The organism is Yersinia sp. 22-579, from assembly GCF_030433455.1.
GTDB lineage: Bacteria > Pseudomonadota > Gammaproteobacteria > Enterobacterales > Enterobacteriaceae > Yersinia > Yersinia enterocolitica.
This window is the reverse complement of sequence record NZ_JAUJTZ010000009.1, coordinates 173,015-213,517: the sequence shown is the minus strand read 5'-3', so window position 1 is coordinate 213,517 and position 40,503 is coordinate 173,015. Positions and strand designations below refer to the sequence as shown.

Sequence of the window (40,503 nt, the reverse complement as noted above, 5' to 3'; positions counted from 1 at the left end):
CGGAATTGGTAGACGCGCTAGCTTCAGGTGTTAGTGTTCTTACGGACGTGAGGGTTCAAGTCCCTCCCTTCGCACCACGATGATTTCTAATATCAACATCTCCCCTCTGTTATAACTCAATTGTATTAATGCATACCGGTACCGTCACGTAAAATCAATGGTGCATCAATACTGCGACCATACCCGCCAAAAGTGCCAGACAAGATGGCAGTAACAGAAAGTGCCGCAACCGTGCATGATATAACATACTTACCGTCGCCAGCATCGCGACCACAATCAGTACTCGCAACTGGCCCACAGTAATATCAGCCCACCCCAGTACCGGTAGCAAAGTAAAAGGCAGCAACATCCCCCAGCCACTGGACATCCCACGGCTCAATAAACCAGTTATCCCCCATGAACGGTAAGCTGAAAATCTGGCTGTAATCATAGTGACGGCTCACTCAAGTGATAATGATAACCAATATCATATACCACTATAAAAAAATCTGCATCATGAAGTTGCTGTGAGAAAGCTGGCAATTTGGCTGGCCCAGTGCCATTGATACCATCGATATATCAGATTTAGATGAGTAAATTGATTAGTTGATCGACATCATGATGACAGGCTGAAACAAAAATGGTAATTTTGATTAAGAAAATTCCTAAAGCCATGTTAAAACGCTTCAAACAAAAATAATTACTTTAAAGAACTATTTATCGTGATGCCTAAATAAAAAGGCTTCATGAGGATATTGTTTATTTTTCTACTGACAGCGCGCCATTATGCAGAGTGAATTGAATATGAATAGCCACTCCTACGATCAGCTTCTGAAAAGTAAGCATCGGCTCTCTTTACTGCTTTTTCTATTTCTTAATGCAGCGTCCGCTATTTTCAGTATGATATTACCCTCTCCCGAAGTGCCAGCAGTGACATTACCGCTCGTCATGATCATGGTTATCAGTCTTAGTGTTGCGGCGTATTTTATTTTTATTTCGAAGAATTATGTTGATAAATTGAATTTATTTTCAATTATCATGGGGATTCTCTGGGCCTGGCAAATCATTCTTAAATATGAATACCTGGGCACAAATGAAAATAATTACTTATTACTCAGCTTGTTCACCATTTTCTTTATCAGCACAATTGCTCTGTCTGATAACTTTCTTGCCTTTTGTTTACATACTGCCCCCGCAGCACTCACTGTTATTTTTTTGGACGACTTTCAAAATATTTTCCGCATCATATTTACGATTATGTTGCCCCTGATTGGTTTCTCCTTACATCATTTGATGCTGCGTCGCAGTGACGACTTCACCCGCAAACTTGTTGCACGTCTTTATAATGAAAGGGAAAAGTTCAGTGATTTAAGCATGATAGACCCACTAACCAGTTTATATAATCGCCGTGGGTTGGAGAATAAACTTGAGACATTATTAGCGCAGTCTCCCGGCAACCATTATGTGCTGCTGCTCGATATCGACCATTTTAAAGCCTATAACGATAACTATGGTCATACAATGGGAGACCAGGCCTTAGTGCGCGTTGCTGCCGCCATTCGTGATGCTGTTCGCTCACGGGATATCGTGGTGCGTTATGGTGGCGAAGAGTTTTTAGTGTTGCTGACACATGTCAGTGAGGAGTATGCAAGCCAGTTAGCAGAACGTGTCCGGCAACGCGTTTTAGACCTTGATATTCCACATGTTTTCAATCATAAGGTATCAACAACTGTCACGTTAAGTGCGGGGATTTCCCCCTTACAATCCTATGATTTGGCCTCTTCACTCAAAGCCGCTGATGAAGCACTTTATCGCGCTAAAAAAGACGGGCGGAATAAAGTTGCGTTTGCCGAAGATAAATTATCAAAGATTGAATCTTCACCCTGATAAAATGACTAACCATTATGCTCAATTATTTATTCTCTCATAAATGGTTGAGCTTAATACTGCGGTATTACATTTCACCTTTATACTGTTATTAAACCGTGTTATTGCATATACAAAAATAAATCACTGGCTCATCTGTTGGTATAAAACATCTATTTTAGATAATCGCTCTAATTCTCTGGTTAAGAAAAAATTAGTTTTTTGAATAATATTTTACTCTATTATTCCTATTTCAACACCACTGGTAACCCACCAGAAGTTGCCTTGTTGCTCAACTCAACCAGAGGTTATTATTTACATAAGAAATATGAATAATGAATAATGAATAATGATTATCATTTATATTAGATATGAGTCTCGCACAGAAAAATTCGTTAGGCCGCGCGGGGGGAGAATACCTAAGCCCGGCAAATGACTCACTTACCGGGCTTATCTTAAATGGCTAATTTAGAAGGCAACTGACCCCTGCACAAAGAAGGTTCGTGGCTCACCGACATACTTACCGGAGTTGTTATCATTGGAACGCGTGAAATAGCGTTGATCAAATAGGTTTTTTACCCCTGCGCCCAATGTTAGATTTGACCAGGCTGGTCCGAAATTATATTCAGCGCGGGTATTCCACACCATGTATCCCGGAATAGTACCAAACTGGCCATCGGCACTCTCCGTCGTAATATACTGCGGACCAGAACCCGGTGACTGTTGCTGAGATTGTGCATAACTATCCAGGTTCCATACCCAATTACCGGTTTCATAACGGGTGCCCACGGTATAAACCTGACGTGAATAGAACGGTAAGTCCTTACCGGCGAAATCACCACTTTTAGTGGTTGCTTTGGTATAGGTGTAGCTGGAGTAAACACTTACCCCATTCAGTGCTGAATTGAATTCACTTAAATCATAACTAAATGCCAACTCCACACCTTCATGAGTTGTCGCTCCCAGATTTGTCCAGCCAATATCATTGCTGATGTATTGCAGCTGATTATCGAAATCAATGTAGAACAGGGTCAATTCACCGGTCATTACCGTGTCATCAAAACGAGTACCGATTTCATAGCTATGTGCTTTTTCAGCCGTCAAGCCCGGTGCCGGTGCATTACCATTACCGCCTTTGCTGAGCTGGAAATATTGCATGCTGCCAAAGGAAGTGTTGGCATTGGCAAACAGCTTCCATTCATCGGACATATGGTACATCACATTAAGTGAAGGTAGCGGCTCACTGTAGTGCTGCTCACGCCGAGTATTGGCAAAAGAATCATCTACATTGGTGCGGATATTCTCATAACGTAGCCCGGGGGTGATGGTCCAGTCAGACACATTGATAGCATCATCGATATAGACAGCATGCGCTTCGGTTCCACCTGAGGTGTGCTGATAATACTGTGGTGTGGCAGGCATTGAAGTCACAGTCGCAGGGTTATACCAAGGGGAGCGATAGGCTTTCTCATCCATGGTTTCATTCAGATAGCGGTAACCAACAGTCACCTCATGGGAGCTACTACCCATTCTAAACAACTGCGAATAGCTGGGTTCAATGGCATAGGTGGTGTAATTCCGTGGGTAAGCCACCATGCGTTTCTGACCGAGGTTGGCACCAGCCCCTTCGGATTCAATATTGCTGCCACGGAAACTTTTGGTGAAATATGTCAGCAACTCAAACTGGCGATCATCTTCCTGGTGGATATATTTGAATGACATATCACGGCGACGCCCATCAAACTGGTCATAAGGGCGGGTCGACTGGAAAGGATTCTGGGCATATTGTGCACTGGTTAACCCACCCGGCATGCCAGCATGTGCTTCATAATAATGAAAATTGGCCTGCAATTCGTCATGTTCGGTGAACTGATAACGGGTTTTCAGCATGAAATCATCGATATCAGTATTGTCGTTATTGTCACGATACCCTTGACCATGCAGACCTGAATAGAGCAATGCCGCGCCAAAACCATTATCAGCCGTACCGCCTAATGATGCGCTGCTCAAGGTTTTTAAACCGCCATGACTAGCGCCCTGCGTTTGTGCGCTAACGGCACCACTGAAGTCTTCCGGAATAGCCTTGGTATTAAAATTGATGATTCCGCCTACGTTTTGCGGCCCATAGCGTACTGCTCCGCCACCACGAATCACATCGATGGATTGCAGGTTACCAATAGAAAGTGGAGCCATTGATAGCTGTGGCTGTCCATAAGGTGCTACTGCTAGCGGTATCCCGTCCATCAGGATAGTTGAACGCGGAGATAAGCGAGAGGTTAAGCCGCGAACCCCGACATTGAGCGAAATATCACTGCCACCCGTACCATTACTTTCACGCACTTGAACACCAGGAATCCCACGCAGTGAATCCCCCACTGTCTGAGCACCCTTTTCGTGAATACGTTGCTGGGTAACGATAGTACGCGCGCCGGGGTGATTCAACACAACCGTGCTGTTATCCGTATTATCAAGCCAGTTACCGACCACTGAGAGTGTGTCACTTTTATTCGTTTTAGTTTCGGCTGAGTTATCAGTCACTGGCGGAGAGGATTTCTCTGCGGCAAAAGCGGGTAATGCCAGCGCGACGGAGGCGGCCAACAGAGACAAACGGGAAAACGTTAACATTTTGGGCCTATTGCGAAAGGAGTTGTGTCTGATTGTAATTTTTTGGAAACGCTAATCTTAATGATTACATTTCCCAAGTAAATCAATTTTGTCGCAAACAGACGAATTATTTCTTGCTTCTAAAACAGAAAGGGGGGAATAAAAACCATTTGGAATAAGTGGGTTAAGTGTAGTAGTGCATGCTGCAATAACTTACCGTGAGTTATTGCAGCACGCTGCTGCGTCAAGGGCGCCAGCTGTTTGACTGCCCAAAGCTATTGGCGTTGCAGCCAGGCAGCAAACGAATAACAAATCGGTCGGGAACCGATTTGAACAGCATTTATGCTGCCCGAAGGGGGAGCCTCAGGGACGAGGCTCATTAATCCCGATGAGCTTACATAAGTAAGTGATTCGGGTGACAAATCTGCTGGGAGCAGATTTGAACGCTGCTTGCAGCGGCCTCAACGAGGTGAGGCCAGGGATGGCCGAGTAACGAGTGCCACTAACAACGCTGCGGCGTCAAGGGCGCAGGGCAGTGACCCAAAACACGCCGCTATAATCTATAGCAGTATACTTTTGATGAATCATTTCCAAATCCGCCTGTGGATCCAAATCGGCAAATAATTCTGGATGAAGGAATTTAGCAATAGCTTCTACAGCGACCACATTAAGCGGACTATCATAAAACTGGTGATAAACCGCCATCACTTTCTTATCCTGTACGGATTTCAATATACTGATGCCGGTTCGCCCCATCAGATGGGTCAATTTTTCCTGTGTCGTTGCGGTATCAGTGTTATAGCCTAGAGGAACGGCTACTGAGCCCTTATGGCCTCGACTCCAATCAGCACCGGTCATTAAATAAAAGTCAGGGTTGCTGCTAATGAGTTGCTCGACGTTAATCTCACCGCCCATTTCCGGGAACAGTTGGCTGCCGATGTTATTCCCACCAGCCTCGGCAATGAATTGCCCAAAGCTGCCTTTGCCAAAAGTCGAACAACACTCATCACCCGTCATACCCGCGTGGCGTTCAATGAAAACACTTGGGCGCTGTTCAGGTTTAAGAATGGCGACTCGTTGACGAACCAGAGCAAGTCGTTGCTGATAGAACTGTATGAAATCTTCAGCATTTTTTTCTTCGTTAAACACTTTTCCGAGCAGTTGCATACTGGGAACCGTATTGGTCAACGGCTGCTGGCGGAAATCAATAAACAGCACCGGAATCCCCGATTTATCCAACTGCGCCAATACACCACTGGCTTTGAGTTTTGCCAGCAATCCAGTATCAAAGATAATTAAGTCTGGCTGCATTGATACCGCCCGTTCGACACTAAAATCAGTGACATAGGGGTTATCAAACATCGGGATTTTATTCACTTCTGGGAATTTTTTAGCATAAGCCTCCACCAGATCGGCCGCTTTCACTTTCAGTGAGTTATCCCAGGCGATAATACCTTTTAGCGGTGTTTGTGGATGAAGAATGTTCAATGCCATCAATGCCCTGGCATCCGCTAATATCACTCGTGACGCAGGCTGAGCTAATGTCACCTGCCGGCCAGCAACATCTGTCACCACAATCGGCTGTGCTAAAACAGAAAATGATGCCGTTATTGCTAAACACAAAGCGACCAATGATAAAAACCTGCTGACAATGCGACCGGGCATGAAATGTCCTTTAGGAAAAAGTGAACGCTAATGATAATCCATATCTTTTGAGAAATTGAATCATTGTCTGCGGCGTATCGATAAATTCTTTTTTCATCATACCATTCGCTGTTTTTATCAGATTGTGGATTATTTTATTGCTTTGCTAAACCGATTCTTCTACTTTTAGCAGCAAATAGAATTGAAGAGTATAGGGGTTTATCATGGAGAATACCGTTTGGGTTTTGGGCGATGCTGTTATCGACCTTGTTCCTGAAAATTCAAATAGTTACCTTAAATGCCCAGGTGGTGCACCCGCTAATGTCGCGGTAGGCATTGCCAGATTGGGGGGTAAAAGTGCATTTATTGGTCGGGTTGGGCAAGACAGCTTTGGCCGTTTTATGCAGCAGGTTTTGCAGCAGGAAAATGTCGATACTCGTACCATGACGCTGGATGCGGAGCATCGAACCTCAACTGTTGTTGTGGATTTGGATCAGCATGGCGAACGCACATTTACATTCATGGTGATGCCAAGTGCTGACTTATTCCTACAACATACTGATTTACCAGAGTTTAAATCCAACCAATGGCTCCATCTGTGCTCCATTGCATTGAGTCAGGAACCCAGCCGCAGCACCGCATTTGAGGCTATGCGCCGCATCAAAGCCGATGGAGGTTGGGTTAGTTTTGATCCCAATATTCGTGCTGATATTTGGCGTCAACCGCAAGAGCTACTCCCCTGTCTGCAACAAGCATTGCAATTAGCCGATGTGGTAAAACTGTCACGGGAAGAACTGGATTTTATCTGCCCACAGCAGGATATCGCGACAGCTATGGAGCAGGTTATGGCTGACTATTCCTGTAAATTATTGCTGGTGACATTGGGTGCAGAGGGGGTTTGGGTGCATAACCGTAGAAAGTTGCAAAAATATGCCAGCCGGAAAATCACCCCGATTGACACCACCGGGGCCGGAGATGCATTTGTTGCCGGGTTGCTGGCAGCATTGTCGCAACAACCCAACTGGCAACAAAGCCAGGATTTAAGTGCAGCTATCGATCAAGCGCAAGCTTGCGGTGCCCTGGCTACCAGCGCCAAAGGGGCAATGACCGCCCTACCGAATGCGCAGGAATTGGCGCATTTTCTGCAACGCAGCCACTAACCGCGACCCCGCCTGTCGGATGCCCTGCGTTGGCATCCGGTTTCCTCTCTTGCTCATCTATCCTTGCTAAACACCCAGCTCACGGTAATGCGCTTAACGGCTTCACGCTGACTGATTCATCCCTTTCATAGCGCGACTTACCTCACCCCACCACTCAATTTGCAGTGCAGATCACAATAGCTGAATCGGGTTAGCAAAATGTTTTGCTAATTCCAGTTGATCGCCCGTATGTTAGCCATGAAAAACCGGTTTAGCTGTTTAGCATAAATACAATCAATCACATACCGAGTGATATAAAATGATGATAAAACCAAGCTATCTTGCTGTATCAATAGGACTTATTCTTTCTTGTGCAGCGACCTCCGCCTCAGCAGCCTCATCAAATGTGGATATCGAAGCCCGCCTTAATGCTTTAGAGCAGCGATTGCAGCAAGCAGAACAACGGGCAAAAAATGCAGAAACCCGCGCCGAAATTGCAGAAAAACAAGCACAAAAACTCGAAGCTCGTACCCTTCAAGCAGAAGAAAAAACCGTTCAAGTTGCCAAACGCACTGAGAAATTAGAAAGCAAAACACCAAGCGACAATGGTTTTGAGTTCCACGGTTATGCACGCTCCGGTTTGTTAATGAACTCTTCCGGTACCGGCACTCAAGGTGGCCCTTATGTTTCTCCAGCAGGCAGTACTGGTGGGGCAATTGGCCGTTTAGGTAATGAACCCGATACCTATGTTGAAGTGAATTTGGAGAAAAAACAGCAGCTGGATAATGGCGCAACCACTCGCTACAAAGTGATGCTGGCTGATGGTCAACGTAGTTATAACGACTGGACAGCTGACAGCAGTGACCTGAATGTGCGTCAGGCTTTCGTCGAATTGGGTACCCTACCCACCTTTAATGGTATTTTCAAAGACAGTACCCTGTGGGCCGGTAAGCGCTTTGATCGCGATAACTTTGATATTCATTGGCTGGATTCCGACGTGGTATTCCTGGCCGGTACCGGTGGCGGTATTTATGACATCAAATGGACTGATAACCTGAAGAGTAACTTCTCCCTCTATGGCCGTAATTACGGCGAAATAGAGAATGTTAACAGCGATATTCAAAGCTATATTTTCACCACCAATAACTATGTATCCACCCATAATAACGGCTCATTCCAGTGGATGCTGAGTGGCCTGCGCGCCAAAGATAACGAGGCACGCCAAAATAGCGGCGAAACCGTGAATACCAATGCAGCAGATAAAGGTATTCACAGCATGGTGGCCTACCACGGCGACAGCTTCTATGGGCTACGTGAGGGGACGTCTAAAACAGCCTTGTTATATGGCCACGGCCTGGGAGCTGAAGTGAAATCTATTGGCTCCGATGGTAACTTGACCAGCGGTGCAGATACCTGGCGTCTGGCTTCTTACGGCACCACCGCGCTGAGCAAAAACTGGAGCCTGGCACCCGCAATATTGGCACAGCAAAGCAAAGACCGATATGTCGAGGGCGATAGTTATAAGTGGGTGACCTTTAATGCCCGCCTGATTCAGGAAATAACCGAAAACTTTGCTTTGGCGTATGAAGGTAGTTATCAATATATGAATCTCGACCCGCAAGGGTATAAGGATTATCACAAAGTCAGCGGCGGTTTCTATAAACTGACCTTTGCTCCGACCTTTAAAGCAGGCGATATCAGCAACTTCTTCAGTCGCCCAGAAATACGCGTCTTCGCGACCTACATGGATTGGAGTCAAGATCTGGATAACTACGCCAAGGATGATGCCTTCGGTAAAAATGATTTTGCCGCCGGCGGTCAATGGAACTTTGGTATCCAGATGGAAACCTGGTTCTGATCATTCCCCGCCGTCGGCAGGGGATTGGCTGCCACGGCGGGTAACCTAATTTGTATGCGAGGGACATAATGAATATTAATGAGACCGCAAAGGCTCTACTCCCATTGCTCGGCGGTAAAGACAATATTGTCAGCGCAGCGCACTGCGCGACACGCCTGCGTTTGGTATTGGCTGATGACTCGCTGGTACAAAAATCAGCGGTAGAGAAAGTCGAAGGCGTTAAAGGCTGTTTTAGTAATGCAGGGCAATTGCAGATTATTTTCGGCACCGGGCTGGTGAATAAAGTTTACGCCGAATTTATTAAAGTGGCGGGAATTAGCGAATCCACTAAATCAGAAGCGGCCGATGCGGCTGCCCGTAAGCTAAATCCATTCCAGCGCATTGCCCGGCTGCTTTCTAATATTTTTGTGCCAATCATTCCGGCGATTGTGGCCTCCGGTTTGTTGATGGGTTTGCTCGGCATGGTGAAAACCTATGGCTGGGCCGATGCCAACAGCGCACTATTTATCATGTTGGATATGTTCAGCTCCGCTGCTTTTATTATTTTGCCGATTTTGATTGGTTTTACCGCAGCCAAAGAGTTTGGCGGTAACCCCTATCTGGGAGCCACGCTGGGCGGCATTCTGACCCATCCGGCACTGACCAATGCCTGGGGAGTGGCGGGTGGTTTCCACACCATGAACTTCTTCGGGATGGAGGTGGCGATGATTGGCTATCAGGGCACGGTATTCCCCGTCCTGCTAGCTGTGTGGTTTATGAGTATATTGGAAAAGCGCCTACGCAAGATTATCCCTGATGCGCTGGATTTGATCCTCACGCCATTTTTAACCGTCATTATTACCGGATTTGTTGCGCTGCTATTTATTGGCCCTGCCGGACGCGTGCTGGGTGATGGCATTTCACTGGTACTCAGTACCCTGATTACCCATGCCGGTTGGCTGGCTGGATTGTTATTTGGTGGGCTATATTCCGTTATCGTGATAACCGGTATTCACCATAGTTTCCATGCAATCGAAGCTGGTTTATTGGGTAATCCCAATATTGGCGTTAACTTCCTGCTGCCCATCTGGTCGATGGCGAATGTTGCACAAGGTGGGGCTTGTCTGGCGGTCTACTTTAAAACCCGCGATGCCAAAATTAAAGCCATTGTAATCCCCTCGGCATTTTCCGCCATGCTGGGGATAACTGAAGCGGCTATTTTCGGGATTAACCTACGCTTTATCAAACCCTTCCTGGCAGCACTGGCGGGAGGAGCACTCGGTGGCGCATGGGTGGTGGCCAATCATGTCAATATGACCGCGGTGGGTTTGACCGGTATCCCCGGCATCGCCATCGTGCAAGGCAATTCGATTGTTAACTATCTGATTGGCTTGGTGATTGCCTTTGGTGCTGCGTTTATTATTTCCTTGCTACTTAAATACAAAACGGACAGCGAATAATGCAAGAAGCCAGTTTGCTTAAACATCTTACGCTGGCAGTAATGCGCGGTCAGGGCCGCGCATTACAAGACCCACACCGGCCGGGCTGGCACTTAGCTCCCTGTGTCGGGTTGCTGAATGATCCTAATGGGTTTATTTATCATGCTGGCTATTATCATCTGTTTTATCAATGGAATCCGCTGGATTGCCGCCACGGCAGTAAATATTGGGGCCACTGGCGCAGCACTGACTTAGTGCATTGGGAGCATCAACCCGTGGCGTTGGTGCCGAGCGAAGCCTATGAAAGTCATGGTTGTTACTCCGGTTCGGCGGTAATTGCTGATGACATTATCACCCTGATTTACACCGGAAATGTGAAATACCCCGATGGCTCCCGTACCGCATTCCAATGTTTGGCACAGGAAAATGAACGGGGCGAGTTCGACAAGTTAGGGCCAGTGCTCCCATTGCCCGCTGGCTATACCGGACATGTGCGTGACCCGAAAGTCTGGCAGCACGACGGCCAGTGGTACATGGTGTTAGGCGCTCAGGACAAACAACTACAAGGCAAGGTGCTACTGCTGCGCTCTGGTGATTTACGCGAATGGCATAATCTGGGTGAGATAGCTGGCTCTGGTCTGGGGGGGCTTGGGCCTTTTGGCTATATGTGGGAATGCCCCGACCTGTTTACCCTGGCAGATAAAGACGTTTTGATGTTCTGCCCACAGGGTATACCAGCCGAAGCTGAACGCTATCGTAATACCTTTCAGGTAGGCTATTTACTGGGCAAATTAGATTATACCAACGCCACCTTCAATCACCAGGCATTCCACGAGTTGGACGCTGGCTTTGAGTTTTACGCGCCGCAAACCACGCTGGCCGCAGATGGCCGTCGCTTATTATTCGGCTGGATGGGTCTTCCAGATGAAGATGAGTTTTACCAACCGACAGTGGAATATGGCTGGATCCACACCATGACTTGCCCGCGCGAGTTGAGTCTTAATGGCGACAAACTGATTCAGCAACCGGCCCGCGAGTTAGCCGCGCTGCGGTGTGAACATACGCAGTGGCAAGGCCGTGCCCAAGAAGCCCCTGCTCTTGCAATCGGTAGTGCCGAAATGATAATCGACGTCAGTGCGCCTTTCACCCTCGAATTGGGCAATACTCTGCTGTTGGAATGGGATGGTGCGCGCTTGATTTTAAGTCGTAATAATCTGCGCACCGGATTGCGAGAATTCCGTTACTGGCGCGGTCAATTGCAACAATTACAGTTACTTTGCGATCGTTGCAGCATAGAGATTTTTATCAATCAGGGGGAAGCGGTGATGACGTCGAGTTACTTCCCACCAGTACCGCCACAAGCCATTTTTGCGGGAAGTGCTGAACTGCGAGTGCAACACTGGCTGTTGTCTTCGCCCATGTTAGAATGAACTATCTTTCAAGGCGACAGATTCACTGGGCGAACAACATTAATCTGTGAAAAACAATAAACGTATTACCATCAACGATATTGCCAAACTGGCTGGTGTGTCGAAATCGACTACCAGTCTGGTGCTCAATGGACGTAGTAAGGAATATCGTGTTTCAGATGAAACGCGGGATCGTATTATTGCGCTGGCCAGCGAACATAACTATCAGCCCAGTTTCCACGCCCGTTCGCTGCGCTCAACCCGCAGTCACACCATAGGGTTGGTGGTGCCAGAGATGACCAACCACGGCTTTGCGCTTATTTCGCGAGAGCTGGAGATGTTATGTCGTGAGGCAGGGTTACAGTTGCTTATTGCCTGTACCGACGAGAATCCCGGCCAGGAAATGATGGCGGTAAACAGTTTGGTACAGCGCCAGGTTGATGGCCTGATTGTCGCTTCCAGCCAGCTCAATGATGGCGAATATCAAAAAATTAATGCTCGCCTGCCAGTGGTGCAGATGGATAGATTGATTGGTGAATCGGCATTACCGCTGGTGATTACCGACTCCATCGCCTCTACCTGTGCATTGGTTGAAAATGTGGCTCGCCAACATCCAGATGAATTTTACTTTCTCGGCGGTCAGCCACGGATCTCGCCGACGCGTGACCGTTTGTCGGGTTTCCAGCAAGGGCTACAACAAGCTGGGGTCGAATGCCGCCCCGAATGGATCCTAAATGGCCATTACTTGCCCAGCTCCGGTTATGAAATGATTGCCCAGCTTTGCGCGCAATTAGGCCGCCCACCCAAAGCAGTATTTACCGCTGCCTGTGGCCTGCTGGAAGGGGTATTACGCTATCTCAATCAGCATCAATTAATGGACAGTGATATTCATCTTTGTAGCTTTGATGACCATTACCTGTTTGATTGCTTGCCCTTAAAAATAGATACCATTGCACAGGATTGCCAAGGGTTGGCACGCCATAGCTTTGAGATGATCACCGCCCTGATCGCCGAAACACCTTTGGCGCAAAATCAACTGATTCTGCCGGGCCAAATCCATTGGCGACATCCGGGTTCCAAGGCACTCAATGAGCAACACTGAGCCAGTTGCCACTCCGGCGCTAATCGGTTCGTGGCAGCGCTGCCAAAAACTGATGCAAGCCCAGCAATGGCGTGCACCACATCGCGCAGCAGGGGCAACTTTCCAGTCAATTTGTCAGCGAAAAAACGATTTATTGGTATTAGGCCAGGCCGCACTGGAAGATGCCTATGAATACATGGAATCGCGCCACTGTGTTCTACTCATTCTTGATGAAAGCGGCTGTACCCTGTGGCAATGCGGTCATCCGCAGACCATGAGTCAGTTAAAAGCGTTAGGTATTGATTGTGGCAGCTATTGGGCTGAAGGATTAATCGGCACCAATGCCCCCGCCCTGGCAATAGCCGAAGGGCATCCGATACAGGTCAGCGGCCAGCAGCACTTCAAACAGGCCCTACACCCATGGCACTTCTGCGCCACGCCAGTGTATGACAACAGTGGCCGCCAACGGGCCGTAATTGTTCTGGGGAGTTTACTGGTTGATAACGCCGCCAGTGACTTGCCGCTGACACTGGCGATTGCCCGAGAAATTGGGAATTACCTTCATGCCGATACTTTATTGGCCGAAACCAACCGTCATCTGAACGAACTCAACGCCCTGTTGGATGGCGTTGAAGATGGCGTAATGGCCTGGGACCAACGCGGTTGTTTGTTGTACCTTAATCGCCGGGCAGCAGCCATCTTGCAGCTCAATGAAACCAACAGTCTCGGTAAGCCAGTCACTGATTTGCTCACCCTACCCGCTGTGCTGACCCATGCTATTTTGCAGCGTACCCCCCTCAGCCATGTGGAAGTCACTTTTGAAAATCAACAACAATTTATTCCTGCTTTGTTGACTCTCAAACCTATTCCAGATGGCGATCGTTGTGGATTTATTGCCCTTCTGCATCCACAAGAATTACTGCGACAAATGGTTAACAACCAATTAGGGCGAGCCAGTTATACCTTTGACGATATGCCAGTGGCATCACTGGAAATGCGCCGCTTAATTCGTTATGGCAAACAAGCAGCTAAAGGTAGACACCCCATTTTACTGCATGGGGAAGAAGGTGTGGGTAAGCAACAATTGGGGCAGGCCATTCATAATGCCAGCAATCGAGCAGCTGGCCCCTATATCGTATTGAATTGTCAGGCATTACCGCAAAATATTATGGCGCGGGAATTCCTGGGTAGTGATGCCAGTGAAGGTGAATCTGGACAGCCCAGCAAATTCGAATTAGCCAACGGCGGCACCTTATATTTGGAGCAAGTCGAATACTTGTCGCCAGAAATGCAATCCGCGTTGCTGCAAATTGTCAAAACCGGCATGGTGATGCGGGTAAACTCTAATCGAGTGATACCAGTGGATGTACGGATCATTACCGCCACCGGTGCAGACCTGCCCTTGTTAGTAAAACAAGGCCGCTTTCGTCGTCAACTATTCTATACCTTGCAATCTTTTGAGCTACATATCCCGCCGCTGCGCCAACGCCAGCAAGATATTCCACTACTGGTTCAGCATACGCTGACCAGCCTTGGGCAACATTTTCACTGCCAATATCAGCCAGACGAAAGTGTCATTCGCCAGTTATGCCAATACCCTTGGCCGGGTAATGATCAGGAACTAAAAAGTGTGGTTGAGCGGGCCGCGATGGCCTGTCGCAACAACCGTATCAATCTCAATGATTTGCCGGAGCACCTGCTAGGTGAAAGATTGCTATTAGAACCGGATATGCCACAACCTCGGCCAGTCTTATCACTACAAGAATTAGAAAGGCAGGCCATTATTCGTGCCGCATTGGTCTGCCAGGGGCAACTGAATGAAATGGCGACCTTATTGGGGATCGGCCGCACCACATTATGGCGAAAAGTGAAACTCCATCGGCTGGATATCCACCAATTCAAGGGTGGCGAGTCCCTGCCATTTTAGTTTCAATGGACTGCCCAGTCAGGGAAAATCATAGGTAACGTGAATGCTTTAAGTTGCTCCGCAGATAACTGGCGGCGTCCCTCATTAATTGCTGCTCCCGGCCCCTGACTATTCGCCTCAAAGAAACGTGAATCTTGCGGATAGAACCAAATTTTCTCGCCTTGCTTATCTTTACCAGACATTTTATCCCAACCGTAAATATGATCATCCATCGTCGTATTGATAAATACCGCCTGACCAATTGCCGCCGGATCGGCATAACGGCCATCCGCAAAAGTAGTTGTCGGGTGCCATGGACGCCCTAATGCAAAACTATTAGCGGGAACACCTGGCTCTTTGGTCAATCGGCTGTTAATAAATATCAAACCATAAGGCGAGGTCGTTAATGTACTCGGGGCGGAGATATAGCCATAAGGCGGCTCAATATCACTTCGATCACGCGCCACGATAGTACAATTATCAAACACCGTGATTCCTGAGCCAAAAATAAAATCAACATGACCACTAATTTCACAGTCGGTGAAATAACTCCGGCTGCCGGTTTTGCTATAAAGCGTATCCTGGTAACCTTCAAGTTTCACGGCCTTGAAACGCGCTTTATCACTATTTTCGGCTAATAATAGTGCCACCGCTTGAGTATCTTTTAATTTTGTTGGGTCAGTATCCGCTTTCTTTTTATTGGCTGGAAAGTCAAAATCATTACGAATAGTCAGATTTTCGGCTGTAAAGTTCGGAGCATTAACCAGCACAGTACTGCTGCCGGAAGTTCCCCATTTTTCACCTTGTGGATTGAGCATTCCTGCCGCAGTATTGGCACCGATCACCGTGCCATCACGATTCTCTCCTTTGAGGGTGACATGACTACGGGTCACCTCGAGCCTTTCAGTATAAACTCCATTTTTCAGGAAGATAATAAAAGGAGTGTCATCCATCGGAGCTGACTTCAATGCAGCATTAATCGAGGAAAACTCGTCTCCCTGAGGAGTGGTAGAAACGACCGCATTATACTGCGCAGCATTTACCGTCCCCAATACAACAAACGACATCAATCCTAACAATAGCGTTTTACCCAATAAATTAATCGGCATTTCGAGATCCTCAGTAACTCATAGCCACCCAAGTAAAATCACGCTGCGTGACTATAAATAATAGAAAGTGTCATTTGGCATTAATAATACAATACACAAAATGAAACACCATTCCATTTACACGGATCACATTTTTGATATTGTATTTTAGATCATGAAATGGAGGATTAATGTCCTTTAACTGATCTCGAAACATTAAGGGCGAAATCAATAACAAAGATAAATAAATCGATTCTGTTATCTATAAATGTTAATTACCTAATATGTCACTATAAAATTACTCATAAAAATACATCAATAATATATAGTTTGAAAAACATACATACTGGCACCTATTTATAAAAGCTTGCTGAAGAGAGATCTTTGAGATATAAAAACAGAGAAATAAAAAATCAAACTAAATACACTATTCTGGAACGCTTTAATTAATATATGTAATTTTGTATCATTTACTTAAATTAATATAAATAACGCATAAATAATAATTTGATGAATAGGATATCTATGTCTATTAAATATAAAATAATTCAATTCAATATAAATGAATTTGGTGTAAATATAAGAACAATTAAAAATGAACTATCATTTAAAAAATTAGCATGGGACACTAATGATATAAAGTTTTCTCAATTAAGGTTTCTTATCAGTAAACGTTTTGCGGATAGAAAATTAATTTTACAGGAGGCACAATGCTATCTTGATGACAATTTGGTACCTAAAGGTATTCAATCCCTAATATCCACATTATCTGTACCTGATAAAAAAATATTTTATTCCTATAAACCTTTTAGAAAGAGAGGGGTGAGCCAATTCACTGCCGAATATATTGATAACAAATGGAGTATTAATCATATAGATTTCCCTACATTAACCAACTTTACCCAGAATGCCGACCATCAGTTAGATTTAAGGCAATTAATACGCCATTTTCCTCCGATGGATCGAGCCACTGCAAATTCGGCTATTTTGAAGATACTCATTAAAAAATTCATCGAAATGTTGTGTGAATGTGAACCTAAAAGAAAAATCAAAAAAATCGGGGTCACTTGCCATCAAATATCTTTAATTATAGATGGCTCAACACATCAGGTCTCAAATTCGCCAGAAGGTCTACATCAAGATGGGAGTGACTATATTGTATCTGCATTAGTTATTGATAAATATAACATTGAAGGAGGTACGAGCAAACTCTATTGCCTTGAAAAAGATGAACTCATTAAATCACACACATTAGAGTGCGGTGAGGGTCTATTCCACATAGATAAAAACTCATCTATTTGGCATCAAGTTACACCTATAAAATTAAAGGAACCATCAATAAAGTCAGGATATAGAAATATATTAGGATTTGACTTTAATTATATATCTTAACAATTAACCCATATTAAATTAATTTAATGATTATAAAAAAATGCAAAAAAAACAAAGTATCATATTATCAGCACTTTTTTTTATTCACGGTATTGCCTATGCTAGTTTGGTTCCATGGATTCCAGATTTAAAAGAAAAATTCAACCTCAGTAATTATATGGTTGGAATAATGATATCAGCTATTCCAGCGGGATCGATAATCTTCGGATTATTTTCAAAAAAGTTTATAAATTTCATTGGGCTATATTGGGCAACAAATATAACATTCTTATTTTTAATTATTACTATATCAACAGTCGCTTTCTCGTCGTCGTGGTATGAAATAACGTTATTACTTTTCCTATTCGGTGTTTTTGACTCATGGGGAGATACTTGTATTAATGTACAAGCCCTTAATATACAAAAGTCATATGGGTTTAGTTTGATTAATCGGCTTCATGGTATAAGCAGTATCGGCACAATATGGGGCGGGCTGGTTGCTGTCATGGCGATTGGACTCGGGTTTTCAATGGAAGAATTCAACCTTACATTACTCACTATTAATTTAATGGCATTAGTTATTTACATTCTATTATTTCAAAAAGTTAATACGGAAATTAATTTTCACTTACCTGATAAACATAAAAACAAGATAGGATTATTAGAGACTCAAGTTTATATTATAGCCTTAACTGTACTGATCTTTACATGTAGCATAGAAGAAACAGCCAGTATCTGGGGTGCAATATACATGAAGGATAATTACGATGTTTCATTAGTAATTTCTGGTTTACCTTATCTCTTCTGCCAAATATGCATGGTTATTGGTCGTATATTTGGTGACTACTACACAAATAAGTTTGGAGGATTCATAACATTAAAATATGGAGTGGTGTTATCCATGATAGGAATCATATTAATAATATCCGGTCACTCTATTATTTTTACAATATTAGGCTTCTCTCTCATTGGGTTAGGAATATCCGTGATATTCCCGCTAACGATATCCTTTATTGGCCAGTTACCTAATATAAATGCAACCAGTGGAATTACTTTTGCAACATGGATGTCAAGAATTGGTTTGCTTATCTCACCACCATTAATCGGCATATTAGCAGATTTTACTTCACTGAGAACAGCTTTTATTGCCATATTAATTTGTTGCATATTAATTTTCTCTTTAATTAATATTTTATCAGTAAAGTCAATTCAATTAAACAGTTAATATCAGGAGATAAATAATGAAGAAAATGAAGTGGGCGATTATATCAGGTGATGGTCTCCCAACCAGTGGTCTATTAACCATATTTAGAAATGTTGCTGAAATGGCAATAAAAAACAATATAATCACTTATGAAATACCCGCAGACCTAGGATTTTCATGGCGGCCAGATAAGGTTAATTTCTTTCCTCATGGGAACCCAGAGTCACACTATCCTACCTGGATGAAAGTAAGTTCTATTCATCAGTATTCAATGTGTAATGAAGACTATGGTAATGATTTTACTAACATAAGAAATAAAATAGCCAAATATGACCAGTTAACACACGAAGAAATAAAAAATATCCAGAAAGATATATCTTTAATATCGGAACAATATCAAAATTATTTTATTAGTTGGCTTGAGGATAATGATATTGACTGGCTTTTCTGTTTAAACATGACACTGTCTGATGCCGTACCCGTTACTCAGGCTATTCATAATGCCGCAAAAAGATATTGGGAAAAGAAAAGATACGGTGGTGTCATATTCTGGGATCATGATCTTTTTGGTAGCTATGCTATTTATGAGAATGCCGAAAGGTTATATCCAAAATTTCCCAACATACTAACTCCAGTACCACAAGATAATAGCTATACTAAATGGATAGTCGCATCTGAATCTCTGGCAGATGAATGTCGATATTACCCAACAGAACTAGTGGCAAAATTCATCCCGAATATATTGCCTTCTATAGATGAATCTAGTTTTAATAATCTTCATAGTGAATTTTTAAACCAACATAATATCTCCGCAGATTCGACGGTTATTATCGCACCTGTCCGGGTATTTAGAGTTAAAGGTCTCGAAATATCAATTGATATCTTCAATTCATTACTTGATATTTATAAAGAAAAAAGTTTATGTCTTCCTAAGTTACTTATCTTCGGGAGTATGAATGAAGACCCTGAGTATGCAACTTATCTAAAAGAGCAGGTGAATGTATTACATCTTGATAAGGATATCATTTTTCTGGATGAAGTCCCGCTTCAAACTTATAGAAATAAATATAATAAATGGTGTTTGGACGAAATTGACTTGCTCACCATTTGCCATGCTTTATCAGGTGCTGTTTTGTTTACGCCGAATGTAAAAAATGTTGAAAGCGTCGGTTTAGGACCAGCGCTAGCTGCGATTTATACTATCCCATGTGCCGTAACAGAATACTCTGCGTTTACTGAGTTTTATGGTTCCGAATACTATCATATAAAAGTTGATCCAGGCTTCCCCAGAGATACTGCACAACAGCTATTTGAATGGATGCGCATGCGTGCTGCAGGTGAGATAGAAATAAAAATGCAGCTTGTCAGTAATAAGCTTCTGACTCAATCAAAATTCCCTATAAGCCCATGGGAAGATTTTATACATCAATTAAGACGAGAGTCGCACGATTCCAACATAAAACCATTAGTTTTTAAGTAAACATCACTGTTTAGAGGTTACATAATGAATATTACTGCATCGGCAACATCGAAAAATTCAGCAAAAACCCCTGAAAAAATTGATATTCTAATATTGGCTGGAGGGATGTCAGGTTTAGAGTTAGCAAAACATTTAAATAATAGAGAAGTAGAAAATATTGCTATTATAGAAGCGGGGCCAGCTGATGATTGTAATCATATAAATGCAGGGGAAGATTTTCAACGAGCGGATGAATTCTGGAAGAATGAGGACTCTGATAAATATGCTTACCGCTCGTGGCAATCTTTAAGTGAGCCACATTATTCGAAAGGAACATGCTTGCGGCGCAGAGTGGGCGGCAGGTCACTTTATTGGCATGGCGTTATTTTGCCAATTGAGTCCGAAATTCTTAAGTATTGGCCAGAAAAAATTGCCAGCGACCTCAGCGAGAAGTGGTTAGATGGCCCATCCCTTTATACACAGGTGCAGTCAGACATATTAGCTTGGGCAGAAAAGAGCTATGATACAAACTATCGCTTTAAATTTGCTAATTTTGAATTCAATATCGCCCCGCAGGCCATTCGAACACTAGGAGAAGCTGAGCGCTGGGAAGCCTATTCCCCCCTATCCTATTGGAAGCAAGATAATAAACTTAGAGAATCCCCACTTATTATTTCCGGGTATGAAGCTGTCGCGCTTATTATTGCAAATAGAAAATGTATCGGCGCTAAGTTAAGAGACATAGCATCTAATGAGATACATCATGTATTGGCAGATAAATGCGTGCTTGCTTTAGGGACAATTGAAAACTCACGTTTAGCTACTCAAGCGCTTTATGATTCGGGGATTTTGATAGAGAAAAAACTAACGGGCCTTGTTGATCATATAGTTCAAGGATTTAATGTCACCATTGAGCATGATAAAGTCCCAGATAAACTCGATAAATTAATTGAGAGTCATCCCGACACTATATTTTTTAGCCCTAGCTTAAGTGGTGAGCGTTTTAATTTGTTTTTTACTATCAACAAATCAGATCTTGGAATTGAATTAGAAGCATGGACGATGGGTGAACAAATCCCTTCTGTTCATGCAAACATCAGCATAGCAACGAATGGTGAAACCATGCCATTATCCATTTCATGTGATTTGGGGGATGCAGATAATATCCTGATTAAAAAAGAGAAACATGAATTAGATATATTCTGGCGTGAAGTATGTAGTAATGCAAAAATCCCATTCGAGCCTTTAGATTTTCAAACAGGGTTTATTATCCATGCTCGTACAATGGGAGAGGTCCACCAGCAAATAAGATCGCCATTGCGAATAGTCAATTACAATGTCCCAATAACATGGATTAGTCCTCTGGGAACAGAAAATCATGAAGGTAGCACATTACCCTTAGGTGAAATATTAAATGACAATCATGAATTCAATCAAATAAATAATCTATTTGCTATCGGCCCTAGTACATTTCCGCGCCCCGGTGCTGCTAATCCATCATTAACAACACTCGCACTATCTCGGCGGCTCGCTTATATACTTAACTGACAATATTGTAATTGATAAGGATATTAATTATGCATAAACCTATTTATATTCTTGGCACTGCCCTATCCCATGATGGTTCAACCTGTCTAATGAAAGACGGAGAAATTATATTTGCAATAGAAAAGGAAAGAATATCAAGAGTCAAGCATGATGGTTTTAATGATAATACCACCATTCAATACTGTTTAGATGCTGCGGGTATTACATATAATGACCTGACATTAATCGTAGAGCAAAATTCTCATAACCCTATCTTTAGCGAGCAATTAGAATATCGGAAGAATAGGATTCTGCCTCCTATGGTGCCTGTTGTGACCCTTTCACATCACTTGGCCCATGCTTATAGTGCAATAGGGACATCTCCTTTTGATGATATGGGGGTTGTAGTTATTGATGGACATGGTGGTAGCATAGATAGCTGTAATGATATTAATGGGGATATCTATGGCACTGATAATATTCATTATAATAATCGTTACCGTTATTGGGAAACATGCAGTTACTATGTATATCAAGATGGCAAAATGCTGCCAGTTTTTAAAGACTTTTCCCGCTGGGTTAATCGGAAGGATAGAGAAATCTATCCCGTTTCAACATGGGAAATAGAAAATTCTATCGGTGAATTTTATGAGGGAATTGCCTTATATATTTTTGGTGAACTTGACTGTGCGGGTAAATTAATGGGCCTGGCTCCCTATGGCAGAGAAAATGCTATCAATTGGCAACCGTTCTTTTTCAATTCAGGAAAAATAATATTACGTAATGACTGGTGGATAAATATCGATCCATTACTAAATACTCACCCAGCACACTTTAAAAATAACTTCCAATATTATGCAGACCTGGCCTATTGGGCACAAACCAAACTTGAAGAAGCTTTATTCTACCTGTTTAACTATTATTACCAACTTCATCCTATGAAAAACTTCGCTTATGCCGGAGGGGTTGCGTTAAATGCCACTGCGAATGAAAAACTTATTAATGGGTGTGATTTTGATAACTTATATATTCAACCTGCGGCAGGTGACAATGGGCTTTCCATCGGATGTTGTTATTATGGTTGGCTGGAGGTCCTTAAAAAAGAACGAGTCAAACATACTGGTTCGCCGTTTTTTGGTAAGAACTATAATGATATTAGCGTAATAACTGAACTTGAAAAACACAACGACAAGATTGAATACACTTATTGTGAAAATATTGAAGCCATGGCGGCCGCCTCTATTGCATCTGGTCAGGTCATTGCATGGTTTCAAGGGGAGTCTGAATTCGGGCCGCGTGCGTTGGGAAACAGAAGCATTCTTGCCGATCCCCGCTGCGGGCAGATGAAAGATCACATTAATGCCAATGTGAAGTTTCGGGAAGATTTTAGGCCTTTTGCACCCGCGATTTTACATGAAAAAGTGCAAGAGTATTTCCACTTAAATCATGATAGTGACTACATGTTATTTATTGCCTATGTAAAAGAACAATACCGAACAGATCTCCCTTCTATCGTCCATGTTGATGGAAGTGCTCGCGTTCAAACTGTTAAAAAGGATATCAATAGAAAATTCCATAAATTGATAACTTCTTTTTTTGAGCAGACTAAAATACCACTATTGCTAAATACTTCACTCAATACCAAAGGTATGCCAATAGTAGAAACACCCAAAGATGCAATTGATTTATTTTTGAATTGCGGTTTGGATGTTTTGTTTATCAATAATTATAAGGTAGCGAAGAAACAAAGTAGCCAATAACATTTCTCGTTAAAATTTCGAGGTTTTATATGCAAGATAATATATTTCCCATTCATAAAAAAAACAATCTAAGAATAGGTATTATTCATTTATCTACAGAAGGAATCCAAATTTTCGTTGGGGGTGTCGGCTCTTATATCAGAGGACAAATCCAGGCACTACCTGAGGTGATAGCCTTTTTGTCCACCCATAACATCTGTCTGGAACCGCATTTTATTGAGATTGCATACAGTAAATACAATACATTTTTTGATATTGATTGCCACACTCATTATATAAAAGAAATTCATAAACTAGGAGGAACATTCTCAACGGTACCAAACATGACTTTGGGTAATGAAACAGCGTGTTTATGGCCTTACGGTGATGCTTTTCTCGGTAACTTACAAAACTGGAAAATATCCTCAGCTGCCGCCGCCGCAAAGATTATTGATATTAGTGAGAATTACGATATTACCCTGGCATTTTGCCATGAGTTACCATTTTCATTTACCCCTTTAATTGTCAGCTTACATACTGCTGTTGAAGGAGAGAATTTAAAGGTCATCTATGTTTCTCATGGCACAGCATTCAATCATGAAATGCCATTACCTAATCCTGACAGACTTATGGCTGAATCATTGCCTGTTCAATGGGCAAAGATTGATCCTAATATCAAGCTAGGTACTATCAGCAATTTTCTGGCCGATCATTTAGTTTCACAATATGGTGCTGATCCTCAAACAATGATACCGGTTCCCGCAGGGGTAAATATCAACGATCCATGGTTTCGGATACGCAGTGAACAAGAGATTTGCGACACGCTATCCGCTTACGGAATATCACGCGAAAAACCGCTGGCTATTACGCTTGGCAGAGGCGTGCATTATAAGCGTTATGATTTATTGCTGACGGCAGCCAGTTATCTGGGTGATGATATTCATGCCGTTATCGTCAGTGATCCTGTGTTGCCGGAGTTATCAGTATTAGCCAGTCAACTTGATATACACGCTTCGGTTATAAATTCATTTGATCGCGAACTGATGGCCTGCCTGATTCAGTGGCGTAATACGCGGGTGTGTGTTCTGTCTGCCGAAAATGAGCCAAATGGATTAATTCCTATGGAGTCGCGCTGGTTAGCCAGAAAGCAGGGGGCGATATTAGTTGCCGCCGACTCAGGTGGCCTGCGAGAACAAGTTGAACACGGTATTGATGGGTTCCTGCATATTCCGGGGGATGCTATAGATTTGGCTGAAGTGATACACCATGTATGCCAATTAACAGAAAATGAAATAGCTGATATCAGGCAAGCAAGCGCCACCCTAATCGCAGAACGCTATAACTGGAGAAAACAGATTCTAACGCCACTGAGTCACTTAATTCCTCAAATAGCAGCCCTAAATTGAGGCTGCTATTTCAAGGGGGTTATATGTGTTGAAAACTTACGCCGCTTACTGGAGTTTGAGTACTCCAGTTGCGGTATCCAATAGGGCGTTTTGACCATTGCGACTGGCATCAAGGCAACCCATAGCCCCCACTAGCATCGGAATATCCAATTCTGTTGCCAAAATCGCGCTGTGAGAGAGGATATGCCCACTACTTAAACAAATACCTTTTACATGTTGGCGATTTAACCCAATCATTTGTGAAGGGAATAACTCCTCCGCTAACAGTAAAATTTCACGATCGACTGAAAAGGGAACTGGCGGCAACCCGGTCAAATGGCCCAAAACACGATTAAGAATATCGCGAATATCCAGTTCGCGGACACGCAAATAGTCGTCAGTCAGAGCCTGATAGTCTGCTACCATGCTCATCAACTCATCCTGTAATGCCGATTCTGCGCACACCAACTGCTGTTCTATCCGCTTATCCATCGACGCATATAATTCTTCATCATCAATCAGCATGGCATGGGCATTGAAGATAGCTGCTGCCTGAGCACTAATTTGCTGTTCTGCCTGCTGCGCCAACTGCTGCAAATCCGCCACGGTGTGTGCTAAAGCCTGATGCAAACGCAATTGTTCGTTAGCAACGCTCCCGGCATTAATGGTTTGCGGTAAGAACACCGGAATAGCAGGTAACCACTGGAGTACTGGTGCAGTGATGGTACCACGAGGAACCATTACACCCGTGAATCCACTATCACTGATGGTGCTAACAGACTCACCAAAATGCTGATGGGCCAGTTGCATAAAAGCATCCAGCGCCTCTCCGGCTTGCTCACCACTGGCTAGCAGGCGAATGGTATCTCCCTTACGTACTTGCAAAATGGCGAGCTGATTCAGGCTACGCGGATTCACACATTGACCATTTTTTTCCAGCAACAAATCTGCGGCAAATGGCGCTAATACTTCAACCAGTTTGGCCGCTGGCCGGACATGTAACCCGTTAGGATTGCGGACAACCCAACTGACACTTTGTGCATCGGGAGCAGCCTTAGCCACTACCGCACTGTTAGCATCGGGTGCAATGCCCTCACCTAACTGAGCCGCTTTTGCCACCAATGCCCCCATAGCTTCAGCACGTACCTCGGCCAGTGAAGCACCGGATGAAGCTGCCACCACCGCGGCCAGAGTCCCTTCGACCAGTGGGGCTGCGCAGAGCTGCACATTTCTTGCCATCTCTGGGTCTAATAACTCCAGTGCGGTTTCGGCACTGAGTAATGCGCTGCCTAAATCCATCAACACCAATACACCCGATGGGGAGTAGACCGATTCAATGGCTTCCATCACTTTGATGGCATCCGTGCCAATAGGATGATCCACGTCGTCTACACCGGCGGCCACCGCCAACTGGCAGCCCCCTTGTGTCATTTGCTGTGCCAGTTCGGCCACACCCTGAGCCAGCAGCGCGCTATGAGAAACTACAACGAGATTGACCATCTTTCCTCCTGATTACCTTATCGGTTGGGCCATATTAGTGGCTGGCAACCTGCCATAGAGCCTGCATCATCAACATCGCCGATGTCGCCCCAGGGTCTTGATGGCCAATGCTGCGCTCGCCAAGATAACTGGCGCGGCCTTTGCGGGCCTGCATGGTGATAGTTCCCGCCAATGCAAGCTGTGCACGTTCGACACTTTGCTGCAAAGCATCCACCAGTGGCACGCCTTGCTGATTTGCCTGTTCAAGCTGTGCCACGACAGCCCACCAAACATCACACATGGTTTTATCGCCCGGCTCAGCCTTGCCACGCATCACCACCCCTTCGACGCCATCTTTAAACATCTGACAGACTGCTGGCAGATCCAGGCTCTGTTTGGCATTGGTACTTTGTGCCGCACGAATAAAGAAGGTTCCGAATAAGGGGCCACTGGCACCACCAACACTTGAAAGCAGGGTCATGCCGGTATTTTTCAGGATAAAACCTATGTCTTTATCCGCAAAAGAGGGCAGTTTTTCGACCACTTTATTAAAGCCGCGATTCATATTCAGGCCGTGGTCGCCGTCACCAATTTCGGTATCCAACTGTGTCAGGAAATCCCGCTGTTCACTGAACACCTCAGCGCAGAGCTGTAACCAACTGACAATTTGTTGTTTGGTAAGTCCCATAGCTTTCTCCTGATGCATTATTTTTTAACCAGCGCAGGGGTATTGACCGGCGCATCCCACAGTGACAACAGCTCATCATCAACTTTCAACAGTGTGATGGACATACCCTGCATATCCAGTGAGGTGCAATAAGAGCCGATCAGTTTGCGCTCGACGGTCAAACCGAATTCAGCGCAGCAAGCGGCCAAACGATGCCAGACACCATACAATTCTGACAGAGGTGTCGCCCCCAAGTTATTGACCAGAGCAATGACTCGATCGCCTTTCGCCAGTGGCTGCTTACTTTGTTCTGTTTCGCACCAGTCGCCGGCTTGTCTGTCCCAATGACGCAGTTTGCGCTTATAGTGACCGTGTTCAATCAAGGTATCGAACATCGCATCCACCGTATCATTCAACGAGGTAAATGGCCGCCGCTCAATGCCGGGCTCACCGTGGATCCCTACGCCAAATTCCATCTCGTTTTCAGCCAAGGTAAAGGACGGTTTACCCGCGGCTGGCACAGTACAAGCCCCCAGCGCGATACCAATAGAATGCCCTTGATTGTTGATTTTCTGGCCGAGTGCTACGCATTCATCCAATGAATCACCACGAACCGCAGCCGCACCGAGTAACTTTTCAATAATAACGGTGCTGGCTACACCCCGCCGCCCAGCGGTATACAAGCTGTCTTTCACGGCGACATCGTCGTCAATCACCAGTGTTGCCACTGCGGTACCATCGCCATGCAGCAGTTCTGCCGCCGTTTCAAAATTAAGAATGTCGCCAGTGTAGTTTTTAATCAGCATCAGAACGCCTTCGCCACCATCTATGGCTTGACCGCATTCATACATTTGGTCTGGGGTGGGTGAAGTAAAAATCTCACCAGGGCAAGCCCCATCCAACATGCCTTCCCCGATAAACCCACAATGCATAGGTTCATGGCCACTGCCACCACCTGACATCAGCGCGACTTTTCCTTTCACTGGCGCATCTCTGCGGGTGACAAAAACGGGTTCCTGATGCAATTTCAGCTCAGGATGGGCCTCTACCAGCCCCTTAATTTGTTCCTGCAATACACTCTCAACGCTGTTAATTAATTTTTTCATTTTATGCTCCGCGAACGGGAATGCCTGGGAAAGAGAGCAGCCGATGATGAGGGACACCGGCATACTCAGTCAGTTAACTTGTCTGTCGAATCACTTAATTGAGGAAAGCCTGGCCTAAACGGTCAGCCACAATAATAGCGGCATACACACTGTCTGCTGTGACGGCAAACGGCATATTGTGAATAGTTTCACCCTCAGCACAGCTGGCCTCAGCTACCGCGCGAATTTTGCGTTCGATATCCTGTGAAACACCCATTTCGGCCAATGTGATTGGTAAACCTAATTGTTGGCAGAATGAGAGTACAGTTTCGATCTCTTCCATACTGCTATTCTGTAACACCAGCTGTGTCAGGGTGCCGAAAGCGACTTTTTCACCGTGGTACAGGTGATGACACTCTTCTAATACAGTGAAGCCATTATGAATGGCGTGAGCTGCCGCCAGGCCACTACTTTCAAAACCAATACCACTAAGATAAGTATTGGCTTCGATGATGCGCTCCACGGCTTCGGTAACAACCCCTGCTTCGACAGCCAGTTTGGCTTTGTAGCCTTCTGCCAACAGGGTTTCGTAACACAAACGAGCCAGAGTGACGGCGGCTAATGTCGATGCACCGCCCGCCATACTGATGGCCTTGGCATCAAAACAGGCCTGAGCTTCAAAGTAAGTAGAAAGCGCATCGCCCATACCGGAGATAAGCAAACGTACCGGCGCTTTGGCAATAATCGCAGTGTCCATCAGCACGATGTCTGGGTTTTTTGGATAAATCAGATATTCGGCGAACTCACCCTGTTCGGTATAAATCACTGACAGAGCACTGGTTGGCGCATCGGTAGAAGCGATAGTCGGTACCACAATCACTGGGATATGTTGATAGTGAGCAATCGCTTTAGCTGTATCGAGGGTTTTACCGCCACCGATACCAATCACTCCATTACATTTATGTTTTTTCAGTTCAACTGTTAAGCGCTCAATTTCGTGGCGGGAACATTCACCGTTAAAGCGGCTAAAATGATTTTCCAGCTCACTGCCTTGCAGGCTGGTACCAACAGCATCCGCCGTTAGCTTCATCACAAAATCATCAGCAATAATAAAGTAGTTATTAGCCAGTAACTTAGCAAATTCACCAATGGATTGTAGTGCATTGGCACCTTGAATATATTTAGACGGAGATTGAATGACTTTCAGCATACCTTGCTCCTATAGCGTAAGAGAGAACGTAAGAATGAATCTTTTTTTAGGGTCAATTTGATGAAACTGGAACCACTATAAGCGCAAAAAACAGGCTGAGAATCGACAGTTAAAACGTTCCAAAATGAAACTGTGTTAGGTTAATGATGTTTCATAGTGAAACGAATGAGTGAAGGGTGAGGGGCAGGAAGAGAGGTAGTGCACAGAATGCTTTATGAGCATCAAGATGAATCAATATCGTTTGATATAAGACAAAAAAACAGCCCCAAGAATGGAGCTGTTTAAGTTATTTCAGACACGAGGCTCTCAGTTATTCACTAACAGGCTCATCATGCGCCTTTTCTTTTGGTTCCGGATTCATACAGCTATATATCACTGGCAACACCAGTAGGGTCAGTACGGTTGCAAAGCCCAGACCGAACATAATCACCACCGCCATACTCTGGAAGAAAGCATCGCTGAGCAGCGGGGCCAGCCCCAAGACCGTGGTAAATGCAGTTAACATGATAGGGCGCAAACGCGCAGTGGAAGCATCAATAATGGCATCACGCAGCGGTTTTTCCTGCCGCTGGAGGCCAATTTCTTCCACCAGCACAATGCCGTTACGTATCAACATCCCACTCAGACTCAATAGCCCCAGTAAGGCCATAAAACCAAATGGAATACCGGTGAGCAAGAAGCCCACAGTCACACCAATCAGTGCTAATGGCACCGTCAGCCAGATAGCCAGCGCGTTACGCACAGAGCTAAACATCAAGACGGTCACCACAAACATAATCAGGAATGCTATCGGCAAACTGATGAAAATACCCCGTTGTGCTTCTTTGGTACTTTCGTAGTCACCGCCCCATTCAAGTTCATAGCCGCGCGGCAATTGAATAGACTCAACCCCTGGCTTGATGCGCTGTAATAACTCAGCTGAGGTTTCGCCCCCTTGCTGAGTTGGATCAGTTTGCACCGTCAATGTCCGTTTGCGATCCAGCCGCATGATGAGGGGATCTTCCCACTCGGTCTCAAAACTGGTCACGACGTTATCGATCGGGATAAAGGCCTGGCGTGCCTGACTCCAGACCATCACATCATTGAGTCGTTCAGCATTGAGCCGCTCGGAATCCGGTGTGCGCAACACAATCGGCATCAGGCGCGTCCCATCACGGTATAAGCCAACCGGCAAGCCACCAAAGCTCATGCGCAAGGTGCCATCAACCTCGCGTTTATCCACACCCAGCTCGCGGCCCAGATAATCAGAGAATTGAGGTCGGATCATTTTGCTACGATCTTGCCAGTCATGCCTTGCACCATCAGCCATCGGATCGGCAATGATCGCTTTTTCCGCCTGAGCGGCCAAAGAACGCAGCACCTCGGGATCAGGGCCAATAAAGCGGGCTTCAATCGAGCTGTTGTTTGACGGCCCGAACATGATACGTTTTATCTGCGCATCAACTTGCGGGTATTCGTCATGCATGTAGGCTTCAATTTCATCAATCAAACCCGGTATTTGGTCTAGCTGCTCGGTTCGAACCATCACCTGCGCATAGTTAGGATAATGACGCTGGGCGTTATAAGTCAGCATAAAGCGCATCGCGCCCTGACCGATTGTCGCCATGGTGTCAGCCACCCCTTTTTGCTGCTTGATGTACTGCTCAACCTTATCCGCCACTCCTTCGGTATAACCGATATCTGTGCCATACGGCAGCCAAATATCAACAAAGAAGATAGGTGTGTTAGACGGTGGGAAGAAGCTCTGGCGAACGTTACCAAAACCCACTACCGATGCCACTAACATCGCCGCCAACAGCACCAAAGTGACCGCTCGGTATTGCAGTAATTTATTCAATACCACCCGATAATAGCGGAACAACCAGCCATCATAAGGTTGCTTAGCCGGTTTATCCTCATCCACCTTCGCAGGCTTTTGGTTCTGAAATGCCCACTTAGAAAACACCGGTGTCAACGTCAGTGCGGTAATCCAGCTCAACATCAGCGAGATTAACAACACTTGGAATAGCGATTTACAATATTCACCAGTTGCATCGTTGGACAGGCCAATCGGGGCAAAGGCCAAAATGGCAATCACTGTCGCGCCTAACAGCGGCATCATCGAGCGCTTCACGACATTGCCGATCGCCGTAGAGAGACTTTCGCCGCGCTGGCGGCCCACCACAATCCCTTCCACCACTACAATGGCGTTATCCACCAACATACTTAGCGCGATAATTAGCGCCCCTAGCGACACTCGCTGTAGCTCGATATTAAACAGCCACATAATGAGCAAAGTGCCAAGTACGTTCAGTGCCAGCGAGATGGCAATCACCACACCGCTGCGTACCCCCATAAAGATAAGTAGCGTGACAACAACAATGAGCAGTGCCAGCAGGAAGTTAAGAATAAAGCCGTTGACCGCCCCCTCAACTTCATGGGACTGATCATAAAACACATTGATATGCATGCCTGACGGGCGTTCACCTTCCAACTGCGCCAGCCGAGCTTTAATCGCATTACCCACATTCACCACGTTGACGTTCGGGGCGAATGAGATCCCCAGCGCCAATGCAGGCTTACCGTTAGCGCGGTAAATATTGGTAGGTGAATGACCAAAACCTTGTGTCACTGTCGCGATGTCACGTAAGTAAACGCTTTTTGGGCTACCGGGTTGGCTGACCAGTAAGTTCCCCAGCTCTTGCACACTCTGGAATTCTCCGGTTGGGTGCAAGCGAATCGACTCACTACCCACCTGTAGTTGGCCGGCATCGGACACCACATTCTGACGAGCAAGTAAGTCGGATAACTGTTGTGGTGTAATACCTGCGGCGGTCATCTGGGCGCGAGAAATCTCCACCTGAACTTCTTCAGGCAAGATACCGACAATCCCCACTTTACCGACCCCCGGCACCAGTACCAACTCACGCCGTAATTGCTCGGCAAAGTTGCGTAAATCCTGATTACTGTAGCCATCACCGGTGAGTGAGAAGAAGAAACCATACACATCGCCGAAGTCGTCGTTGACCATCGGCGCACTGGCACCCGGTGGTAACCGCACACTGTTATCATTTATCTTACGCCGCAATTCATCCCAGATTTGCGGTAACTCATTCGCCCCATATTGCGCACGAATATTAATAGTAATTTGCGATAAGCCCGCACTGGAAATGGAGGTGACATCATCGACATAAGAGAGTTCCTGAATGGCATTCTCCAGCGGTAACGTGACTTCTTCTTCAACCTGTTGTGCCGACGCGCCATCATAGCGGGTGACAACGACTGCCGTTTTGATGGTAAAGGCCGGATCTTCCAACCTGCCTATATTGAGATAGGCAATAATACCCCCAACACCCAGCAACAGAATCGTTAGCCAGATACGGGTACTATTATTGATATAATTATCAAGCAGCTTCATTAGAGACCCCGCTCACGTACCCAAGCCCGAACAACTTGATTAGGGCGAAGCTCACCAGTGCCAGCTGCGACAATTTGCTCACCATCTGCCAATCCAGAAGTGATTTGAATGCCGTTCGCTGTCAACTGACCCACTTGCACGTTGCGTTCTTCAACGTGCATCTGGCCATCATCATTCTTAATGACCCAAACACGCGCATCATTCAACTGGGCACTGTCAGGGTTAAATACCGCTTCGACGGGGACTACAATAGTCGGATGGTCAGTACCAGACAAATTGCCAGAGTTGATTCTGACCCGGCCACTGATACCAGAAAGTAATGGCATATCTGGTGGGCGCTTCATGGTGAGTGTCACTTGGAAAGTCTGGGACGCTGAGGTTGTTGAGGTGGTATGTTCTTTATATTCAGCAACAAATTCGCGCCCCGGCAGATGATTAAGTAATACCGTTGGCTTGTAGTTGCGGTTGCTGATATCGAGGGTGGTAAACAGGCGTTCTGGCACACTGAAAACGACATCCAGTGTATCCAATGCGCTTAGAGTTGCCACCGGCTGGCCTGGGGCCATGACCTGATGGTTTCGCGCATTAACATTGGCGATAATGCCATCGAACGGGGCGGTAATCGTGGCATCACTGAGTTCTTTTTGTGCAATTTCCAATGCTGCGCGAGCAGATTCCATCTCGGCGCGGCGAACATCTAACTCAGCGCGTGAGACAGCCCTTTGACCTTGCAAGGTATTGAAACGATTAAACTGATCTCGTGCCAGATTAAAGGTGGACTGACGATCCCTAACGCGCAGAGTCAGATCAGTATCATTCAACTTGGCAATTACCTGACCTTTTTTCACTTGCTCACCTTCACGAACCAGCAGTTGTTGTAGTTGCCCGCTACGTTTAAAGGAGAGTTGAGTTTCATCACCCGCTTGTAGTCGCGCAGGGAAATAACGAGTCCCATTTTGTCCACTGTCTTCCACGATAAATATTTTTACCGGACGGACACTTTCCACGACTTCTGGGGGAGTTCTGTCGCAAGCAGCGAGAAGAAACGTTAATAGCAAGGTAACGACTGTTTTTATCTTCACTATAAGATCTCGTTGAGTCAGATTTTCAAAGTTATTGCAGATTAGTTATTCACACTGTTGTATCTGTTTTCTGCGCCATTTTTCTGTGACATATGACGCACCAGTTTTTTTAAAAGTGTGATTAATAATCCCCCTGTAAATATCCCTAAAAGTAGATCAGCACAATTAGCACTGAAATGGGTAGTGTTATTTGCGTGAAAAATAAAGATAAGTTAACGGACAAATAGCCAATAGCGAAATAGCGCTACTCTGCTACTCACTATCAGCTATTTTTTTAAGAGCAACCGCGCTATCCCTAAATAATTCGAGTTGTAGTAGGCGGCAGCTAACAACCCTGTGGCTTCAAGGCCGAAGGGTGTTCCCAAAGTCATTGGAGCCACAGGTAGGCAGCCAGCAAACGCATCCCGATGAACTTACTTATTTTAATGCCAACGACCAGTAAGTGATTCGAGTAAGTGCGCGCGGCTAACAACCCTGTGGCTTCAAGGCCGAAGGGAATTAGTAATCAACGGCATCCCGGATGATAGGACAAGTCATACAATGACCGCCGCCACGTCCACGACCTAACTCACTACCGACAATCTCAATCACTTCCACCCCTTCTTTACGTAGTTGGGTGTTGGTTTTGGTATTACGGTCGTAAGCCAGCACCACCCCTGGTGAAAGCGCAACCATGTTATTACCGCTGTCCCACTGTTGGCGCTCGGTGTCGTAATCATTACCTTCAGTCTCAACCACCCGCAGTTTTTTTAGGTTCAATGCACCGGCCACCGCTTCAACAAATGTGCCTTTGTCGCGGCTTAATTTAATGCCAGTTGGGCCATTATCTGGGCGCAATGAGAAGGTTTGAATCTGATTAACAATCGCCGGATAAAGGGTAACCACATCGCGGTCGCAGAAAGTGAACACGGTATCCAGATGCATGGCAGCACGCAATTTTGGCATAGCGGCAATCATCACGCGTTCAACTTGTCCTTCACTGTTTTTAAACAGTGACTGAGCTAACTGAGTAATAGCCTGATGAGAGGTGCGCTCACTCATACCGATGAGCACGGTTTTGTTGCCAATTGGCATCACATCGCCACCTTCTAATGTCGCGCTACCGTGATGCTGCGTTGGGTCGCCCCACCACACCTTCACATTGGCGTCGCCAAAGTCCGGATGGAATTTATAGATAGCCGTGGTCAGAATGGTTTCTTCATGACGTGCTGGCCAATACAGCGGATTCAGCGTTACGCCGCCATAAATCCAGCAAGTGGTATCGCGGGTGTAAAGGGTATTGGGCAGCGGCGGCAGCAGATATTCCGTGATGCCAACCGCCTCGCGGATCAGCTTCAACTCTTCTTTGTCACATTTGCCATCTTTATGGAGTTCAGTAGTAGATAAACCGCCAATCAGCACTTCAGCTAACAAACGTGGCTCCAGGCTTTCCAGATAATTGCGGGTTTCTTGCAAAATACCCAGTGACACTTCATTTGGTACAATTTGTTGATCCAGAATCCACTTTTTGGCCGCAGGAATAGCTACGGTTTCGGCTAGCAGATTATGCATTTCCACCACATCAACACCACGTTCACGCATTTTGGTCATAAAATCAAAATGGTCTCGTTTGGCTCTTTCAACCCACAGAACATCATCAAATAATAATTCATCACAATTACTGGGGGTCAGGCGGTTATGGGCGCGCCCTGGTGCGCAGACCATAACTTTGTGCAACTGTCCGACTTCAGAGTGAACACCAAATTTGGCTTTGGCGTGAGTTTTCTTAGCTTTATCTGACATAAGAACTCCAATAAATTATATGGTGATGATTCCGGTGGCAATGCTATAAATCGCAGCAACCGCAGCCACAATAAGAACGATAAACAGGATTCTTTCGTAGGTATTAAACGCTTTCTGATGCTGCTCACGTTTGGCAATCAGATACAAAATCGTACCTGGACCGTAAATGATGGCCGACAGCAGCAAGTATTTCAGACCACCGGCATAGATCATCAGTGCGGAATAGAAAGTGGCAATAAGAGCAAAGATGAGATCTTTTCTGTGACCACGTGCATTGGTTTCGTAAGTTTCACCCGTCCAGGCAAGTTTTAGTCCGTAAGCGCCCACCAACAGATAAGGGATCAGGGTTAATGAGCTGGTTAACTCTAAGGCCAGTTGGAAAGCATAATCAGTAAACAGTGTCAGAATTAAGAACACTTGAATAAAGATATTGGTCAGCCACACCGCCGCTGAAGGCACTGCATTGCTGTTTTCGGTACCAAATATTTTTGGCATGCTTTTACTCTTCGCCGCCGAGAACAGCACTTCTGCTGCCAACAGTGACCAAGACAAATACGCACCCAATACTGAGATAATCAAACCCACACTGATGAAGATGGCTCCCCAGCGCCCGACTATGGCTTCCAGAACCCCAGCCATTGATGGCTGACGTAATGCAGCAAGATCGGGTCGCAGCAGCACACCGTAAGACAACATGGTTATCAGCACCAACAAGCACAGCACACCAATAAAGCCCAGAACCGTGGCAATACCGACATGGCTACGTTCTTTGGCGTAACGCGAATACACACTCGCGCCTTCAATCCCCAGGAACACAAATACTGTCACCAACATGGTGCTACGAACTTGAGAGAATAAAGACTCAGGCTCAGCTACCACCGGCATGACAGCTGCCGCATGGCCAACATAGCCGTAGTCATTCAGGTGGGATAAATCGACACTCTTAACGACATCTGGCGTGCCCCAGAAGTTCAGTGCGAACACATCACCTTTAAAAGCAAAAATCAGTACGATGACGAAGATGAAGATGGGAATTATTTTTGCGAAGGTGGCAATGGTATTAATCGCCGCAGCCTCTTTAACCCCCCGCAATATCAGGATGTGGAATCCCCATAGAATAACGGAGGCCACTAATACCGCTGGAATGGTATTACCGTCACCAAAGATAGGGAAGAACGCCCCTAATGTTGATTTGATCAGGACAAAGTAAGAAACGTTACCAATACAGGTACCGGCCCAAAAACCTAATGCAGATGCAAAACCAAGATAATCACCAAATCCCTCTTTTGCGTATATGAATACACCGGAATCCAGATTAGGTTTACGCTGAGCTAATGTTTGAAAAACAAAAGCCAGCATTAACATCCCACCACCAGCAATACACCAGGCAATGAGTGCACCAAAACCACCCGTTGCCCTGCCGAACGTTGCGGGTAATGAGAATATACCGGCACCGATCATTGAGCCGACCACTAAAGAAGTTAGGGCCGGTAAAGATAATTTATTCGTAGATGAATTGGCCATGATGTTCTCAATGACGTTGGATAAATTAAGTTAAATGTAAATTCTGTTTATCCCCACAAACAGATTCACCTGGACCCACTTAGCGATATAAATACATAGTTATCATAGCTTCCTTTAAAACTATTGCATAATGTCCGGAAAGTAGACCAAATCTTACAATATGTAAATTGTTGCAAAAATTATTACATACATCAAAATTTTCCAATAGTGATCTAAATCATCATTTTTCATATTCAGAGGAAAACTCTCCAGTTTAATTCACTAAATAAAAGCCACTGCATTAGCATAGAAATCTGTTTTCTTTATATGTGTCATTTAAGATGATTCCAGTAGATACGCTGGTTCAATTACGCGAGAAAGAATAGAATTTATACCATGTTGCACTCGATAATTTTATGGTCTAGACTTAATGATTACCCATTGAAAATTAAATTAAAAACACCTTTAAATACAATGTGTTACAGCAACACTCTTTATGTGAAAAAATAGGCCATTTCTTAGAAAAATTTTCTCTGGCTTTTCATTTCAAACGTTATAACAGCCTTTTAAATTACGATCCCCCTCCACCAAAATTGCCAGTTTTATAGCGGGTGTTTTAGTTTTTATAAAATAAAGTGATATACCTTTCTTATAGCCACCGCGGTAGTCATTCCTATCAAAAAAATCAATAAAACTGGCAATAGGATAATCATTATTTTGGTTTTATTTAGGATTCATTTAGATTTCATTAACAGTTGTTACTAAAAAGTTAATTTTGAATTTTTACATTTTTCCTAACGGAAACCACAGGGATCTAACACCATGCAGAAATAAATATCTGGTGTTTTGTTTTTAATAAATAAAGAAATTCGATATAAAACACTGCGGTAACTGGTTAATTTAAATAAAGAAAATAGCGAGGTTTCTTAATAGTGACATTAGAAAGATTGATGTTTCATGTTGAAATATCTGACAAATAGAAAGAGTATATCGATGATAATAATGTAGGAATTCACCCACACAAAAGCTCATTATTCCCTTTCTATATAAGATGACGTAAATAAAACTGGTTAATTACGTTTGTAAAACTCACATTTCATTAAATACCCCTCTATTTGAATAAACATCTTCGCGGTTTTATTAAAGAATATCTTTAATTTCAAAGTCTCTATTATCATTAGCTAATCCAAGATAACGACGGTAGCACCATGAAAAACGGCTCCCATTGGGAGCCGTTGACTTAATCCGTTATCGCTGATGTTCACTCAAAGTGACCGCTACGTTGTCTTCCGCTGATCCAAACGCGGCTGAGAACCTGTCACAGAATACCCTGCCAGAATGGCAACGAAAATCATAAATAGATGGCCTTCAGATGAGTCCAGCAAGAATGAATTAAAGAAGTTACACGCCATATAGCTGGTCAATACCGCCAGCAAGACATTACGTAGCGCGGGTGTTTGTTGCCAAATAACACGGTAACAACAGACAATCCATGCCAGAAAGATAATCAAACCAACAACACCGGATTGGATAGTTTCCAACAGATATTGATTATGTGGGTTGTTTATCTTGTAGTTAATTTCCGGGTTCTCATAATAAAAACCGCCAGCACCGTGGCCCAGAATAGGCGCTTCCTTAATTAATCGAACCGCCTCGATGGCAAAGGCAGAACGCTGCCCCATTGACGTTGAGCATGCATCATTGACGTTATCCGCAGAGGCCGCCATGCAGACTTTAATCTCATCCACACCTTGAGTGATCCGCTGAGTCGCTTTATTGGGTATCAGCAGCAGTGCCGCAAATGCAATGGCCCCCAACAGCACCAAGAGCCAGCGTTGGCGACTGCCTAGCGAGAAGAATAGCCATACCCCTAACCCAACAACCAGAGCCACATACCCGGTGCGGCCCAATACCAAGAATAGGATGCTGTAACAAGCTGCTACCACCAGCAAACCGTAGCCCCAGCGTTTCCAGCCTGGACTTTTGACAGCGAGCATCAGCCATAACATGGCTGCCAATGCCATAAAGAAGTTTTGGGTAATTTGTAGTTTAAAGATGGTTGGGTTTGTTGGATCCACCTGGCCAATGGGGATATGTAACACCCCGACAGCCAGCGTCCCAACCAACGCCACCGCATTGGCGAGTAAGAAGCCCAGGCAAAACAGTTTCACCCGCTGCGGTTGGTTAATAAAGAACAATGCCAGCGGCAAGACATAAAGAAATTTCTTATCTTTACTCACCATCTCCGGACCGTAGCTGTTGTGATGGAACAATAATGACAGTGCTAACAGCGCAAACATGGCGGCGGGCAAATAGACTAATGGGTTGGTCAGCAAGGGTTTTAATGGCAGAGATTTACGATTAATGATCAAGCTGATAAGAATTAACACCAGCGATATATTAATAAGAGGATTGGAGGTGGGTAAAGCGATACCTAACAGTAATGCCGCGATACTGTTTAGCATTTCACCACGCGGGTTAGCCGGGGATATGCCCGGCGAGGAAGTCGATGGAGTTATCATAATTCTCTCAGCTTAAGCTGGTTGGAAGACTCAAAATTGGCTGTCACAAGCCCATTATTAGCATACTACTGGCTTTGAATACGCCAGGCGTCAACGGCATCTATGACATCATCGACAGGGATAGCGTTCAAATAGCGATCCGTAGTGTCAGTATCTATCTCGTTAGGATGTGGCAATGTGCGGTAATGACCCGCCCATAATAGGGTGTGCGGAGCCTGCCATGGGTGCCATTGATTAAGATTACTGGGGCCAAAGAGCACCACTGCGGGGGTTTGTAATGCAGCCGCCATATGCATTGCCACGGAATCTACACCAATAAATAACTTAGCGTTATCTATCAAAACCGCCAGTTCCGGCAGTGCCAAAAGGCCGGATAAATTAATAACTTTTTCGGGCTGCGCGCAACCAGCAATAATGTCAGCGATATAGTCCAGTTCTGCGTTGTCTTTACCGCCGGTTAACAGCACTGTTTCGCCTTGTTCGGTGAGGTGGTTTATCAGTTGACTGAATGATTCACTGGCCCAGGTTTTAAACTTCCAGCGCGCAGAAGGTTGAATCAGGATGTAATCCGCAATATTACGTTGCTGGCACAGTTGTTTTACTCGCTCAATATCGTGCGGGCCATAAGCCATGGTGACGTCAGTGCTGATATTCGTCAGTTGCAACGGCGCGAGGATATCCAAATTATTGAGAACCGTGTGCCGTTCGGCGGCATTGGGGATATCGACTAAGGTGGAGTGGCAGTAGCGCCATAACCAGGTATCGCGTTTTGGGTAATGGAAACCGATGCTGAAACCCGGTTTTAATAAACGGCAATAAGCGGCGGCTCGCCATTGATCAGATAAATTGAGGATCAGATCATAATGGTGCTCTTTCAATGCATTAAATAACACTTTTTCGCCGCTGATTTGGGCTGTTAAGCCCGCATGTTTTAGGCCGCGGTCGACAATAAATGCATGATTAACCGTTTTGTTCTCCCGCAGCATATCTTGCGTTCCACCATACAGCAGCACATCGATTTTGGCCTCTGGATAGTTGGCTTTTAACGTGTTGAGTAAAGGCGTGGTGAGAAGAACATCGCCGAAATGGCGTAATTTAA

Annotated in this window: 27 protein-coding genes and 1 pseudogene (1 of these 28 running past the window's edge); 13 read left to right on the top strand and 15 right to left on the bottom strand. The window is 45.0% G+C overall.

Annotated features, from left to right (window positions below; all coding sequences use genetic code 11):
• Window positions 1-154: 154 nt before the first annotated feature.
• Entirely contained in the window at window positions 155-430 is a 276-nt protein-coding gene (locus QSV56_RS13065; RefSeq protein WP_026017971.1) for a DUF1435 domain-containing protein, read from the bottom strand.
• Between the two features lie 335 nt (window positions 431-765).
• On the opposite strand from QSV56_RS13065, the gene QSV56_RS13060 reads away from it, so the two are divergent.
• Entirely contained in the window at window positions 766-1,866 is a 1,101-nt protein-coding gene (locus tag QSV56_RS13060) for a GGDEF domain-containing protein (RefSeq protein WP_263697061.1), read from the top strand.
• A gap of 447 nt (window positions 1,867-2,313) precedes the next feature.
• On the opposite strand, the gene QSV56_RS13055 is transcribed toward QSV56_RS13060, so the two are convergent.
• Window positions 2,314-4,470 (bottom strand): TonB-dependent siderophore receptor, encoded by a 2,157-nt coding sequence (locus tag QSV56_RS13055; protein ID WP_050131172.1) that lies wholly within the window; start codon window positions 4,468-4,470, stop codon window positions 2,314-2,316.
• Window positions 4,471-4,968: 498 nt separating this feature from the next.
• Window positions 4,969-6,114, bottom strand: coding sequence for an ABC transporter substrate-binding protein (locus QSV56_RS13050; RefSeq protein WP_046695465.1), 1,146 nt, complete (start codon window positions 6,112-6,114; stop codon window positions 4,969-4,971).
• A 203-nt stretch (window positions 6,115-6,317) separates the two neighbouring features.
• On the opposite strand from QSV56_RS13050, the gene QSV56_RS13045 reads away from it, so the two are divergent.
• The 6 genes from QSV56_RS13045 to dhaR all read left to right on the top strand — a co-directional run bounded on the left by QSV56_RS13045 (window position 6,318) and on the right by dhaR (window position 14,925).
• On the top strand, window positions 6,318-7,253 hold the full coding sequence (locus QSV56_RS13045) for an aminoimidazole riboside kinase (RefSeq protein ID WP_301212649.1): 936 nt from the start codon (window positions 6,318-6,320) through the stop codon (window positions 7,251-7,253).
• Between the two features lie 298 nt (window positions 7,254-7,551).
• On the top strand, window positions 7,552-9,090 hold the full coding sequence (locus QSV56_RS13040; protein ID WP_071989150.1) for a carbohydrate porin: 1,539 nt from the start codon (window positions 7,552-7,554) through the stop codon (window positions 9,088-9,090).
• A 68-nt stretch (window positions 9,091-9,158) separates the two neighbouring features.
• Window positions 9,159-10,529, top strand: coding sequence for a sucrose-specific PTS transporter subunit IIBC (locus QSV56_RS13035; protein WP_019080601.1), 1,371 nt, complete (start codon window positions 9,159-9,161; stop codon window positions 10,527-10,529).
• Window positions 10,529-11,938: a sucrose-6-phosphate hydrolase gene (locus tag QSV56_RS13030; protein ID WP_050161944.1), complete on the top strand. Its 1,410-nt coding sequence runs from the start codon at window positions 10,529-10,531 to the stop codon at window positions 11,936-11,938. The genes QSV56_RS13035 and QSV56_RS13030 overlap by 1 nt, the downstream gene beginning before the upstream one ends.
• Before the next feature lie 46 nt (window positions 11,939-11,984).
• Window positions 11,985-13,019, top strand: a complete 1,035-nt coding sequence (locus QSV56_RS13025; RefSeq protein WP_046051631.1) for a LacI family DNA-binding transcriptional regulator — start codon at window positions 11,985-11,987, stop codon at window positions 13,017-13,019.
• Window positions 13,006-14,925 carry a dihydroxyacetone kinase operon transcriptional regulator DhaR gene (gene dhaR, locus QSV56_RS13020; protein ID WP_046695469.1) on the top strand — a complete coding sequence of 640 codons (1,920 nt, stop codon included), beginning with the start codon at window positions 13,006-13,008 and terminating at the stop codon, window positions 14,923-14,925. The genes QSV56_RS13025 and dhaR overlap by 14 nt, the downstream gene beginning before the upstream one ends.
• A gap of 2 nt (window positions 14,926-14,927) precedes the next feature.
• Here the strand turns inward: dhaR and QSV56_RS13015 are convergent, their stop codons facing one another.
• Window positions 14,928-16,013 (bottom strand): pectinesterase family protein, encoded by a 1,086-nt coding sequence (locus tag QSV56_RS13015; RefSeq protein WP_046051633.1) that lies wholly within the window; start codon window positions 16,011-16,013, stop codon window positions 14,928-14,930.
• A 504-nt stretch (window positions 16,014-16,517) separates the two neighbouring features.
• Between QSV56_RS13015 and QSV56_RS13010 the strand changes: the two genes are divergently transcribed.
• The 6 genes from QSV56_RS13010 to QSV56_RS12985 are packed head-to-tail and all read left to right on the top strand — an operon-like array spanning window position 16,518 to window position 24,698.
• Window positions 16,518-17,384, top strand: coding sequence for a 2OG-Fe dioxygenase family protein (locus QSV56_RS13010; RefSeq protein ID WP_046695470.1), 867 nt, complete (start codon window positions 16,518-16,520; stop codon window positions 17,382-17,384).
• 40 nt (window positions 17,385-17,424) lie between these two features.
• Window positions 17,425-18,588, top strand: a complete 1,164-nt coding sequence (locus QSV56_RS13005; RefSeq protein ID WP_301212643.1) for an MFS transporter — start codon at window positions 17,425-17,427, stop codon at window positions 18,586-18,588.
• 16 nt (window positions 18,589-18,604) lie between these two features.
• Entirely contained in the window at window positions 18,605-20,047 is a 1,443-nt protein-coding gene (locus QSV56_RS13000; RefSeq protein ID WP_301212641.1) for a hypothetical protein, read from the top strand.
• A 24-nt stretch (window positions 20,048-20,071) separates the two neighbouring features.
• Complete coding sequence (locus tag QSV56_RS12995) at window positions 20,072-21,574, top strand: GMC family oxidoreductase (RefSeq protein WP_301212639.1); 1,503 nt, start codon at window positions 20,072-20,074, stop codon at window positions 21,572-21,574.
• A 29-nt stretch (window positions 21,575-21,603) separates the two neighbouring features.
• The gene (locus QSV56_RS12990) at window positions 21,604-23,313 is read left to right on the top strand and encodes a carbamoyltransferase C-terminal domain-containing protein (RefSeq protein ID WP_046695474.1); all 1,710 of its coding nucleotides are present in this window, start codon (window positions 21,604-21,606) and stop codon (window positions 23,311-23,313) included.
• 29 nt (window positions 23,314-23,342) lie between these two features.
• Window positions 23,343-24,698 (top strand): glycosyltransferase family 4 protein, encoded by a 1,356-nt coding sequence (locus tag QSV56_RS12985; protein ID WP_195765890.1) that lies wholly within the window; start codon window positions 23,343-23,345, stop codon window positions 24,696-24,698.
• A 45-nt stretch (window positions 24,699-24,743) separates the two neighbouring features.
• On the opposite strand, the gene dhaM is transcribed toward QSV56_RS12985, so the two are convergent.
• The 11 genes and pseudogenes from dhaM to rfaQ all read right to left on the bottom strand — a co-directional run.
• Window positions 24,744-26,177: a dihydroxyacetone kinase phosphoryl donor subunit DhaM gene (gene dhaM, locus QSV56_RS12980; protein WP_050121544.1), complete on the bottom strand. Its 1,434-nt coding sequence runs from the start codon at window positions 26,175-26,177 to the stop codon at window positions 24,744-24,746.
• Window positions 26,178-26,211: 34 nt separating this feature from the next.
• Window positions 26,212-26,844, bottom strand: coding sequence for a dihydroxyacetone kinase subunit DhaL (gene dhaL / locus QSV56_RS12975; RefSeq protein WP_019080613.1), 633 nt, complete (start codon window positions 26,842-26,844; stop codon window positions 26,212-26,214).
• A gap of 17 nt (window positions 26,845-26,861) precedes the next feature.
• Window positions 26,862-27,929 (bottom strand): dihydroxyacetone kinase subunit DhaK, encoded by a 1,068-nt coding sequence (gene dhaK, locus QSV56_RS12970; RefSeq protein WP_050334883.1) that lies wholly within the window; start codon window positions 27,927-27,929, stop codon window positions 26,862-26,864.
• 94 nt (window positions 27,930-28,023) lie between these two features.
• Window positions 28,024-29,118 (bottom strand): glycerol dehydrogenase, encoded by a 1,095-nt coding sequence (locus tag QSV56_RS12965; RefSeq protein WP_011815496.1) that lies wholly within the window; start codon window positions 29,116-29,118, stop codon window positions 28,024-28,026.
• A gap of 310 nt (window positions 29,119-29,428) precedes the next feature.
• On the bottom strand, window positions 29,429-32,515 hold the full coding sequence (locus QSV56_RS12960) for an efflux RND transporter permease subunit (protein WP_050321788.1): 3,087 nt from the start codon (window positions 32,513-32,515) through the stop codon (window positions 29,429-29,431).
• Entirely contained in the window at window positions 32,515-33,597 is a 1,083-nt protein-coding gene (locus QSV56_RS12955) for an efflux RND transporter periplasmic adaptor subunit (protein WP_076706788.1), read from the bottom strand. Before QSV56_RS12955 ends, QSV56_RS12960 begins: the two co-directional genes overlap by 1 nt.
• Before the next feature lie 41 nt (window positions 33,598-33,638).
• Window positions 33,639-33,829: pseudogene (locus QSV56_RS12950) on the bottom strand (LapA family protein).
• 266 nt (window positions 33,830-34,095) lie between these two features.
• Complete coding sequence (gene arcA / locus QSV56_RS12945; RefSeq protein WP_019080617.1) at window positions 34,096-35,379, bottom strand: arginine deiminase; 1,284 nt, start codon at window positions 35,377-35,379, stop codon at window positions 34,096-34,098.
• A gap of 15 nt (window positions 35,380-35,394) precedes the next feature.
• A complete protein-coding gene (locus tag QSV56_RS12940; RefSeq protein ID WP_005159143.1) occupies window positions 35,395-36,903 on the bottom strand; it encodes an amino acid permease in 1,509 nt (502 codons plus the stop codon).
• A 1,256-nt stretch (window positions 36,904-38,159) separates the two neighbouring features.
• Window positions 38,160-39,404: an O-antigen polysaccharide ligase WaaL-ps gene (gene waaL-ps, locus QSV56_RS12935; RefSeq protein ID WP_046051643.1), complete on the bottom strand. Its 1,245-nt coding sequence runs from the start codon at window positions 39,402-39,404 to the stop codon at window positions 38,160-38,162.
• Between the two features lie 65 nt (window positions 39,405-39,469).
• Window positions 39,470-40,503, bottom strand: the 3' portion of a protein-coding gene (rfaQ, locus tag QSV56_RS12930; protein WP_046695478.1) for a putative lipopolysaccharide heptosyltransferase III. 124 nt of this gene lie beyond the right edge of the window; only the last 1,034 of its 1,158 coding nucleotides appear in the window; the start codon falls outside the window, past its right edge; the stop codon is at window positions 39,470-39,472.

Bases quoted from the DNA above. Each gene is read 5' to 3' on its own strand.
- QSV56_RS13065 (WP_026017971.1), bottom strand. From the start codon at position 430: ATGATTACAGCCAGATTTTCAGCTTACCGTTCATGGGGGATAACTGGT.
- QSV56_RS13060 (WP_263697061.1), top strand. From the start codon at position 766: ATGCAGAGTGAATTGAATATGAATAGCCACTCCTACGATCAGCTTCTG.
- QSV56_RS13055 (WP_050131172.1), bottom strand. From the start codon at position 4,470: ATGTTAACGTTTTCCCGTTTGTCTCTGTTGGCCGCCTCCGTCGCGCTG.
- QSV56_RS13050 (WP_046695465.1), bottom strand. From the start codon at position 6,114: ATGCCCGGTCGCATTGTCAGCAGGTTTTTATCATTGGTCGCTTTGTGT.
- QSV56_RS13045 (WP_301212649.1), top strand. From the start codon at position 6,318: ATGGAGAATACCGTTTGGGTTTTGGGCGATGCTGTTATCGACCTTGTT.
- QSV56_RS13040 (WP_071989150.1), top strand. From the start codon at position 7,552: ATGATGATAAAACCAAGCTATCTTGCTGTATCAATAGGACTTATTCTT.
- QSV56_RS13035 (WP_019080601.1), top strand. From the start codon at position 9,159: ATGAATATTAATGAGACCGCAAAGGCTCTACTCCCATTGCTCGGCGGT.
- QSV56_RS13030 (WP_050161944.1), top strand. From the start codon at position 10,529: ATGCAAGAAGCCAGTTTGCTTAAACATCTTACGCTGGCAGTAATGCGC.
- dhaR (WP_046695469.1), top strand. From the start codon at position 13,006: ATGAGCAACACTGAGCCAGTTGCCACTCCGGCGCTAATCGGTTCGTGG.
- QSV56_RS13015 (WP_046051633.1), bottom strand. From the start codon at position 16,013: ATGCCGATTAATTTATTGGGTAAAACGCTATTGTTAGGATTGATGTCG.
- QSV56_RS13010 (WP_046695470.1), top strand. From the start codon at position 16,518: ATGTCTATTAAATATAAAATAATTCAATTCAATATAAATGAATTTGGT.
- QSV56_RS13005 (WP_301212643.1), top strand. From the start codon at position 17,425: ATGCAAAAAAAACAAAGTATCATATTATCAGCACTTTTTTTTATTCAC.
- QSV56_RS13000 (WP_301212641.1), top strand. From the start codon at position 18,605: ATGAAGAAAATGAAGTGGGCGATTATATCAGGTGATGGTCTCCCAACC.
- QSV56_RS12995 (WP_301212639.1), top strand. From the start codon at position 20,072: ATGAATATTACTGCATCGGCAACATCGAAAAATTCAGCAAAAACCCCT.
- QSV56_RS12990 (WP_046695474.1), top strand. From the start codon at position 21,604: ATGCATAAACCTATTTATATTCTTGGCACTGCCCTATCCCATGATGGT.
- QSV56_RS12985 (WP_195765890.1), top strand. From the start codon at position 23,343: ATGCAAGATAATATATTTCCCATTCATAAAAAAAACAATCTAAGAATA.
- dhaM (WP_050121544.1), bottom strand. From the start codon at position 26,177: ATGGTCAATCTCGTTGTAGTTTCTCATAGCGCGCTGCTGGCTCAGGGT.
- dhaL (WP_019080613.1), bottom strand. From the start codon at position 26,844: ATGGGACTTACCAAACAACAAATTGTCAGTTGGTTACAGCTCTGCGCT.
- dhaK (WP_050334883.1), bottom strand. From the start codon at position 27,929: ATGAAAAAATTAATTAACAGCGTTGAGAGTGTATTGCAGGAACAAATT.
- QSV56_RS12965 (WP_011815496.1), bottom strand. From the start codon at position 29,118: ATGCTGAAAGTCATTCAATCTCCGTCTAAATATATTCAAGGTGCCAAT.
- QSV56_RS12960 (WP_050321788.1), bottom strand. From the start codon at position 32,515: ATGAAGCTGCTTGATAATTATATCAATAATAGTACCCGTATCTGGCTA.
- arcA (WP_019080617.1), bottom strand. From the start codon at position 35,379: ATGTCAGATAAAGCTAAGAAAACTCACGCCAAAGCCAAATTTGGTGTT.
- QSV56_RS12940 (WP_005159143.1), bottom strand. From the start codon at position 36,903: ATGGCCAATTCATCTACGAATAAATTATCTTTACCGGCCCTAACTTCT.
- waaL-ps (WP_046051643.1), bottom strand. From the start codon at position 39,404: ATGATAACTCCATCGACTTCCTCGCCGGGCATATCCCCGGCTAACCCG.